The sequence below is a fragment of the Pseudomonas sp. CHM02 genome, from assembly GCF_000612585.1.
Lineage (GTDB): Bacteria > Pseudomonadota > Gammaproteobacteria > Pseudomonadales > Pseudomonadaceae > Aquipseudomonas.
Genome location: NZ_JFCA01000024.1, coordinates 55,829 through 104,607, shown reverse-complemented (window position 1 = coordinate 104,607; position 48,779 = coordinate 55,829). Strand labels below are relative to the sequence as shown.

Sequence of the window (48,779 nt, the reverse complement as noted above, 5' to 3'; positions counted from 1 at the left end):
AGGATCAAGACCAAGATCAAAAGCAAGAGCACGGCGGCCTGGTAGCCGGGCTGAGTGGTTGGATCAAAGGCAGGTACGTGTAGGAGCTGGCTTGCCGGCGATGCAGGCACCTCGGTACCTCAGGCACACCCAGGCGATCTCTTCGTTGACGAGGCGATGCAGGGTTCAGCGCACCGCGCTGACCCCATCGAGCGTGGAAAACGAGGTGTCCTTGGCGGTCAGCAGGAAGTCGCGCATATACGGCGCATCCAGCATGTCTGCACGAATCGCCGCATACAGCGTCGCGAACAAACCTTTCTCGCCCAGGCGCTTGGCCTTCACGTAGCCGCGCGAGCTGTATTCATGCAGCGCCCAATGGGGCATGCCGCACACGCCACGGCCGCTGGCCACCAATTGCATCATCATCACCGTCAGTTCCGAGGTGCGTACCTGCGCGGGTTCGACGTCGGCAGGTTCGAGGAAGCGGGTGAAGATGTCCAGGCGGTCGCGTTCGACCGGGTAGGTGATGAGGGTTTCGGTCAGCAGGTCTTCCGGCACCACGTACGGCTTGTGCGCCAGCGGGTGCTGGTTGGCGACCGCGAGCATGGCTTCGTAGGTGAACAGCGGCACGTAGGTAATGCCGGGCAACTCCAGTGGGTCGGACGTCACCACCAGGTCCAGATCACCACGGGCCAGGGCCGGGAGCGGCGCGAAGGCAAAACCGGAGGCCAGGTCCAACTCGACCTCCGGCCAGGCATCACGGAACTGGTCGATGGTCGGCATCAGCCACTGGAAGCAACTGTGGCACTCGATCGCCATGTGCAGGCGCCCGGCGGTGCCGCCGGCCAATCGCGCGATGTCGCGTTCGGCACCACGCAGCAGCGGCAGGGTGGCGTCGGCCAGTTGCAGCAGGCGCAGGCCGGCGCTGGTGAAGCGCAGCGGCTTGGTCTTGCGCACGAACAGCGGCATGCCCAGGCGCTCTTCCAGCTCCTTGAACTGGTGGGACAGCGCCGACTGTGTCAGGTGCAGGCGCTCGGCGGCTTCCACCAGGCTGTCGGCTTCGCGCAGGGCGTGCAGCGTCTTGAGATGACGGATTTCGAGCACGGGCTCTCCATGAATACAATTTGTGATGAATTGGAATGCCGTGAGTTTGTCTCATGTTGGCGGGTCTGTCGATAAGCAGGTCGACATGACCGCTGAGCACTCTTCATCAAACTGTCACGCAACTGTGGCAGCGCGCTTGAACAAACTTCATCAGACTCGCGCTCTACTGGGGTTCTGCGTTTCGGTGTTTTTCATGCGCGTGTTGCTTTTACTGGCCGCTCTCTTGTTCGGCCTGCCGTCTTTTGCGGCTTCTCGATGTGATGTCAATGTCCCGACCCAAACGGTCGACCTGGCTCAGGTGAGCATCGCCTACCAGAGTATCGGCCGTGCGTCCGATCCGGCCTTGCTGATGGTGATGGGCCTGGGCGGGCAACTGATCCACTGGCCCGACGAAGTTGTCGTCGCCCTGTGCCAGCAAGGGTTTCGGGTGATCCGCTACGACAACCGTGACGTCGGCCTGTCCACGTGGCGCCAGGCGCCCGCGAGCGCCAACCTGACCTTCGAGGTGCTGCGCTACAAGCTCGGCCTGCCGGTGGCGGCGCCGTATACCTTGACCGATATGGCCGATGACGCCATCGGTTTGATGGACGCCTTGCAGATCGAGCAATTCCACGTGCTGGGCGCGAGCATGGGCGGCATGATCGCCCAGCACCTGGCGGCCATGGCGCCGCAACGGGTCGAGAGCCTCACGTTGATCATGACCAGCTCCGGTGCCGAAGGCCTGCCGGCGCCGAACGCGGCGCTGGTGCAATTGCTGTCGCGGCGCAGCGCGCCGAACCGTGAAGTGGCCCTGGAGCAGCAAGCCGATCTGCTCGCTGCGCTGGGCAGCCCGAACGTGAAGGATGATCGCCAGGTCTTGCTGCACCAGGCGGCGCTGTCCTACGACCGGGCCTTCAACCCGGACGGCGTCAAGCGCCAGATCATGGCGATCCTCGCCGAACCGAGCCGTGTGCCGTTGCTCAACCAACTGCGCGTGCCGACCCTGGTGGTGCACGGCACCGCCGACCCGTTGCTGCCGGTAATGCATGGCGTGCACCTGGCGGCGCATATCCAGGGCAGCCAGTTGAAACTGATCCCCGGCCTCGCCCATCGTTTCCAGGAGGCGTTCAAGGCGCCGTTGCTGGCGGCGGTGCTGCCGTACCTGCAAGCGCATCGCGAAGATGCCGCGCACTGGGCGCAGATCGATCCGGTCGGCCCTTCGAAGCTGCTGTGACATTGGTGTATCGTGCAACCTTTGCGGCCCATTCAAGCCAGCGAGGTTGCCTGCCATGAGTACTCCCCTGAAAATCGATTTCGTCAGCGACGTGTCCTGCCCCTGGTGCATCATCGGCCTGCGCGGCCTGACCGAAGCCCTCGACCAGCTTGGCGCCGAGGTGCAGGCCGAGATCCATTTCCAACCGTTCGAACTGAACCCGAACATGCCTGCCATCGGTCAGAACATCGTCGAGCACATCACTGAAAAATACGGCTCCACCGCCGAGCAATCCCAGGCCAACCGTGAGCGCATCCGCGACATGGGCGCCGCGTTGGGCTTCGCCTTTCGCACCGACGGCCAGAGCCGTATCTACAACACCTTCGATGCACACCGCCTGCTGCATTGGGCCGGGCTCGAAGGCTTGCAGTACAACCTCAAGGAAGCGCTGTTCAAGGCGTACTTCACCGATGGGCAGGACCCGTCCGACCACGCCACCCTGGCGATCATCGCCGAAAGCGTCGGCCTGGATATCAAACGCGCGGCCGAGATTCTCGCCTCCGACGAATACGCCGCCCAAGTGCGTGAGCAAGAGCAGCTGTGGATCTCCCGTGGCGTGAGTTCGGTGCCGACCATCGTGTTCAACGACCAGTACGCCGTCAGCGGTGGCCAGCCAGCGGAAGCTTTTGTAGGCGCCATCCGGCAGATCATCAGCGAATCCAAAAACTAACGCCGAACGCAGGTCAAAATGTGGGAGGGGGCTTGCCCACGATGACAGTGGACCAGTTAGAAAATCCCTGACTGATACACCGCCATCGGGGGCAAGCCCCCTCCCACATTTGTTTCTCAATTGTTTTTGAAATAAGTGCTGGCCCGTCCCTTGCATTGACCCTCTAACGCTTTTAGAGGGAACACTGCCTTGAACATTCTTGACCTAGACCACAGCCTCACGGGCCAGGCGCCGATTGCCCGGCGTTTGGCCAATGGCCGCGCCCACCGTATCGACCTGCTCGACCTGGGCCCCAAGCTGCGCCTGTGGTCCACCGAAAAAACCTGGAAGCGCTTCGTCGAGCGCCTGGCCCAACGGCCTCGGCCCACGGATGCGCGGCCGGAAATCCTGTTTGTCGGCTCCGGCGACTATCACCACCTCACGCCGGCATTTCTCGCGGATCTCAAAGAACCGATCAGCCTGATCCACTTCGACAACCACCCCGACTGGGTGCGCTTTGCGCCCAAGCGCCACTGTGGTTCCTGGGTCAACCGTGCGCTGAAAATGCCGGCGATCAAACGCATCGTCACCCTCGGCCCCTGCAGCGATGACCTGCATAACCCGCAACTGCGCGGCGGCAACCTTGGCGCTCTCAAGCGCGGGCATTTGCAGCTGTTTCCCTGGCAGCACGCGCCCTCCAAAGTCTGGGGGCGGGTAGGGGATGGCGCAGGTCATCGGCAACAGGAAGACCACCTGCACTGGCGCAACCTGGCCGAGCTGGATTGGGCGGCGTTCCTCGATCAGATGATCAGCAGCCTGCCCACCGAAGCAATCTGGATCACCCTCGACAAAGACGTGCTCGCCAGTGAAGACGCGGCGACCAACTGGGATCAGGGCGGCATGCGCCTGACCCACCTGCTGCAAGCCCTGCGGGCCTTGGCGGCGCGCAAGCGCATCATCGGCATCGACGTGTGCGGCGAGTTCGCCCAGCCGGTCTTCAGCAACGCGTTCAAGCGTTGGGAAGCCAACTCCGACCAGCCGCCACCGCAGCGCTGGAGCGCCGAAGACCTGCAGCGCAACGCTGCTACCAATGAAGCCCTGATCGACCTGTTTGAGGAGTTGTTCCCGTGACCCTGACCGTGGTGTTGCTGGTGGCGTTTTCCATCGTGCTCGATGTGATTGGCCAGCTGTGTTTCAAGATCGGCCTGGACCGGTTGCCCGAGCTGGATGGCGGTTTTCGCCTGAATGCGTTCTGGGGCCAGGTGTTCAATGCGCCACTGCTGTGGGCCGGGATCGGTGCCTATGCGATCGAATTCTTCGTGTGGCTCGAGGCCCTGTCCCGCGCACCGTTGAGCCTGTTGTTCCCGGCCGCCGCGCTGGCGTATTGCGGGGTGGTGCTGGCGGGCAAGGTGGTGCTGGGCGAGACCGTCAGCCGCCGCCGTTGGTTGGGCACGCTGGTGATTACCTTGGGTGTGATGTTGGTGGCGATTGCAGGGAGCCAGGCATGAGTACGCAAACGATGAATACCGGATGGCTGCACGGGCGCTTCGGCACGGTGGTGCTGTGGGCCTTGTTGATCTGTACCGAAAGCGCCGGCCAGTTGTTCACCAAAGTGGCCGGGGACCAATTGGGGCAGATGGATTTCAATTGGCAATGGCTGGGTGAAGTGGCCCGCAACCCTGGGATCCTGGCGGCGACCGCCAGCTACATCGGCGCGTTTTTCGTGTGGATGCTGATCCTGCGGCGCAGCAGCCTGTCCCTGGCGTTTCCGCTGAGTTCACTGGTGTTTGTGGTGGTGCTGCTGGGGTCGTGGCTGGGGTTGGGGGAACATATCAGCCCGCTGCACTGGGTGGGGGTGGCGGTGATTATCGCCGGCATCGCCCTGTTGGCCGAAGGCGAAGAAAACTGATCACGTTGGCCTGGCTTGATTTTTGTGGTGAGCGAGCTTGCCTCGCGCAGGGCAAGCCTGCTCACCACAGGGGTTAGTGGCGAGTCAGGGTTTTTTGTGCGCTACCAGGAAGCCCAACCCGTGTGACACTGGAAGCTGCTTCACCCCCGCCTCACGCTGTTGCTCGGCAATCTCCCGATGAAACGCCTTCACCTTGGTCCAGTGCATCTTCGGCCGGTAGTGGTGCTCGGCGTGGTAGCCGTTGTTCATCCAGATCAGGTTGTACAGCACGCTGTAGGAACTCACCCCCCAGGCAATCGGCAGGTCCGGGTTGCCGCCGAAGTGTTCGTAGTAGCCATTGAGCGATGACAGGCACTGGCCCAGGTACCAGAACGGCAACAGCCACAGCACCGCCTGCCAGTTGTAGAACGCCAGGGCGATATAGAACGCCACCGTCACGCCTATCTCGATTTTGACCCACCGCGCATCGGCCGGGCGCTTGCGCTTCATCTCGTCATAGAACGGCTTGGGATCGTCGCGAAAAAAACTCAGGAAGGTATAGGCCCACGGGTTTTCCGGTTGGCCATCGTGGCCGCGCTGGTAGATCGACAGCGGGTCGATGGTTTTGCCATCCGGGCCCGGCAGGTCGGCGTTGCCACGGTGATGGCGGTTGTGGATATCGCGGTAGAGCGTCTGGGAAAAACCGATGGTCACCGACAGCAGCAGGTCGAAGGCCCGGTTCATCGCGCGATGGGTGAAGTAGGCGTTGTGGATCTGGTTGTGGGAGATGCTGTTGATGCTCCACGACAGACTGATCGCGTAGACCAGCGCCAGGGGCACCAGGGCCCACCAGCTCAGGCCATGGAAGGCGGTAACCAGCCAGATGACAAAGGCGAAATGTGCCAGGCCCAGGGCGATGGGTACCAGGTCCCAGAGCGAGTGATGCAGCAGGCGGTAAGCGGGGCGAGCCATGAAGAGTGTCCTGGAAAAAGTGGGTTCCAGGACCTCATTGCAAACCCCAGACCAACCTCAATCGAAGGTGTAGCTGATGGCTGTCTGCACCTGGCCCTGGTTCACTTCGCCGGTCTGCCGGACGATGCTGCTGTCTGCCGCCGAGCCCACCAGATGCACCCAGCTGGCACTGGTCAGCAACGACCATTTGGTCGCCAGGGGAAACTCGAAACTCTGGGTCAACGTCACGTTCTGGAAGCCGCCGCCGGCGTTGTATGGACGAAAGCCCGAAGCGGCCGCCTCGTTGTCATCCACGCCGAAAAACGTCTGGGTTTGGCGTGCATCGGCGAAGTGCGCCACCAGGCCGCTGCTGCCGATGACCCCGCTGCCCAGCGGGTAGCCCAGTTCGCCACCGACCTTCCCCAGCGCGCCGCTCTGCGAGTGGCCGCCGCCGACCGCCTGGCCCAGCTGTGCGTACACCCGCCAGAAATCAGCCGGCGCGTATTGGACGAAACCGCCTACCTCGGCCATGTCCGACACATTGCGCAGCCCCTGCAGCGAGCCGTTCGAGGTGCGCCCCGGCAGGTAGTTGATATACGGGCCGGCAGTGACGCCATGGGTGTTCAGGGCGCTCCAGGTCAAGCCGTCATCGGTGCTCAGGCTGACAGTGCCCCAGTCCAGATCGAAATAGGGCACGGGCCGCGTTTCGTAGCGGCTGCCAGTTGGGTCATGGGGTTGGTAGCTGACGCCCGCGCCGACTTCGCCGGTGATACCGTCGGCCCGAGCCGCGTTCGAAGCGCTCCAGAGGCCCAGTAAACCGGCCAGTGCAGCGCAAGTGATCCTCAACATGGTCACTGTTCCTTGATTGATTACGTGCGCATGAACGCGCAAAGCGTTGACCTCGCGCAAGCACTCATCTTGTTTGTAGCAAGCTACAAAAATTGTAGCTCCCACGACACAAATCTCCCCTCATGCCGAGCAAAGCCCCAGCCCCGCTGGGCTTGCGTCAGTTGGCACAGTCCCTGCTCTACCCCTGTTGCAAGCGCACAGAGCGCGCTCCTCTTAAGGTAAACGCAATGATCCACTGGCATATCGTGTGTGACTTCGACGGGACCATCACCCCCACCGATGTCATCGACAACGTCCTCCAACGCTTCGCCGGCCCCGAGTGGGAAACCATCGAACAGGAATGGCTGGATGGGCATATCGGCTCACGCGAATGCTTGAGCCGCCAACTGGCGCTGATCAAGGCCACGCCTTCCGAACTGCTGGCGTACTTCGACAGCGTCGAGATCGACCCGGACTTCCCGGATTTCGTCGACCACGTGATCGGCCTGGGTGCGTCCATCGAAGTGGTCAGCGACGGCATCGAGCAGGGCATCGCGCGGATCCTGTCACGCCACTACGTGACCTTGCTGCCGATCCTCGCCAACCGCCTGCGCCAGGTCGACCAGAACAGCTGGCGCATCGACTTCCCGTATGCCAGCGATGCCTGCCGCGCCGCCTCCGGCAACTGCAAGTGCAAGTGCAAGTCCACCCCACGCAGCAAACGCGTGCTGGTGATCGGCGACGGCAAGTCCGACATGTGCGTGGCTTCCACCGCCGACTTCGTGTTTGCCAAGGGCAGCCTCGCCGACTACTGCGTGGCCAACGACATTCCTCACGCGCGCTTCGACACCTTCGCCGAAGTGCCTGCATTGCTGGCGCTGCTGCCACAAGGCATCGCCGCCAACGCCAACTCCTTTACTGCTGACAACCAGGAACTCTTCCATCATGTCTGATATCCGTATCGCTACCGCCGAAGACCAGGTCCTTCTGGATAAAGAAGCCAAGTACTGCTCCTACGGCGACACCGTCCACTACATCGAGCCGCCGCGTATTTTCAGCCGTTGCGAAGGCTCCTACGTGTGGGACACCGAAGACCAGGCCTACCTCGACCTGCAGATGTGGTACTCGGCGGTCAACTTCGGCTACGCCAACCCGCGCCTGAACAACGCGCTGAAACAGCAGATCGACACCCTGCCGCAAATCGCCAGCCAGTACCTGCACAAAGGCAAGATCGAGCTGTCGGAAATGATCGCGGTGGACGCCAAGAAGAAATTCGGCCTCGACGGTCGCGTGCACTTCAACGTCGGCGGTTCGCAGTCCATCGAAGACTCCCTGAAAGTGGTGCGTAACGCCACCAACGGCAAGAGCCTGATGTTCGCCTTCGAAGGCGGCTACCACGGCCGTACCCTCGGCGCCTCGTCGATCACTTCCAGCTACCGCTACCGTCGTCGTTATGGCCACTTCGGCGAGCGCGCGCAGTTCATTCCGTTCCCGTACCACTTCCGTGGCCCTAAAGGCATGACCAAGGAAGAATACGGCAGCCACTGCGTGCAGCAATTCGCCCGCCTGTTCGAGACTGAATACAACGGCGTGTGGGACCCGAAAGTCGGCCAGAGTGAATACGCCGCGTTTTACGTCGAGCCGATCCAGGGCACCGGCGGCTACGTGATCCCGCCGATGAACTTCTACCGCGAACTCAAGCAGGTGCTGGACCAGCACGGCATCCTGATGGTGTCCGACGAAATCCAGATGGGCTTCTACCGCACCGGCAAGCTGTGGTCGATCGAGCACTTCGACGTGCAGCCGGATGTGATCGTGTTCGGCAAGGCGCTGACCAACGGCCTCAACCCGTTGGGCGGCATCTGGGCCCGTGAAGAGTTGATCAACCCGAAAGTTTTCCCGCCAGGTTCCACCCACTCCACCTTCGCTTCCAACCCGTTGGGCACGGCGGTGGGCCTGGAAATGTTCAAGATGACCAACGAAGTCGACTACGGCGCGATGGTCATGGCCAAGGGCAAATTCTTCCTCGAAGGCCTGCAAGACCTGCAGAAACGTTTCCCGATCATCGGCGACGTCGACGGCCTGGGCCTGGCCCTGCGTTGCGAAATCTGCGGCCCGGATGGCTTCACGCCAGACAAGGCGACCCTGGACTACATGGTCGAAGAAGGCATGAAGGGCGACATGGTGGTGGACGGCCAGAAACTCGGGTTGATTCTCGACGTGGGCGGTTACTACAAGAACGTGATCACCCTGGCACCGTCCCTGGAAATCAGCTACCCGGAAATCGAACTGGGCCTGAAGCTGCTCGAGCAACTGCTGGTGCGGGCGACCCATCGGTGAGCCAGGCAGAGATCGACCTCGGTGAAGGTGATGCCGGCTTCGTTCTCGGTGAAGGTCCGGTCGGGATCCTGTTGATCCACGGCCTGACCGGCACCCCGACGGAATTGCGCCAGGTCGCCAAGGGCCTGGCCAGGGCGGGCAACTGCACGGTGTACGTGCCCACGCTGGCGGGGCACTGCGGCGACAACAGCGACCTGCAAGCCACCGGCTGGCGCGACTGGTACGAAGGCGTGCGCAAGACCTTCGTGGGTGTGAAACAGCGGCACCAGCAGGTATTTGTCGGTGGCTTGTCCATGGGCGCAGTGATGTCGATGTACCTGGCGTCGGAGCATCCGGGCGAAGTGGCCGGGTTGCTGATGTACTCCACAACGCTCAAGTACGACGGCTGGAGCATCAACAAAATGGCGTTCATCACGCCGTTGTTGATCCGTATCCCGTTTGGCGTGCGTCTGTTCCGCTTTACCGAAAAGCCACCCTACGGCATCAAGAACGAACGTTTGCGCGCCATCGTTGAACGGCAGATGAAAGAAGGCGAAAGCAGCGAGGCGGGCTTGTTGACGATGGAAGGGGTGACTGTCCGGGAATTGCACTGGATGAACGCCGTGGTCAAGAAACGCATGCCGCAGATCAAGGTGCCGGCGCTGGTGTTGCACTCCATCGAGGATGACATCACCAGCCGCTGGAACGCCGACTACGTGGAGCGCCACCTCGGCGGGCCGGTGACCAAGATCCTGCTGGACAACTGCTACCACATGATCACCGTCGACCTGCAGTACCGCCGGGTGATCGAGTTGAGTGCAGCGTTCATCAACGAGCGAGCTCTATGTAGTGAGCGGGCTTGCCCCGCGCTGGGTGGCGAAGCCGCCCCAAACCCAGACACCTCGGTTTTAACCGGGGGAATGCAGTGTCAGTGATGGGGCTGCTTCGCAGCCCAGCGCGGGGCAAGCCCGCTCGCCACAACAAGCCCGTTCTCCGCCATAGACTCTGACAAAGGACACGATGTGATTACCGCCCAAGCCTTCCCGACCATCCGGGCCATCCAGCGCAGTGCCTGGAACGACTGTTTCCCGGGTGCCTTGGAGGACTGGGACTATTACGTCGCCGTGGAAAACGCCGCCATTGCCGATTTCCAGTGGCGTTACCTGGCGGTTTACCAGGATGGAACGCTGGTGGCGGTGGCTGCCGCATTCATCACGCATTATCGCCTCGACACCACGGTGTCGGGCGCCGGCAAGCGCTTGACCGAGCGTGTCGAACGGCTGTGGCCGGGGCTTTTGCAATTGGGGCTGTATGCCCTCGGTTCGCCCGTGGCCGAACGCTGCGACGTGGGTTTCGCCAGCAGCGTGCCGGATGCGCAGCGTCCGCTGTTGCTCAAGCACCTGCTGGAGGCCGCACGTCAGGATGCCGATGACTTTGGCATCGGCCTGGTGGCGGTCAAGGATGCGCCGAGCAAAGACCCGAACTGGCTCGAGAGCTGTCGGGCCGCGGGCTTCCAAAGCATGCCGAGCTTGCCCACGGGCGTGCTGCCGCTGCCCTACGGTTCGGTGGATGCCTACCTGGGGTCGCTGGGCAAATCCACGCGCAAGGACCTGCGCCGCAAGCTGCGCGCGCCGGGACCGCGGGTGGAGTGGCGGCGCAACATCGATGACGTGCTGCCCGAGGTCATGCGCCTGTACGAGGCCACCCTCACACGCGCCGAGTTGCAGTTCGAGCGGCTGCCCGCCGGCTACTTCACCTCGGTGCTCGAACGGCTTGATGAGCGCGCGGTCTGTGTTCTTTACTGGGTGGACGAGCACCTGGTGGCGTTCAACCTGATCCTGGTGGATGAACACCGGCTGGTGGATAAATTCTTCGGGCATGACGTCGAATTCACCCGCGACTACAACCTGTACTTTCGCAGCTGGCTGACCAATGTCGACTACTGTATTCAACACAATATTGCGCTGTATGAGTGCGGGCAGGCCGGGTATGCCAGTAAGCTGCGCCTGGGTTGCGAGTTCCAGGGCAACAGTGTGTTTTTCCGCCACCGCAACCGGCTGGTCAACGGCCTGCTCAAGCTTGTAAAACTGTTTATTCGACCGGATCGTTCCGACCCTGCCATGGCTGCTGCGATAAGCGAAACCTGATGATCACCAAGACCCGCCAGAAAGCCCGCCCCTTTGCCATTTCGCGTTGGAGCGTCCAGCGCAAGCTGGTGCTGGCGTTCTGGTTGGTCAGCGTGATTCCCACCATGATCGCGGCAGAGTTGGCCGCCACCACGTTGTCGCAGATCTTCGACAGCAACGTGCGCATCTGGCTGCAGGAGTCGACCAAGATCGTCAAGGACGAGATCGGCGACATCCTTCATGACAACGCGCGCATGGCCAAGCTGTTCCTGCGCTACACCAGCCCGCCCTCCAACCGGCAGGCGGCCAAGCACGACCGGCTGACCGCCGACATTGCCGACGCCACGGACATCGACGTGGTCGCGCTGATCCGCGTCAGTGACCACAAACTGGTGTTCAGCACCGCCTCCGACGACATCGTCAAACAGATCAGCCTGACCAGCAACGCGGTGTTGCAGACCGTGCAGGTGGCCGGCGTGAGCACCGGCATCGTGGTGTCCACGTTCGAGACCAACCAGGACGGTGTCGACTACCTGCTGTTGGTGGCCACGTACCTGGACAGCAGTTTCCTCACCAGCGTGGCCGATGTGCATTCCCTCGACCTGCGCCTGTACCTGGCCAACCCCGACGGGTTCTCCGAGATTTTCTCGACCCAGCGCTTCGAGGATCACCCCTCGCGCATCCCCAAGAACGTCGAAACCGCCATGCGCAGCACCAAGCAGCCCAGCGAGCAGTTCACCAATAACTACAGCGGGTTGTACTGGCCGATCTTCAACGACGCCGGCGACTTGCAGGGCGTGATTTTCAGTGGCCTGTTGCGCCACACCAGCCTGGTGGGGCTGGTGAACCAGAGCAACCTGTTCTTGCTGATCTTCCTGCTCAGCTCGGCATTGTCGCTGGCGGCGGGGGTATTGGTGTCGCGACGCCTGACCAAGCCGTTGCGGGACCTGTCCCAAGGTGTGAGCGCGGTGATCTCCGGCGATTACGCGCACCGCGTGGTGGTCAGCGGCGGCGACGAGCTGGCGCAGTTGAGCAGCACCTTCAACCATATGACCGAGCGCCTGGGCGAGTTGCATCACCTTGAAGCCCAGTTGCGCCGGCGTGATCGCCTGCATGCTTTGGGTGAAGTCGCCATGGGCCTGGCCCACGAGATCCGCAACCCACTGGGCATCATCAAGACGGCCACACAGTTGCTGCACCGCCGCGCCGACCTGGCGGACACCGACAAGCGCCACCTGGAATACGTGATCAGTGAAGTCAGCCGCATCAACGACCTGATCACCGAGTTCCTCGACTTCGCCAAGCCCAACCCGCCGCTGCGCGTGTTGCAGCCTGCGCGCCCGTTGGTGGAGGAAATCCTCGGTTTCTGCGCCCCGGAACTGGCCACCCATAATATCGATGCGCACATCAATGACCAGGCGCCGGGGGCGACGATCTACGCGGACGCCAAGCAGCTCAAGCAGGCATGCCTGAACCTGATTATCAACGCCATCGACGCGATGCCCGAAGGCGGGCGCCTGACCCTGGGCATTCGCACGCAGGACGACACTACTGTGATCAGCATCGCCGACACCGGACAGGGCATTCCGGTGGATATGATCGAGCGTATCTTCACGCCATTCGTCACCACCAAGGCCTCCGGCACCGGCCTGGGCCTGGCCAAAGTCTATTCGATCATGGAAAGTCACGACGGCAGCATCGAATGTGCCAGCGAGAAAGATGCCGGCGCCACTTTCAGCCTGTACATTCCGGCGATTGGCGAAGACGACGAGGACAGTCATGACGCATAACATTCTGGTAGTCGACGACGAACCCAAGCTCTGCGACCTGTTGGCGTCGGCCCTGGGCCAGAACGATGTGCAGGTGTTTATCGCCGGCAATGGCCTGCACGCGCTCAAGGTGCTGGAGCAGGAAGACATCGACCTGGTGATCAGCGACTGGCGCATGCCGGGCATGGACGGGCCGGCGCTGCTGGCCGAGATCAAGGTGCGTTACCCCCACGTGCCGGTGATTGTGATGACCGCCTACAGCACGGTGAAAAACGCCGTGCAGTCGATGCGCAACGGCGCCTACGACTACATCGCCAAGCCGTTCGACATCGACGAGCTGGACATCACCGTGGCCAAGGCCCTGCAGTTTCGCGACATCATGCGCGACAACGCGCGCCTGCGTGCCGAGCTGGACGAACACGCGCAGTTCGACAGCCTGGTGGGCGACAGCCCAACGTTTCGCAAAGTGCTGCAAGCGGTGGACTCGGTGCGTGACAGCAGCGCCACCATTCTGCTGACCGGCGAAAGCGGCACTGGCAAGGAAATGGTCGCCCGCGCCATCCACAAGCACGGCAGCCGGGCCGACAAACCGTTCGTGGCGGTCAATTGCGCGGCCATCCCGGAAGGGCTGCTGGAAAGCGAAATGTTCGGCCACCGCAAAGGCGCGTTCACCGGTGCCGTGGCCGACCGGGTAGGGCGCTTCCAGCAGGCCGACAAGGGCACGCTGTTTCTCGACGAAGTCGGTGATATGCCCCTGGCGTTGCAGGCCAAGATTTTGCGCGCATTGCAGGAGCGCGTGATCGAGCCGGTGGGCGATCCCCGCGAACGCAAGGTGGATGTGCGGGTGATCGCCGCCACCAACAAGAACCTGCTGGAGGCGGTGGCCAACAAAGAGTTTCGCGAAGACCTGTATTACCGTCTCAACGTGTTCCCGATCCCGTTGCCGGCCCTGCGTGAGCGCGTGGAAGACATTGCGCCCCTGGCCCGCCACTTCGCCCAGACCCTGAGTGCTACCGCCGGCAAACGCATCACCGGCTTCAGCCCGGAGGCACTGCAGGCCATGGCGGCGTATCACTGGCCGGGCAATATCCGTGAGCTGCAGAACTGTGTGGAGCGCGCGACCATCGTGGCGGCCTCGCCAGTGATCGAGGACATCGACCTGCCGGGTTATCTGTTTGCATCGAAGCCGAGCGAGAGCGCTGTAACGGCGATCCTCAGCGACGGGCCGGGGATTCCCCAGGACCTGGATGCGGCGCTGGCGGAGGTTGAGAAGGCCTACATTCTGGCGGCGCTGCAGGAGAGCAAGGGCGTGCAGGCGGCGGCGGCAGCGAAGATCGGCATTTCGGAGCGCAGCTTCTGGTACCGGCTGAAGAAGCTGGGCATTCAGGTCGACAAAATCGTCCGCTGACCTGTCTGATACACCTCAATCCAAATGTGGGAGCTGGCTTGCCTGCGATAGCGGTGTATCAGTCAGCTCATTTGGCACTGACATACCGCTATCGCAGGCAAGCCAGCTCCCACAGTTTTTTACCGAGTTGTGTCAGGCGTGTAGGCGGACCCAGACGCTCACCAACACCGTCGCGGCTATTAGCCATGCGACTGCGGCCACAGCTAACGAAGCCTCCAACCGCATCCGCTCGACCATCACATACAAGGTCGCCAAATACACAAAGTACGGAATGATCGACCACATCCCGAACAGGATCGTGGTCTTCAAGTCGTCCACCGAACGGCCCTTGCCGACGATGTAGTGGGCGATCAGCGCAAAGGTCGGGAACAGCGGCACCAAGCCTGCGATGTAATAGTTCCTGGTCTTGGCCAGCGCGGCCAGGATCAACACCACTGCCGCGCCAAGGGCGGCCTTCAATATCAGATCCATCAGTGGCTCAACCCGTATTTTTTGACTTTGTCGAACAGCGTGGTCTTGGCCATTCCCAGTTCCTGGCTGGCCTGGGTCAGGTTGCCGCCGCTGCGTTGCAGCGCATCGTTGAGCAGGTTGCGTTCGAAGGCTTCCACTGCCTCGGTAAAGGCCAGGCCGTGGTTGCCGCTACTGGCACCGCTTTTCTTGAAGGCGGGCAGGCCGAGGGCAAAGCGTTCGGCGACGTTGCGCAGTTCGCGCACGTTGCCGGGCCAGTCGTGGCTCATCAGGCTGGACAGGGTCTGGTTGTCCAGTTCCGGCGCGGTGCGGTCGAAGCGCAGGGAGGACTGCTGCAGGAAGTGCTCGAACAGTTGCAGGATGTCTTCGCGGCGTTCGCGCAGGGGCGGCAGTTCCAGGGTCACCACGTTGAGGCGGTAGTACAGGTCGCTGCGGAACTGGTTGGCGCGGCTCAGTTCGTCGAGGTCGGATTTGGTGGCGGCGATCACCCGGCAATCCACCGCCACACTCTGGTTGGAGCCCAGGCGTTCCAGGGTGCGTTCCTGCAACACCCGCAGCAGTTTGATCTGCAGGTTGATCGGCATGCTTTCCACTTCATCGAGGAACAGCGTGCCTTCGTGGGCGTGTTCGATCTTGCCGATGCGGCGCTTGCCGGCGCCGGTAAACGCATTCGCCTCGTGGCCGAAAATCTCGCTTTCGAACAGGTTTTCCGGCAGGCCGCCGCAGTTCAACGCGACGAACTGGTGGTCGTGGCGCCGGCTGAAATCATGCAGGCAGCGCGCGACCAGTTCCTTGCCGGTGCCGGTCTCGCCTTCGATCAGCACGTTGGCCGAGGTGTCGGCGACGTTGGCGATCAGCTCGCGCAGGTTCTGCATGGCCGGCGAGCGGCCAATGATGCGGCCTTCCAGCGAATCGCGCTCGGCCAGCTGGCGGCGCAGCGACCAGACTTCCCGCGCCAGCCCGCGCTGTTCCAGGGCGCGGCGGGCGACGTCGACCAGGCGCTCGGGGGAGAACGGTTTTTCCATGAAGTCATAGGCGCCGTTGCGCATTGCGCCGACGGCCATGGAGATATCGCCGTGCCCGGTGATCAGCACCACCGGCAGGCTTTTGTCCAAAGCCTTGAGGCGCGTGAGCAGCTCCAGGCCGTCGATGCCCGGCAGGCGGATATCGCTGATCACAATGCCCGCGAAGTTCTCGCCGATGCGCTTCAACGCTTCTTCGGCACTGCCTACGCCGACGCTGGGAATATCTTCCAGGGCCAGGGCCTGCTGGCAGCCGAGCAGTACATGGGGGTCGTCTTCGACGATCAGGACGGTGAGGTCGTCTTTAAGGGCTGTAGCGTCTGTATTCATGTCGACTCAGCTTTTTGAGCGCCCGCCAACGGCAGGCACAAGACAAAGGCCGTTCCACCACTGGCCGGGTGTTCCACGGCAAGGTTGCCGCCGGTGGCCGCCGCCAGGCTGGCGGAAAGCGTCAGGCCCAGGCCCAGGCCTTGCTCGCCGGGTTTGGTGGTGAAGAACGGTTCGAACAAATGCTTGCGTGCCTCGGGGTCGATGCCGTGGCCGTTGTCGCGCACTTGCAGGCGGTATTTGCCGTCGACGGTGCTGCCGTCCAGCCACAGTTCGGGGGCCGGCTGGGCTTGCATGGCGTCGAGGGCATTGCCGATCAGGTTGACCAGGATCTGTTCCAGGCGCGTCTGGTCGATTTGCAGTTGGGCGTGGGAAAAGTCGCGGTGCAGGGTCAGCGGCAGGCTGTCCAGGCGTGCGCCGAGTACCTGGAACGCGGCGTCCACTGCCTTGGCAAGGCTGGCTTCGCCCTGGTCGTCGCCGCGTCGGGCGAAGGAACGCAGGCTGGCGGTGATGCGGCCCATGCGGTCGATCAGTTCGTTGATGGTCTTGAGGTTGGCGCTGGCGGTGTCCAGGGCGCCGCGCTCAAGGAAGCGCACGGTGTTGCCGGACAAAGTGCGCAGGGCGGCCAGGGGCTGGTTCAGCTCGTGGGCAATGCTGGTCGACATCTGGCCGATGGCCGCCAGCTTGCCGGCCTGCACCAGTTCATCCTGGGCGCGGCGCAGGGTTTCCTCGGCCTGGCGCCGTTCGCGGATCTGGCCCTTGAGCCGTTCGTTGCTGGCGCGCAGGTCGGCAGTGCGTTCGGCAATCCGTCGCTCCAGCTGGCTGTTGGCTTCCTGCAGGGCTTCCCGCGCGGCGAGGCGGGTGGCGATGACTTTGCGTCGCTCGTTCCAGGCAATCAGCAAAAACGCCACCAGGCCAAACGCGACTGCCACCAGGATGCCCTGGTTGATGGCGGCGCGGCGCAGGTCGTTGAGCGGGGTCAGCAGGGTGAAATTCCACGGTGTGTCGTTGAGCGGACGGGTCTGGGCCAGGTAGCTGACTTCATGCTCGTCGTTGACCACTTCGCTGTTGGCCGGGAAGGTCAGTTTCTCGGTGCCTTCGTTGAGGCGCTCGCGAGCCAGGGGTTCCAGCTCGTTCAGTGTCGCCCAGTAATATTGCAGGCTGTGGGCCAGGCGGTCCTTGGTGTCATCGCTCAGCGGGCGCACGGCCTTGAGGCGACGAGCCGGGTCGCTGGAGAGGATGATGATGCCGTTCTCGTCGCTCACAAAGGCTTCGAGGCGTGCGCGTTGCCAGCGTTCTTCCAGGGCTTCGAGGCGTACCTTGACCACGGCGACGCCGATGATCTTGCCGTGCTCCTCCAGGCCGTGGGCCAGGTAGTAGCCGGGTTCACCATTGGTGCTGCCGATGCCATAGAAGCGGCCGGGCTGGCCACGTACGGCGTTCTGGAAGTAGGCGCGGAAGGACAAGTCTTCACCCTGGTAACTGTCGGCATCGCGCCAGTTACTGGTGGCCAGCACGCGGCCGGTGGTGTCCATCACGTAGATGGCCCGACTGCGACTGCGTCGGTTCAGGCCTTCGAGGTAATCGTTGACGGTCTTGCGGGTTTCCTGGTTCGGGTCGGCCAGCAGCGTGGAGACGCTAGACTCCAGTTCCAGCAGGCTGGGCAGGTAGGTGTATTTGCTCAGTTCGCTTTCGACGGTGCGGGCGTGCAGCTCCAGCTGGCGTTCGCCGGTGTCGCTGAGGGTGCGGATGCCGTAGTACTCACTGATCCAGAAGCCGATATAACCCAGGCCGATCATCAGGGCGATGATCAACGGCGGCAGGAACAGTTGGCGGATCAGACGTGGTTTCACGGCAAGTGATGGCGGTGCGGCGCGAAATTGGTTGGGGTCGCATTTCATCACAGATGCCTTGGGTCAACCAGCAATGTAAGCCAGCTTGCGGGGTGTACGGGCTAATTGTGGTGAGCGGGCTTGCCCCGCGCTGGGCCGCGTAGCGGCCCCAACTGGATCATCAACGTGACTGGTTTTAGGGCTGCTTCGCAGCCCAGCGCGGGGCAAGCCCGCTCACCACAGAAGCCCTTTCACCACAACAAGTCCGTCCTACAGGGGCGGTGTTGCTTTTTAGTGCTGCAGGATTTTCTCGAGGAAGTGCTGCGCGCGTTCGGAGCGGGCGCTGATGTCGCCGAAGAATTCCTCTTTCGGGCAGTCTTCGATGATCTTGCCGGCGTCCATGAAGATCACGCGGTCGGCCACTTTACGGGCGAAGCCCATTTCGTGGGTCACGCACATCATGGTCATGCCTTCGTGGGCCAGTTGCACCATCACGTCGAGCACTTCGTTGACCATTTCCGGGTCCAGCGCCGAGGTCGGTTCGTCGAACAACATGACGATCGGGTCCATGGCCAGGGCACGGGCGATTGCCACACGCTGTTGCTGGCCGCCGGAAAGCTGGCCCGGGTGCTTGTGGGCGTGAGCCGACAGGCCTACACGCTCCAGCAGCTGCAGGCCCTTCTTGGTGGCTTCTTCCTTGCTGCGGCCGAGCACCTTGATCTGCGCGATGGTCAGGTTTTCGGTGATGGTCAGGTGCGGGAACAGCTCGAAGTGCTGGAACACCATGCCCACGCGCGAACGCAGTTGCGGCAGGTTGGTCTTCGGGTCGGCAATCGAGGTGCCGTCGACCACGATGTCGCCCTTCTGGAACGGTTCCAGCGCGTTGACGCACTTGATCAGCGTGGACTTACCCGAGCCGGACGGCCCGCACACCACGATCACTTCGCCTTTTTTAACCTCGGTGCTGCAATCGGTCAGCACCTGGAAGTCGCCATACCACTTGTTGATGTTCTTGATAGAGATCATACGGCAAACCTTTTTTGCAGACGCTTGACCAGCAGCGAGGCGGAAAAGCTGATGATGAAGTAGACGACACCGGCGAAGATCAGGAACTCATTGGAGCGGCCGATGATGTCGCCGTTGGAGCGGGCGGAGTTGAGGAAGTCCACCAGGCCCACGGTGTAGACCAGCGAGGTGTCCTGGAACAGGATGATCGACTGTTGCAGCAGCAACGGGGTCATCTTGCGGAACGCCTGGGGCAGGATGATCAGGCGCATGGTCTGGCCATAGGTCATGCCCATGGCCTGTGCCGCTGCCATCTGGCCCTTGGGGATCGACTGCACGCCGGCCCGCACGATTTCACAGAAGTACGCGGCTTCGAACATCATGAAGGCCACGACGCAGGAGGTGAACGCACCGATCGGGGTGTCTTCGCCGGTGATCCAGCGCAGCACGAACGGCACCGCCAGGTAGAACCAGGTGATCACCAGTAGCAGCGGGATCGAGCGGAAGTAGTTCACATAGGCGCCGGCCACGCGTGACAGCAGTTTGCTGGACGATAGGCGCATCAACGCCAGGATCGTACCCAGCACGATACCGCCGACCACGCCCATGACCATCAACTGCAGGGTCATGACCATGCCGTTCCACAGGCCCGGGATGGCGGGGATGATGCCGCTGAAATCGAAGTCCATTATTTACCCCCCACGGAGATCAGGCCGGGCACGGCGACTTTCTTCTCGACCACGCGCATCAGCAACATCAGGCTCATGTTCAGGGTGAAGTAGATCAGCGTGGCCAGGGTGAAGGCTTCAAACAGGTTGGCCGAGAACTCGGCGGTCTGTTTGGTTTGCGCCAGCAGTTCCATCAGGCCGATCAAGGACGCCACGGAGGAGTTCTTGAAGACGTTGAGGAATTCCGAGGTAAGCGGCGGAATGATGATCCGGTAGGCCTGCGGCAGCAGCACGTTCCAGTAGATCTGCGGCAGCTTGAAGCCCATGGCGCGCGCGGCGGATTCCTGGCCGCGTGGCAGCGCCTGGATACCGGTGCGCACTTGCTCGCACACACGGGCGGCGGTGAACAGGCCCAGGCACACGACAACGCTCAGGTAGGCCGAGGTGGTCGGGTTGAGGTCTTGTTTGTACCAGTCCTGCAGGTTCTGCGGCAGCATGTCAGGTACCAGGAAGTACCAGATGAACAGCTGAACCAGCAGCGGCACGTTACGAAACAGTTCCACGTAGCAGGTCGCGATGCCCGATACGATGCGGTTTGGCACGGTGCGCATGACGCCCAGAATGGACCCCAGCAGCAAGGCGATAATCCATGCCACGACAGCGATGGCGATGGTCCAGCCCAAACCGGCGATGTACCAGTCGAGATAAGTCTCGCTGCCCACGCCGGTGGACTTGAAGAACACGCCCCAGTCCCAGTTGTAATTCATTAGGGTCTCCCCTCGAGATCGATCGATGTACAAGCACCCGCTTGGGGAAAATCCATTCCCGCCTGGCGATGAACGCCAGGCACACGCGATCGGCTCGAAAACCGCCAGGTCGAGTGTTCCAAAATAAAGCCAGCAGGTAGTAACAGACGCCTGAGGGAGGGTTGGCTCCCTCAGGAGATAAGCTTAGTCAGGTATCAGATTTTTACGTCAGGCGCTGGCTTGTCGCTTGGGTTGGCGATCAGCTCCTTAACCTTGTCGCTCATCGGGAAGTTCAGGTTCAGGCCTTTTGGTGGGATCGGGCTCTCGAACCACTTGCTGTAGATCTTGTTGATTTCGCCGGATTTGTACAGGGCAACGATGGCGTCATCGACCGCTTTCTTGAAGGCTGGGTCGTCTTTACGAACCATGCAGGCGTAGGCTTCGAAGGACTGCGGAGTACCGGTGATGACCCAGTCGTCCGGCTTCTTGGCCTTGGCTTCTTCGCCGGCCAGCAGGGCGTCGTCCATCATGAAGGCAACGGCGCGGCCGCTTTCCAGCATCTGGAAGGATTCGCCGTGGTCTTTGGCGGAGATGACGTTCATGCCCATTTGCTTGTCGGCGTTCATCGCTTTGATGATGCGCTCGGACGTGGTGCCAGCGGTGGTCACGACGTTCTTGCCTTTGAGGTCAGCGAAGTCGGCGTAGCTCGGCTTGCCATCCTTGTCTTTCTTGACCAGCAGGCGGGTGCCGATTTCGAAGATGTTGACGGTGAAATCAACTTGCTGGGCGCGTTCGGCGTTGTTGGTGGTGGAGCCGCACTCGAGGTCGGCGGTACCGTTCTGGATCAGCGGAATACGGGTTTGCGAAGTGACCAGGTTGTACTTGGCCTTCAGGTCGGGTTTGTTCAGGTCTTTTTTCAGTTGCTCGACGACGGCCAGCTGAATGTCGTGGGAGTAGCCCACTGGCTTACCCGAACCATCCGCGATGTAGGAAAACGGAATGGAGCTGTCGCGGTGAGCGAGAGTGATGGTGCCGGAGTCGTTGATCTTCTTCAGAGTGCCGGTGAGTTCAGCGGCGAACACTGGAGTGCTGATCAGAGCAGCAGCGATAGCTGCGCCCAGAATATGGGGAACGATGCGCATCAATACTTCCTCGACATTTGTTTTTTTTATGAAGCCGGCTAAACGGCTCTCTTGTACAGCGAATGCCCGTGACGGCTCCTGAGGCGTCCCAGGCAATCGTCCAAGAGTGTAGAGCATGACTCGTGCCACACCTGAGGTTAAAGGTTATCTGTTTGATTTATAAAGAAATTAACTTTGTGTGACGGTGGATTTACAAAGACAGGATCCGGCAAACCGAATGGTGCGGTATACGCCGTTCGGAAAACCGAATGGTAGGCAAGGTATAGAACAGGCATGAAAAAGCCCCGCAGGCATTACCTGCGGGGCTTTTTCAGCTACAGGGTCAGAATGTGTAGTCCGCCGACACGACCGCCGCTCGGCCATCGCCCGGCACCGCCCAGCCGTTGTTACGGATGCGGGTCAGGTATTCCTTGTCGAACAGGTTGTTGACGTTCAACTGCAGGTTCAACTGTTTGTTGACCTTGTAACCGAGCATTGCGCGCTGCACCGCGTAGCCGGGCGCAGTCGGTGCCCCGGCAGCGCTGACCAGGTATTGCTTGGATTGCGCCGTAATGCCGTAGCCCACCTGGAAGTCATAGGGCAGGTCGTACACCGTCCAGACGCTGGCCGCATGTTTCGGCGTGAACGGCAGTGGCTCGCCTTTCTGCGCGTCGAAACCGGTGGTTGCCAGGGTGTAGTCGCTGGCGCTGCGCAGGACGCGCGTGTCCAGGTAGGTGTAGTTGGCGAAAACCTTCCAGCGGTCCGTGAGCGCACCGCTCAAGCCCAATGCCACGCCGTCCGCACGGGCTTTGCCGTCGAGTGATTGCGTGCCGCTCAGGTTGGTCGGGTCGGGATCGGCGACTTTGTAGTTGGTGCGGTCATTGCGGAAGATCGCGCCGGTGACCGAAAGGGCATTGTCGAGGAAGTCCCACTTGGTGCCGATTTCATAGCTGACGGCGGTTTCCGGGGCAACGTTGCAGTTGTTGGTGGCGGCAGTGTTGTTTTTGGCCGGGGTATAGCAGCTGCCGTTGACGCTCGCCTGGGACGGCGTCTTGCTGTTGCCGTAGGCGATGTAGACGCTGCCGTTTTCCGCCGGCTTATAGACCAGCGCCAGGCGGTAGGAGGTCAGGTCGTCCGATTGGCCGAAGCGCAAGCCTGGGGTTTCCACGCCGGTGCTGGAGTAGGCATTGGTCACCGAACTGCCCGCGTTGTGTTCGTAACGCACACCGCCATTGATTTCCCATTGCGGGCTGAGTTTGAGCGTGTCGAACGCATAGGCGGCGCGGTTGTTGAGCGCACCGTCGACGTGGGCTGCGCGGGTGAAGTTGACGGGCCCGGACCAGTAGGAATCAGGGTCGCTGTAGCTGACCGGCGGTGGTGTGATTGTGCTGCCGTTGCTGTTGGTCAGCCATTTTCCGGTGTCCGCCTCGTATTCCTCGCGGCTGATGGCGATGCCGGTGACCAGCGTGTGGTCGATGAAACCGGTGCTGAAATGGCTGGTGACGTCGGTCTGGTTGGTGAACATCTTGTTCTGGGTGTTGCGCTCGTTACCCAGTGAACCGCCGGAGGGCTGGAAGAAGCCTGGGGACAGGCCTGCGGTACATGGTGCACCGGTGATCTGAGTGCCGCTGGCCAGGCAGCCAGCCTGGGCGCCCTCGGGGCCGGAGGCGCGCAGGTCCTGGTGGACGCGTTCGAAACGACTGAAGTTGCGGACCGACACCGCATCGTTGAAGTCGTGTTCCAGTTTCAGGCTGAGCGCGTCCGAGGTGATCTGCTGGTCATTGATGTTGTGATAACCGTAGAAGTCGCTCCACCCCACACCGGGCATCGGTTTGCCGTTGTAGATCGGAATGCCGTACTGCGGCGTGTTGTCATCCTTCTGATACTCATAGCTGACGGTGACACGCGTGGGTGTGCCCAGGCCAAACGCGATGGAGGGCGCAATGCCCCAGCGTGAGTAATCTTCGTAGTCACGGCCCGGCATGTCGTTGCCGTGGGCCATGAGGTTCAGTCGAAACGCGGTGGTGTCGTTGAGCGTCTGGTTGGTGTCCAGGGTGATGCGTTTGTAGTTATCGGTGCCGAGGCCTGCGCTGAGGGTGGTTTTGTCGTGCAGTTCCGGGGCCTTGGTCACCAGGTTGATGGTGCCGCCGACCGCACCGGAACCCGAATACACCGAGCTTGCGCCGCTGACGACCTCGACCTGCTCCAGATTGAACGGGTCGGTGCGGCTGTATTGAGCACTGTCGCGCACGCCGTCCACGTAGATGTCACCGCTGGCCGAGAAACCGCGCAGGTTGATGCTGTCGCCGTAGCCACTGCCGCCTTCGCCGGCACCGAACGTGATGCCCGGCACCGTGCTGAGCACGTCGCGCAGGGTCAGCAGGTTCTGGTCATGAATCACTTCCTTGGGTACCACCGTGATGGTCTGCGGCGTGTCGCGCAGTGCTTCGGTGTACTTGGGCGAAGACGGTGCGACAGGGTTGTAGGTGCTCTGGGCCTGACCTTCGATGCTGGTCGCGCCGAGTTGGATGACCCCGCTGTTGTCGTCGGTTGCGGCATCCGCCGCATAGGTAAAGCTTCCCTGCGCAGCCACTGCCAAACCCACAGCCGATGCGAGCATATGCCGCGACGAGAGGGGGGCGGAACGGATGCCAGCTGTCATTGAATGATCTCTTGTTAGTAGGAGTGAGAGGTGGTCGTGTTTGATAACCAATCTCAAATGTAATAGATTGTTACAGGATGATTCATGAAAGTTCTGTAAGGTTCGATCACGGGGCGGGAGACAGGAATGCAAAGCAGTGAGCCGGCGGATTTGGCTGATAACCCCCGTGCCTATACGCGCTGGGTCATGCACGCCGCGCAGTTGGGGGATGCCGACGCACAGGCGACCTTGGGCCAATTGCTGCTTGATGGCCGCGGAATCCAGCAGGACCAGCCCCTGGCGCTGAGCTGGTTTCGTATCGCCGCACGCCAGGGTCATCCGATGGCGATCAATATGATCGGACGTTGCCTGGAGCATGGCTGGGGCGACGCGATCAATCTGGAGCAGGCCGCGCAACACTACCGGCGAGCCGCCGGCCTGGGGCTGGATTGGGGCTTGTACAACTACGCTCAACTGTTGACGCGCGGCCGTGGCGTCGGGCAGGACTTGGCCGCAGCCTTTCAGTTGTTTCAGCAGGCGGCCGCCATGGGCCACGCCAAGTCGATGAACCTGCTGGGGCGGTTTCATCATGAGGGGGTGGTGGTAGCCAAGGATGTTCTACTGGCGCGGCAGTGGTATCAACGCTCCGCCGAGGCCGGGGATTTTCGCGGGCAATACAACCACGCGTCGGAGCTGGCTGAGGCCGGTGACGAAGGGCAAGCCTGCGCGTGGCTGGAACGTGCGCTCGCGACGGCCACACCGGGTTTTCTACAGGCGGCCTATCCGATACTGCTGGGTTCTGCCTTCAGCGGGATTCGTGAAATGGGGTTGCGATACCAGCGTGAGGCCCAGGCCACATAAAAAAGCCCCTGGACCTCACGGTGCAGGGGCTTTCGAGGGCGGCCTGATCAGGCCGCTTCAATCTTTGCGCGGTTCTGTTCAACCTTGGACAGGTAGCGCTGCACGTTGTCCTGTTCTTCGGGTGTGGTGAACAGGCCGAGCTTGGTACGGCGCCACAGCACGTCCTGGGACTGAGTTGCCCATTCTTCGGTGCACAGGTAATCGACTTCGCGGGTGTACAGGCCGCCACCCAAGTGGTCGCCCAGGTCCGCCAGCGATTGCACGCCTTCCAGCAGGCGCCAGGTACGGCTGCCGTAGGTGGTGGACCAGCGGCGGGCGATTTCACTCGGTACCCAGTCGAACTTGCTGCGAATGGCGTCGGCCAGCGCTTGCGGCGTGGTCATGTCTTCGCCGCCGGGCAGGCTGGCGGTGGCGGTCCAGCTTGGGCGCATCTGGGTGAAGTACGGCGCCAGTTGCGCCATCGCCGATTCAGCGAGCTTGCGATAAGTGGTCAACTTGCCACCAAACACCGACAGGATCGGCGCTTCGCCCGTACCGCCGGACAGCGCCAGGGTGTAGTCGCGGGTGATGGCCGACGGGTTGTCCGACTCATCGTTGCACAGCGGGCGCACGCCGGAGTAGGTGTGGACGATGTCGTCGCGGCTCAGTTGTTTCTTGAAGTGCGCGTTGACCACCTTGAGCATGTAGTCGGTTTCACCTTCGGTGATCGCAACGGCAGCCGGGTCGCCGGTGTATTCGCGGTCGGTGGTGCCGATGATAGTCAGGTGGTTCAGGTACGGAATGGTGAAGACGATGCGCTGGTCTTCGTTCTGCAAAATGTGTGCGTGGGCGCCTTCGTACAGTTTCGGCACGATCAGGTGGCTGCCCTGGATCAGGCGGATACCGTAAGGCGAGTCCAGCTTGAGGTCGTCCTTGATGAATTTGGCGACCCAAGGGCCGGCGGCGTTCACCAGGGCGCGGGCACGGATCGAGAACAGGCTGCCATCGGCGCGTTCCATGTTCATTTCCCACAGGCCTTTGCTGCGATGAGCGCTGACGCAACGGGTCTGGGTGTGGATGTGCGCGCCTTTTTCGCGGGCGGCCATGGCGTTCAGCACCACCAGGCGGGCGTCATCGACCCAGCAGTCGGAGTATTCGAAGCCTTTGGTTATCTCGCTTTTCAGCGGGCTGTCGGGGCCGAACTTGAGGCTTTTCGAACCGGCCAGTTTTTCGCGCTTGCCCAGGTGGTCGTACAGGAACAGGCCGGCGCGGATCATCCACGCGGGACGCAGGTGCGGGCGGTGCGGCAACACGAAGCGCATCTGCTTGACGATGTACGGGGCTTTGGCCAACAGCACTTCACGTTCGGCCAGGGCTTCACGCACCAGGCGGAATTCGTAATGTTCGAGGTAGCGCAGGCCGCCGTGGATCAGCTTGCTGCTGGCGGAAGAGGTGTGGCTGGCCAGGTCGTCCTTTTCGCAAAGGAATACCGACAAACCGCGCCCGGCTGCGTCTGCTGCAATGCCGACGCCATTGATCCCGCCACCGATAACGGCGACGTCATAGACTTCGGCAAGCGGTGGGGCAGGCAAGGTAGAAGGGTTCATCGGCTGGCCTCGCGATCTTTTTCGTATTGGAATTCGAACATTAATGTTCATTTGCGAAAATGGTAGCTGATAAACGCGCGCACAGCCACCCGACTTCGATTGAAAAAACTCATCGAAGCGGCGGGAAAGGAAAATTTGTGAACATAAAACGGTAGGAGCCGGCTTGCCGGCGATGGCGTCCATGAGGTCGCTATCGCCGGCAAGCCGGCTCCTACAAGGTGGGGGTATTACACGACTTCCAGCCGAACCTTATGCTGGCTCAACAACTGCACCAGCGCCGGCACCGGCTGCTGGTCGGTCACCAGGCAGTCCACCAGGCTGATCGGGCCCAGGCGAATCATGGCGTTGCGCCCGAATTTGCTCGAGTCCGCCGCCAGGATCACCTGGCGTGCATTGGCGATGATCGCCTGGGAAACCCGGACTTCCTGATAGTCAAAGTCGAGCAGGCTGCCGTCCTCATCGATGCCGCTGATGCCCACCAAGGCAAAATCGACCTTGAACTGGTTGATGAAGTCGACACTCGCCTGGCCCACCACGCCACCATCACGGCGCACATTGCCGCCAGTCAGCAACACGTCGAAGTCGTCCTTGGCACTGAGCATGGTGGCGACGTTGAGGTTGTTGGTGATGATTTTCAGGTGGTTGTGGTTGAGCAACGCGCGGGCGATGGATTCGGTGGTGGTGCCGATATTGATGAACAGCGAGGCGTGATCGGGAATCTGCGCGGCGATGGCTTCGCCGATGCGTTGTTTCTCGTCGCGCATCTGGTCGGCACGCATGGCGTACGCGGTGTTTTCGACGCTGGAGTCATAGGCCGCGCCGCCGTGGTAGCGGCGCAGCAGATTGGCGTCCGCCAGCTGGTTGATATCGCGGCGGATGGTTTGCGGGGTGACAACGAATAGCTGCGCCATTTCCTCGATACTGACGTAGCCGCGTTCACGGACCAGTTCGAGAATTTGTTGCTGGCGGGGAGGCAGATTCATGGGGCGTCCTTTGGGCTGCCATACAAAAGTGGCCCATGATGACGCAGGAATCTGCTCCCTGCCAGTTACAACCCTATATGGGTCCGGCGCTTGGCTTATTCAGCGCCTTCGTGGGGCTCCCAGTCGCGGGTGCGGCTCACGGCTTTTTGCCAGCCGGCGTAGAGTTTTTCCTTGGCCGCTTCGTCCAGTTGTGGTTCGAATTCGCGCTCGATCACCGCCTTGCCGCGCAACTCGTCCAGGCTGCCCCAGAAACCACACGCCAAGCCGGCCAGGTAGGCGGCGCCGAGTGCGGTGGTCTCGCGCATTTGCGGGCGTTCGACCTGGGTGCCGAGGATATCGGCCTGGAATTGCATCAGGAAGTTGTTGGCCACGGCACCGCCGTCTACGCGCAGGGCCTTCAGGCGTTCGCCCGAATCCTGTTGCATGGCGTCGAGCACGTCGCGGGTCTGGTAGGCAATCGACTCCAGCGCGGCACGAATGATGTGGTCCACGCGCACGCCGCGGGTCAGGCCGAACAGTGCGCCACGGGCATACGGGTCCCAGTACGGAGCGCCCAGGCCGGTGAAGGCCGGGACCAGGTAAACGCCGTTGCTGTCCTTGACCTTGCCGGCGAAGTATTCGGTGTCGGTGGCATCCGCGATGATCTTCAGCTCGTCACGCAACCACTGCACGGTGGAGCCGCCGTTGAATACCGCGCCTTCCAGGGCATAAGCCACTTCACCACGTGGGCCGCAAGCGATGGTGGTGAGCATGCCGTGCTTGGACTTCACCGCCTTGTCGCCGGTGTTCATCAGCAGGAAGCAGCCGGTGCCGTAGGTGTTCTTGGCTTGGCCGGCTTCGACGCACATCTGGCCGAACAGTGCCGCCTGTTGGTCACCGGCAATACCGCCGATGGCGATGCCGCTTTTGGTGCGGCCATAGATTTGCGAAGACGACTTCACTTCCGGCAGCATCTCGCGCGGCACGTCGAGAATCTCCAGCATCTTCGCATCCCACTCCAGGGTGTGGATGTTGAAGAGCATGGTGCGCGAGGCGTTGGTGTAGTCGGTGACGTGGGTCTTGCCGCCGGTAAATTTCCAGATCAGCCAGCTGTCGATGGTGCCGAACAGCAGCTCGCCGTTGCGCGCACGCTCGCGGCTGCCTTCGACGTTGTCGAGGATCCACTTGAGCTTGGTACCGGAGAAGTAGGGGTCGGTGACCAGGCCGGTGGTGTCATTGATGTATTGCTCGTGGCCGTCGCGCTTGAGTTGCTGGCAAATCTCGGTGCTGCGGCGGCATTGCCAGACGATCGCGTTGTAGATCGGACGGCCGGTGACTTTGTCCCACACCACGGTGGTTTCACGCTGGTTGGTAATACCGATGGCGGCGACCTGGTCATGGTGCAGGCCGGCCTGTGCCAGCGCTTCGACCATCACCGCGCTCTGGGTGGCGAAGATTTCCATCGGGTCATGCTCGACCCAGCCGGCTTGCGGGTAATGCTGAGTGAATTCACGCTGGGCGGTGCAGACCACGTTGGCGTCACGATCGAAGATGATCGCGCGGGAACTGGTGGTGCCCTGATCAAGGGCAATGATGTAGTTCTTATTCTGAAGGTCGGTCATGTCAATTGCCTTGGACGAAATAAGGAAGTCAGAAATCAGCCTGGGCCGCAAAAGGGCAGGTGGACCAGGCTGGCGTTTTCAGGAAATACGCGTCTTGCCGTTGACAGCCGTGTCAGGTGTTTCTTCAGCTATAGCAGGTGCGGCGCTCGGCAGATGTCGGGCAATCAGCCCGCGATAGGCCGCAGCACCGAGGCATGCGCCGACAATCGGCGCGAAAATCGGTACCAGGAAGTAAGGAATGTCACGACCGCCAGTAAAGGCCATTTCACCCCAGCCGGCGAAAAAGGTCATCAGCTTGGGGCCGAAATCCCGCGCCGGGTTCATCGCAAAGCCGGTCAACGGGCCCATGGCGCTACCGATGACGGCGATCAGCAGGCCGATCAGCAGCGGGGCCAAGGGGCCGCGTGGCAGGCCGTTGTTGTCATCGGTCAGGGCCATGATCACGCCCATCAGGATGGCAGTGATGACCATTTCCACCAGGAACGCCTGGGCAGTGCTCAACAGTGCATGGGGGTAGGTTGAGAACACCGACGCCAACTCCAGGCTGGCCTGGGAGCCACGCACCATGTGGTGGGTTTGTTCGTAATCGAAAAACAGATTGCTGTAGAGCGTGTACACCAAGGCCGCCGAGCAGAAGGCGCCGGCGATCTGGGCGAGGATATAGAAAGGCAGTTTGCGCTTGTCGAAGTCGGCGAAAATACACAGCGCGATGCTGACGGCCGGGTTGAGGTGGGCCCCGGAAATGCCGGCGCTCAGGTAGATCGCCATGCTGACGCCGATCCCCCAGATGATGCTGATCTCCCACAAGCCAAAGCTGGCACCCGCGACCTTGAGCGCAGCGACACATCCTGTACCGAAGAAGATCAGAAGCGCAGTCCCCAGGAATTCGGCCATGCATTGGCTCGAAAGTGAAGGCTGTTGAAGAGCAGTTGTCATGGAAAACCTCAGTTGTTGTTCTTGTCTGGCGCACGACCTCAACGGGCTGTTGCGCGATTTTCACCGTGGCAAGGATCCCCATCCCGGCCACGGCTTACTGCTCGAGTACCGCAGGTCTATTCCTACAGTATTCGGAAACGAAAAAATATAGACAAGAATGACGGCTGTCAAAGGTCGAAAGTGAACTGTCGGTCACTTTCAAACTATTGGTCTGGTGAATGATCACGCTTGTCACATGGCGCGTGCACCTTAAGAGTGGGCGGACTAGAGCGTTTTGTGTGGGCTTGGCCTAGAATTGGCCATCTGTTTGCCACGCTCCGGAGACTCCATGACCCCCGCATTGGATCTGTTGAAAAAAGTTCGCGCCGAACATCGCATCCACAGTTACGAACATGACCCCAAGGCGGCTTCCTATGGGCTGGAGGCCGCGGAAAAATTGGGTCTCGACCCGGCGCAGGTATTCAAGACCTTGCTGGCCTGCAGTGAGAAAGGCGAATTGTTGGTGGCGGTGGTGCCGGTCGTCGGAAGTCTGGATCTGAAAGCCCTGGCGCACGCGGCAGGCGTCAAGAAAGTCGAAATGGCCGACCCGGCAGCGGCGCAGCGTTCCACCGGTTATTTGCTGGGCGGCATCAGCCCGCTGGGCCAGAAGAAGCGTTTGCGCACGTTTATCGATGTGACGGCGCAGCCCTTTGCGACGATTTTTGTGAGTGCGGGGAGAAGGGGCCTGGAGGTTGAATTGCCAGCGGCGGTGCTGGCTGAACATACCCAGGCCAAGTTCGCGGAAATTGGCCGGGTATGACGCTCGCTCCTAAATGGCCTGGAACAACACCAGGTGTTCGGCGGCAACCCGGATCCCCACATCTGCCCCCACCTGATGATCGGCATGGCTGGGGAAAATCGACTCCAGCTGAGCGCCGGTCGGCAGTTGCAGACGGTACAAGGTCGAGGCGCCGAGGAAGGTCTTGCCGACGATCCGCGCTTTCAACCCGCTGTCCGGTGCGTAGACGATGTCATCCGGACGCAGTAGCACGTCCACCGCACCGCCGGTAGGCCAGGTGTAGGCGCGGTTGCCGCGCAATTCACCCAGTTCGGTGCTGACCGATTCCGGCGAGCTCAATTGGCCCCGTATGAAGTAACCCTGGCCGATAAAGCTGGCGACGTAGGGCGTCTGCGGTTCGTGATAGAGGTTGTAGGGCGTGTCCCACTGCTCAAGCCGACCTTCCTTGAACACACCGACCTGGTCGCTGACGGCGAAGGCCTCTTCCTGATCATGGGTCACCAGGATCGCACTGGTGCCACGCGTCTTGAGGATATCGCGCACTTCGTGGCTGAGTTTGCGTCGCAACTCGCCATCGAGGTTGGAGAAGGGCTCGTCCAGCAGCAACAGCGCCGGCTCTGGCGCCAGGGCGCGGGCGAGGGCAACGCGTTGTTGTTGGCCGCCGGAAAGCTCATGGGGAAAACGCTTGCCGAGGTTCTTCAGGTTTACCAGTTCCAGCAGTTCAGCCACCACCCGGTCTTTTTGCGGGTGCTTGCGAATGCCAAAGGCGATGTTGTCGGCCACGCTCAGGTGGGGAAACAGCGCGTAGTCCTGGAACACCATGCCGATGCGACGTTTCTCCGGTGCCAGGGTGAACCCGGCGCTGGAGATCACGTCGCCGGCCAGGCTGATTTCACCTTCGTGCACCGGCTCGAACCCGGCGATCGCCCGCAGCGTGGTGGTCTTGCCGCAGCCCGAAGAGCCCAGCAGGCAGCCGATGTCGCCGGCGTTGAGGTGCAGGTTGAGGTTCTGCACCACCCGTTGATCTTGATAGCCGCATGCCAGATTGCGCAGGTTCAGCAGTAATGAATGGCTCATGCGTGGTGGTACGACGGCGGAACGAGGAATTCAAGCAGCGCCTTTTGCGCGTGCAGTCGGTTTTCAGCCTGGTCCCAGGCGACCGACCGTGGATCGTCGAGCAGGTCGAGGCTGATTTCTTCGCCACGGTGGGCTGGCAGGCAGTGCATGAACAGCACATCCGGCGCGGCCAGGTCGAGCAGGGCGCGGTTCACCTGATATGGGGCGAACAGGGCCAGGCGCTGGGTGGTTTCGTCTTCCTGGCCCATGGAGGTCCAGACGTCGGTGCTCACCAGGTGCGCGCCGATCACAGCGTCGCGTGGGTCGCGTACGAGGGTCACGCGGTCACCGGCCTGTGCCAGGAAGCGCGCGTCAGGCTCGTAGCCTTCCGGGCAGGCAACGCGCAGGTGGAAGTCGAACTGGATGGCGGCTTCTATATAGCTGTTGCACATGTTGTTGCCGTCGCCGATCCAGGCCACGGTCTTGCCCTGGATCGAGCCACGGTGTTCGAGGAACGTTTGCATGTCGGCCAGCAACTGGCACGGGTGCAGGTCATCGGACAGGCCGTTGATCACCGGTACGCGGGAATTGGCGGAAAACTCGGTTACGGTGCTGTGGGCAAAGGTACGGATCATCACGGCATCGAGCATGCTCGACAGGACGATCGCGCTGTCGGCGACCGGCTCGCCACGGCCCAATTGGGTGTCGCGCGAGGACAGGAAGATGGCTTGGCCGCCCAGTTGGATCATGCCGGCTTCGAACGACACGCGGGTGCGGGTCGACGACTTCTCGAAAATCATCCCGAGCACACGGTTTTTCAAAGGCTCGAACAGTACGCCGCGGTTACGCAGGTCTTTAAGCTCAATGCCTCGACGGATCACGCTGACCAGCTCTTCGGGCGTGCAATCCATCAGGGAGAGAAAGTGCCTTGCGCTCATCATTAACTACCTTTTTGCAACAGACCGCAGATACTCAAAGCCTTGTTTATTGTGACAACGGGCGAGACCTGCGGCGAAAGCCGCACGGGGCGACGAAATAGGGGAAGGCGCGATCTTATAATTAAATGTCGCGTCTTACCAATAGGGCTACGGTTTTTAGGGGTGTTCAAGCAGGGCGCCGGAGCGCTTTTGAAGACGAATACCAGACAGCAGCGGGTCATTTGTACACTGGCGTCACGACCTTTTGCAATGCGCGGGGACGGCTGCAGGCCAGGCTGCGTCGGTTTCAGCGCGGGTGTGGGGGGTTCTGAAACATTTGCTCATGCTTGGCCATGGCCTGGCCTGATGCTTGTCGATTCACGGCACTGACGTTGGTGGTGCCTTGGCCTTCAGCGGCCCATAGTGGAATCAAAGCCCTGACAAGAGACTGGCCATGACCAAGACTCTCCACCACCGTGCCTGCCATCTGTGTGAAGCCATCTGCGGCTTGACGCTCGAAACCACCCAGGCCGACGACGGCAGCCTGGCAATCACCTCGATCAAGGGCGACGCCCAGGACAGTTTCAGCCGTGGGCATATCTGCCCCAAGGCCGTGGCGCTGCAGGATATCCAGAATGATCCCGACCGCCTGCACCAGCCCATGGTGCGGGTGGGCAGCGAATGGCAGCCGATTGCGTGGGACGAAGCCTTTGCGCTCGTCGCCGAACGACTGGCCGGCATTCAGGCGCGGCATGGGCAGAATGCAGTGGCGGTGTATCAGGGCAATCCCAGTGTGCATAACTATGGGCTGATGACCCACAGCAACTACTTTCTTGGCCAACTGAAGACACGCAATCGGTTTTCCGCTACCTCGGTGGACCAGTTGCCCCATCACCTCACGAGCTACCTGATGTACGGCCATGGGCTGTTGTTGCCGATCCCGGACATCGACCACACCGACTTCATGCTGATCCTGGGCGGGAACCCGTTGGCGTCCAACGGCAGCATCATGACCGTGCCGGATGTGGAGAAGCGCCTCAAGGCCATCCAGGCCCGGGGCGGCAAAGTGGTGGTGGTCGACCCCCGGCGCAGCGAGACGGCGGCGATCGCCGACCAGCACCTGTTCGTGCGTCCAGGCGGTGACGCCGCCTTGTTGTTCGGCTTACTCAACACGTTGTTTAGCGAAAACCTGACCCGCGACAGCCATCTACCGGTTGAGGGGCTTGAGGAGGTACGCCGTGCCATCGCCGGCTTCACCGTCGAAGCCATGAGCCGTCAGTGCGCGGTGCCTGCCGAGCAGATCCGCCAACTGGCGCGGGACTTTGCCGCCGCCGACAAGGCGGTGTGCTACGGGCGCATGGGCGTCTCGACCCAGGCGTTCGGCACCCTGTGTCATTGGCTGGTGCAGTTGATCAACCTGGTGACCGGCAACCTGGACCGCGTCGGTGGCGCTTTGTGCACCACGCCGGCGGTGGACCTGGTGGCATCGACCGGTGGTGGGCACTTCAATCGTTGGCAGAGCCGGGTTTCCGGGCGCCCGGAGTACGGCGGCGAGTTGCCGGTGTCAGCGTTGGCTGAAGAAATGCTCACCGAAGGCGAAGGACAAATCCGTGCGTTGGTGACGGTGGCGGGCAATCCGGTGCTGTCGACGCCTAACGGCCGCCAGTTGGAGCAAGCCCTCGATGGCCTGGAGTTCATGGTCAGCGTCGACCTCTATATCAACGAGACCACGCGGTATGCCGACCTGATCCTGCCGTCCACGTCAGCGCTGGAAAACGATCACTACGACACGACCTTCAATATGTTTGCGGTGCGCAATGTCACCCGGTTCAACCGGGCAATTCTGCCCAAGCCCGCGGGTGCGCTGCATGACTGGGAGATCTTCGTCGGCCTGGCCCAGGCGTTTGCCGCGCATACCGGCGCGACGCTCAAGCCTACGATGCCGCCTGCGCAGATGATCGACTTTGGCCTGCGTGCCGGGGTGTACGGGGATGCCTCCCGTCATAAGTTGTCCGTGGCCATGCTGGCGGATCATCCCCATGGTGTGGACCTGGGGCCGCTGCTGCCGAATCTTGCCGCTCGATTGAAAACCGCCGATGGCATGGTGCAGGCGGCGCCAGCAGTGATCCTCGCCGACCTGGCGCGTTTTGCCGCGCAGCCGGTGCCCCTGGCCGACGAGTTGTTGCTGATCGGCCGTCGTCATGTGCGCAGCAATAACTCCTGGATGCATAACTATCACCGGCTGGTGAAGGGCAAGCCGCGCCATCAATTGTTGATGCACCCGGATGACCTGGCCCGTCGGCAGTTGAGGGATGGCCAGCGTGTGCGCGTCAGTTCGCGCATCGGCATGATCGAAGTGGAAGTGGTTGCCAGCCTGGACATGATGCCCGGCGTGGTCAGCCTGCCCCACGGCTGGGGGCACGGGCGTCCAGGCGTACAGATGGCGATCGCCAGCGGACAACCAGGGGCGAGTGCCAATGACTTGACCGACGAGCGGCAGTTGGATGAGTTATCGGGCAATGCGGCGCTGAATGGCGTTCCCGTGCAGGTAGCAGCCGCCTGAGCACCCCACTGGAATTTTGCGTTACAATGCGCCACCGTGCCGACCTGTGAGTCGCAAAGTTCCAGCCGAGGTGTTCCATGGATATCATCGAAACGATCAAAGAGCAGATTGCCAACAACACCATTCTGCTTTACATGAAGGGCGCGCCAAACGCTCCGCAGTGCGGCTTCTCCGCGAAGGCTTCCCAGGCCATCATGGCGTGTGGCGAGAAATTCGCTTACGTGGATATCCTGCAAAACCCTGAAATCCGCGCCAACCTGCCGAAGTACGCCAACTGGCCTACATTCCCACAACTGTGGGTAGCCGGTGAGCTGGTCGGCGGTAGCGACATCATCGTTGAGATGGCGGCTGATGGTTCGTTGCAGACGCTGATCAAAGAAGCAGCGGCCAACGCCGCAGCCAAGACCGACGCGTAATTGTGTAGGAGCCGGCTTGCCGGCGATGGGCTCCCCAGCCAGGCGCCGTACTGGCGGATGCCATCGCCGGCAAGCCGGCTCCTAACAGTCATCGGTCAATAAAAAGCCCCGCTTCTCGTGAGAGAGCGGGGCTTTTTTGTACCTGCGCGCCGGGGGCTTATTCGCCCATTTGCGATTGCAGGTAGTTTTCCAGGCTGACTTTGTCGATCAGGCCCAGTTGGGTTTCCAGCCAGTCGATATGCTCTTCCTGGTCTTCCAGGATGTCTTCCAGCAGCTCGCGGCTGCCGAAGTCGCCCTTGGTTTCGCAGTGAGCGATGGCGGCCTTGAGGTCGCTGTGGCTCTTGCGTTCGAAGCCCAGGTCGCTGCCGAGCATTTCCTGGGTGTGTTCGCCGATGTTCAGCTTGCCCAGGTCCTGCACGTTCGGCAGACCTTCCAGGAACAGGATGCGCTTGATCAGCGCGTCGGCGTCCTTCATGGCCTTGATGGATTCTTTGTATTCACGCTTGCCCAGCTTTTCCAGGCCCCAATCGTCATACATGCGCGCATGCAGAAAGTACTGATTGATCGCGACCAGTTCATTGGCAAGGATTTTGTTGAGTTGCTGGATGACTGAGATGTCGCCTTTCATGACTGGGGTCCTGCCCTGTAATCGCTGTGTATAAGGCGGAGTTTGAGCGGCGAATTCCTTAGTGTCAAACCTAAGTTATTGAATAATAAATGAAAATTAATCGGAATAAGAATGTTTGTGTTCCGCGTCTTGGCGCTAACTAATTGAATTGCGGACATAAAAAAACCGGACACTAAGTCCGGTTCTTTAAAACACGCCCAATCAGGCGTGTGTAAATTCTGCTGAATAGGGGAGCGCGGCCTGGGCTGTCTGCAGCTGCGTCAGGGTTTCCCGTACCACTTGCTTGGCGAGGCAAGCACATTTACCGCACTGGCTGGCAACGCCTGTGGTTTCACGTACTTCCTTGTAGCTGCAGCAACCTTCGTAGATTGCTTCGCGGATTTGTCCGTCGGTGACGCCAGTACAGAGGCACACATACATAAGGGAGAACCGTCGCGGGTTTAAGGCTTAAGTGCGATGGATCTTAATGTTAACGAGAATGATTGTCAAAGTAGATTCACAGGGTATCTGCTGGCATCGCGCCCGCACTGACGAACGGTTTTTTCAGTGTATGATGGTCGGTCTTCACGAAGCGTGACTGCGTCACAGGGCTGTCGCCTGAACACGGCAGACTTGAGGCCGGTCCTTTTACTTCAATCGTCACCCTCACATCAGGAGATATCCAATGAGCGTACTCGTCGGCAAACAAGCCCCGGATTTCGACGTACCAGCCGTCCTCGGCAATGGCGAAATCGTTGACAGCTTCAAACTGTCTGAAGCCATCAAAGGCAAATACGGCCTGGTATTCTTCTACCCGCTGGACTTCACCTTCGTCTGCCCATCCGAGCTGATCGCTCTGGACCATCGCATGGACGATTTCAAGGCGCGCAACGTTGAAGTGGTAGCCGTTTCCATCGACTCCCATTTCACCCACAACGCCTGGCGCAACACCGCCATCAATGATGGCGGCATCGGCAAAGTCAAATACACCATGGCTGCCGACATGAAGCACGACATCGCCAAGGCCTACGACGTTGAATCCGAAGGTGGCGTAGCTTTCCGTGGCGCGTTCCTGATCGACGACAAAGGCGTGGTTCGCTCCCAGATCATCAACGACCTGCCGCTGGGTCGTAACATGGAAGAGCTGATCCGTCTGGTCGACGCCCTGCAATTCCACGAAGAGCACGGCGAAGTCTGCCCTGCCAACTGGAAAAAAGGCGACAAAGGCATGAACGCTTCGCCAGAAGGCGTTGCGGCCTACCTGACCGAGAACGCTGGCAAGCTGTAAGCCAGAATCGAGGTACAAAAAACCGGCCTGAGAAGGCCGGTTTTTTTATGCTCAGGAAAAGACCCTGTGGCGAGCCCGCTCACCATAGTTGGCGGGCTCACCACAAAAGCACTGTTAGTCGTTGAAGTCTTCCCAACCGCCCATCTGCTTCCAGCGATTGACGATGCCGCAGAACAGCTCGGCGGTCTTCTCGGTGTCGTAGCGAGCTGAGTGAGCCTCACGGCCGTCGAAGTCGATACCGGCCGCCTGGCAGGCTTTCGCCAAGACGGTCTGGCCATACGCCAGGCCGGCGAGGGTGGCTGTGTCGAAGCTGGAGAACGGGTGAAACGGGTTGCGCTTCATGTCCAGGCGCGCCACGGCGGCATTCAGGAAGCCCAGGTCGAAGCTGCTGTTATGGCCGACCAGGATTGCGCGTTTGCAGCCGTTGGCTTTCAAGGCCTTGCGCACGCCACGGAAGATATCGGTGAGCGCTGCTTCTTCACTCACCGCCATGCGCAATGGGTGATCGAGCTTGATCCCGGTGAACTCCAGGGCCGCCGCCTCGATGTTGGCGCCTTCGAACGGCTCGACGCGGAAGAAGTGGGTGTGTTCCGGGAACACAAAGCCCTGTTCGTCCATGCCGATGGTGGTCGCGGCGATTTCCAGCAGCGCGTCGGTGGCGCAGTTGAAGCCACCGGTTTCTACGTCGATGACGACCGGCAGATAGCCGCGGAACCGCTCGGCCATCGGGTGACGGGACCCGCCACCGCTGTGCTCGTGTTCGTCATCGTAATGGTCTTCACTCACTTGCTTTCCTCCAGCAGGCGCCAGCGCAGTGTTTCACCGGCGCGCAGCGGGATAACAGTCAGCTCGCCAAACGGCAGGCTGGCAGGGGCGGTCCAGTCTTCACGGACCAGGGTGATGCGGTCGGTATTCGCCGGCAGGCCATAGAAACGTGGGCCATTGAGGCTGGCGAAGCCTTCGAGCTTGTCCAGGGCGTTGCGCTGTTCGAACGCTTCGGCGTACAGCTCGATCGCGGCATAGGCGGTGTAGCAACCGGCACAGCCGCATGCTGCTTCTTTTGCGTGCTGGGCGTGGGGGGCGGAGTCGGTGCCGAGGAAGAACTTCGGATTGCCGCTGGTGGCGGCATCCAGCAAGGCCACTTGGTGGGTGTTGCGCTTGAGGATCGGCAAGCAATAGAAGTGCGGCCGAATCCCGCCCACCAGCATGTGGTTGCGGTTGTACAACAGGTGATGCGCGGTGATGGTCGCGCCGACGTTGGCCGAGGCCTCGGTGACGAACTGCACGGCATCGGCGGTGGTGATGTGCTCGAACACGACCTTGAGGGTCGGGAACAGCTCGACCACACGGCGCATATGCTCGTCGATGAAGATCTTCTCGCGATCGAACACGTCCACATCGCCACGGGTGACTTCACCGTGGATCAGCAGCGGCATGCCGACTTCCGCCATGGCTTCGATGGCCGGCAGGATCTTGTCGATACTGGTCACGCCGGAATCGGAGTTGGTGGTCGCGCCGGCCGGGTACAGCTTGGCGGCGTGCACGTAACCGCTGGCCTTGGCCTCTCGAATCTCTTCGGGCTGGGTGCGGTCGGTGAGGTAGAGCACCATCAGCGGTTCGAAGCGGCTGCCGGCCGGCCGGGCAGCGAGGATACGCTGGCGGTAGGCATCGGCTTGCTCGGCGTTACGCACCGGAGGTACCAGGTTAGGCATGATGATGGCGCGGCCAAACGTGCGCGCTACATCGGCCACGGTGTGGGGTAACGCAGCACCATCGCGAAGATGAATATGCCAGTCGTCGGGACGCAGCAGGGTCAGGCGGTCGGACATTGGGGATTCCAGGCGGGTCAATCTGGTGGGAATGCTACCGGAAAAGACTCTTGCAGGCACTCGCTATCAAGTTTTGCAGGATGCGACCGATATCCCTGGGTATGCCTTAACGATGTATGACGCTTTGAAGTGTTGTAGAAACCAGTGGAGCCTCCCGTGCGCCAGCATTACCTAGCCCTGCTCAGTGTGTTCGCCAGCCTGCCTGCGATGGCCCTCACGTTCCAGACACGTCTGGAGAATATTGAGTGGAAGGTAGAAGGCGACCAGTTCGAGTGCCGCCTGACCCAGCCGATCACCGACTTCGGTTCGGGCGAGTTCGTGCGTCGCGCCGGTGAGCAGGCGACGTTTCGCCTGAAAGCCTATAACGGCTCGCTGGGTGCGGGCTCGGCCACCTTGCTGGCCGCCGCTGCGCCCTGGCAGCCGGGCCGGGGTGATATCAACCTCGGTGCCGTGCGTGCTGGCAGTGGCGACGTCTTGTTCAACAGCTCCCAGGCCCAGGCCGGGCGCCTGTTTTCGGGGCTGCTGGAAGGCCGGAGCCCGACCGTGCGCCACTACGGACGCGAGGGCGGCTACTCGGAAATCCGCTTGTTGCCGGTCAAATTCAACAAGGCCTACAACGACTACCAACTGTGCACCGCCAAGCTGTTGCCGATGAATTACGACCAGGTCAAACAGACCGAAGTCGGGTTCCCCGGTGGCGGTATCGAACTGGACGCGGCGGCCAAGAAGAAACTGGACGTGATTCTCGCGTTCATGAAAGCCGACCCCACCGTCAACCACATCGAGCTGAATGGCCATTCGGACAACAGCGGCAACCGCCTGACCAACCGTGACGTCTCGCGCCGCCGTGGCTTGGCGGTGATGGACTACTTCAAGGCCAACGGTATCCAGGAGTCGCAGATCACCCTGCGTTTCCACGGCGAAAGCTACCCACTGGCGCCCAACACCAATGCGGCCAACCGGGCACGCAACCGTCGCGTGAATATCCAGCTTGAACGCGTAGCCGCCCCCGAGAAACCGGCGCCCCAGGCCACAGCACCGAGCAACCCAGCCCATACTTCATAAAGTGCGGGCCTGAGGTGCGTCTATCGGTCGCTCGCTCGACATAATCTGTCGCTTTATCTTCATTTGCTGTCGCGCCTCTGTAAATTCACGGTTTTGGTCGGTAGAATCGACGCCTTTCCGTACAACCCCGTGGAGTGATGGCATGGCCGACGTAAACAAGGTCGTTCTCGCGTATTCCGGCGGCCTGGACACTTCGGTGATCCTCAAGTGGCTGCAGGATACTTATAACTGTGAAGTGGTGACCTTCACCGCTGACCTGGGTCAGGGCGAAGAGGTCGAACCTGCACGCGCCAAGGCGCAAGCCATGGGCGTGAAAGAGATCTACATTGACGACCTGCGCGAAGAGTTCGTCCGCGATTTCGTTTTCCCGATGTTTCGCGCCAACACCGTCTACGAAGGCGAGTACCTGCTGGGTACTTCCATCGCTCGTCCGCTGATCGCCAAGCGCTTGATCGAAATCGCCAACGAAACCGGCGCCGACGCCATTTCCCATGGTGCTACCGGCAAGGGCAACGACCAGGTGCGTTTCGAACTGGGCGCCTACGCGCTCAAGCCAGGCGTGAAAGTGATCGCCCCTTGGCGTGAATGGGACCTGCTGTCCCGTGAGAAACTGATGGATTACGCTGAAAAGCATGCCATCCCGATCGAGCGTCACGGCAAGAAAAAGTCCCCGTACTCGATGGACGCCAACCTGCTGCACATCTCCTATGAAGGCGGCGTGCTGGAAGACACCTGGACCGAGCACGAAGAAGACATGTGGCGCTGGACCGTCTCCCCGGAGAACGCTCCCGACAAGCCGCAGTACCTGGAACTGACCTACCGCAACGGTGATATCGTCGCGCTGGACGGCGTCGAAATGACCCCGGCCACCGTACTGGCTACCCTGAACCGTATCGGTGGCGAGCACGGTATCGGCCGTCTCGACATCGTCGAGAACCGCTACGTGGGCATGAAGTCCCGTGGCTGCTACGAAACCCCAGGCGGCACCATCATGCTGCGCGCCCACCGCGCCATCGAGTCGATCACCCTGGACCGCGAAGTGGCTCACCTCAAAGACGAGTTGATGCCCAAGTACGCCAGCCTGATCTACACCGGCTACTGGTGGAGCCCTGAACGTCTGATGCTGCAACAGATGATCGACGCTTCCCAGGTCCACGTGAACGGCGTTGTGCGCCTGAAGCTGTACAAGGGCAACGTGATCGTTACCGGTCGCAAGTCCGATGAATCGCTGTTCGACGCCAACATCGCCACCTTCGAAGAAGACGGCGGCGCCTACAACCAGGCGGACGCAGCGGGCTTTATCAAGTTGAACGCATTGCGCATGCGCATCGCGGCCAATAAAGGTCGCTCGTTGTTCTAAGTCTCAGCCTGTTGTGAAAAATGGCCCCTTGTTCAAGGGGCCATTTTTTTTGCCTGTGTATTTAACCGAGACTTGTCATGTTTATAGTGATTAAACCTATGTTGATATCTTTCATTGACGACTATTCCTGACGCCGATTTTGAATGAGTCGTTGCCGGAAGTGTGTAGGGCGAATGAAATTTTTACATCTATGTAGGAACTGGTCTTACAGAAAATTCACTCATGAGGTACGGCGAATATATAAACGCTGAAATGTCTGTAGGAATTAAGGATGTAAGCGAATATGTTAAATGGAACTAAAACAGCCAGATTTTTCTTGACGGTTTTCTCAGCCGTACCCGAGGGGCAAGGGGCATTTCCTGAGAGTTGCGTGCGCCACGTTTACCCAGCCCCTCATGGGTCATGGATATTTCACTCAAATTATGTAGGCCCCCGGAAAGGTCTGAAAGGATCAATAAAACGGGATAAGTCCGAGATGGCGTTTTTTTGTAGGGCAATTCCTTTATCGCTGTGGGGTGGGTCTCTGCTTGCTGTTGCTCGGGGGGGAACGCTATGCCAACTAGGAAACGACTAGGCTATTGTGCTTGCTCTAAATAATTCGAACAGCGAAATTGGACTTTCTCATGAATAAAGTGCTGATCGTGGATGATCATCCCGTCATTCGTCTTGCTGTGCGTATGCTAATGGAACGTCATGGTTATGAGGTCGTTGCCGAGACCGATAATGGTGTCGACGCGTTGCAACTTGCACGGGAGCATATGCCGGACATTGTCATACTGGATATCGGGATTCCAAAACTTGATGGCCTGGAAGTTATTTGCCGGCTGTCGTCGACCAAGCAGCCCGCTCCGTTCAAGGTGCTGGTGCTGACGTCCCAGGCTCCGGGCCATTTTTCCATGCGCTGCATGCAGGCGGGTGCAGCCGGTTATGTGTGCAAGCAACAGGACCTGACCGAGTTGCTGAGTGCTATCAAGGCCGTCTTGTCGGGCTACAGTTACTTTCCGAACCAGGCGCTCAACTCGGTACGCTCCACCATGGGTAATGCCAGTGAGGCCGATATGGTCGAGCGTCTGTCGGGTCGGGAAATGATGGTATTGCAACAGTTGGCCCGGGGCAGGACCAACAAGGAGATTGCCGACGGCATGTTCCTCAGCAACAAGACGGTCAGCACCTACAAGACGCGTTTGCTGCTCAAACTCAACGCTCGCTCTCTTGTGGACCTGATTGAACTGGCCCAGCGTAACGGCTTGGTGTAGAGGGGATCGGTACCGCGCATTGCCCCGGCAACCGGCAGAAAAAAGCCTCCGTGAGGGAGGCTTCCGGCCGTCGACCCTGGATCAGAGATCGAAGTCGTAATCGGCCAGTTGTTTTTGCAAGCGTCGTTCTTCCAGAAGATTGTCGATGGTGCGGCGTTTGCTCAAATTGGTCTTGGCGACCTCTACCACAGGTGTCTCTACCCCATCGTCATCCGACTCAACGAGGTCGTCTTCCACTTCCAGTTGTTCTTTGCCAGTGCTCATAAGGTTCACTCCGGGCTAAGACTGCCGTTGGCGCTCCTTATAACGATAATCCAGGGTTGGGTAAAAAAGATTTTTTCAATCGGCTGATCGAGAAAACCAATGATCACTCAATCGTCGGACGTCTTGTCCTTGTATTCACACAGGTCTTCGATGCGACAGCTGCCACAGCGCGGTTTACGGGCCTGGCAAACGTAGCGTCCGTGCAGGATCAGCCAGTGGTGGGAATCCAGCAGATACGGCTTGGGCACGAACTTCATCAACTGCTTTTCCACCTCGACCACGTTCTTCCCACGGGCAATGCCGGTGCGGTTGCTGACGCGGAATATGTGGGTGTCCACGGCCATCGTCAGTTGACGGAATGCGGTGTTGAGCACCACGTTGGCGGTCTTGCGGCCAACGCCCGGCAGGGCTTCGAGGGCTTCGCGGGTTTGTGGCACTTGACTGCCATGCAGTTCTACCAGCAGGCGGCAGGTCTCGATGACGTTCTTGGCCTTGCTGTTGTACAGGCCGATGGTCTTGATGTACTCCGACAAACCCTCCACACCCAAGGCATAGATCGCCTCCGGCGTGTTCGCCACCGGATACAGCTTGGCCGTAGCCTTGTTGACGCCAACGTCCGTGGATTGGGCCGACAGGATCACCGCAATCAGCAACTCGAACGGCGTGGTGTAGGCCAGCTCGGTCTTGGGTTCCGGATTGTCTTCGTGAAGCCTGCGGAAAATTTCCAGGCGTTTTGCGGCGTTCATGGGGCGGTGGGTTCCTTGCAGGCGGTCGACGTAAGGGTGAAGAGCGGTTTCAGGGTTGAGGCTCTGCGCGCGATATCCCGAGCAGGATAAACCATCGCCACAGCGCCCGGCAGCGCCTGCAGTGGATCAGGCGCCGACGTAGAGGTCCACTTGGCGCTGTGCTTGCTCCAGCGTGTGTTGGGCGGCCTTGAGTTGATCTGCGCTCACGTCCGGTTGACGTTGTAACTTGCTGACCTCGGCCCGGGCATATGCCAGGGCGGTTTTCAGCTGGCGCAGGTGAGCGTCTATCGGGCGTTTTTCCACACGCTGCAGGTCGGGCCTGGGCTGTTCACTGCCCGCCTCGGCGTCGTGCAAGGCTTGCTCCGCGCCAGACAGCGCAGCACTCAAGGTCGCCAGTTGCTGTTCATCGGCGTTCAGGTCCTGGGCTTTTTTCAGTTCGGCGCGCCGCATGGCCAATTGGATTTTTGCGCGTTTGAGTGCGGGGTCTTTTTGCGGCGGCAGTGGCGTTGGGCTGGCAGCCTCCAAGGCTGTGAGTGCCTGCTCTGCCGCTTCGGACTGCTGCTGCAGGATGATCAATTGCGACTGCTGCTCAAAGGTCGGTGGGTGGCCGAACGCTTTCAGGGACTTGTGCAGTTGAGCACGACTCATGGCAACCGCGATTTTAGCCTGCTTGACCGCTGCATCTCGGGCGGTCTGAGCCGCATCGGCCGACAAGGGCGCCGCGGGCGTTGAGCGCTTGGCCCGTGCCAGGCGTTCGGCGAGTTTGTGGGCTTCTTCCCGTTGCAGGCGTGCATTGCGTTGTTCAAACCGTCGCCGCGCCCGATCGCGTTTCAGGCCGCGTTCATGGTGCTCGTGATCATTGGCCGCCAGACCACCCACCATCGGCAGCACGCGGGTCGCTGGGCGCATCTCGATGCAATCGACAGGGCAGGGCGCGACGCAGAGGTCGCAACCGGTGCATTCATCAATGATGACGGTGTGCATCAGCTTGGCGGCGCCGACAATGGCGTCCACCGGGCAGGCCTGGATGCACTTGGTGCAGCCAATGCACTCGGCCTCGCGGATGTAGGCAACCTGGGCGGGCGCCTCGCCGCGGCTGGTGTCCAGGTCCAACACGGGCACACGTAGCAACAGCGCAAGGCCGGCGATGGTTTCCTGCCCACCGGGCGGGCACTTGTTGATCGCCTCGCCTCGCGCGATGCCCTCGGCGTAAGGCTTGCAGCCCGGGTGCCCGCACTTGCCGCATTGGGTCTGCGGCAGCAGCGCGTCGATACGTTGAATGAGGTTCATGCTGTGATCATGGGTAGGCCGATTAAGCGAACAGGCTCGTAATGGATTTGTAGGAGTCCGGCTTGCCGGCGATGGCGTCCCTGAAGTCGCCATTGCCGGCAAGCCGGGCTCCTACAACAGGCCTAATTTACTCGCCACAGGCCCATAGGCTTACTTGATGCGTTGACCCGGCTTGGCGCCGCTGTCAGGGCTCAACAGGTAAATCTCTTCGCCACCTGGGCCGGCCGCCATCACCATGCCTTCGGAAATACCGAATTTCATTTTCCGTGGCTTGAGGTTGGCGATCATCATGGTCAGGCGACCATCGAGCTTGGACGGGTCCGGATAAGCGCTCTTGATCCCGGAGAACACATTGCGTTGCTCGCCACCGAGGTCCAGGGTCAGGCGCAGCAGCTTGTCGGCACCCTCTACGGCTTCGGCCTTGACGATCAGCGCGACACGCAGGTCCACGGCCGCAAAGGCGTCGAAGTCGATTTCCGCAGAGATCGGATCCTTGGCCAGTTCGCCGTTACCGGCCGGTGCCGATTCGCCGGTGTCGGTCTGGCTGGCGACCAGGTCTTCTTTCGAAGCATCGGTCATGGCCTGGACTTTCACTGGATCGATACGGGTCATCAGCGGCTTGAACTCGTTCAACTGATGGTTGCTGAGCAGTGTGGCGTGATCGTTCCAGGTCAGCGGCGCAACATTGAGGAACGCCTCGGCATCGGCGGCCAGCAACGGCAGCACCGGCTTGAGGAAGATCACCAACTGGCGGAACAGGTTGACGCCCGTGGCGCAGATCGCCTGGACTTCCGCCTGCTTGCCTTCTTGCTTGTTCAGCGACCACGGTGCCTTGTCGGCGATCCAGGCATTGGCGCGGTCGGCCAGGCCCATGATCTCGCGCATGGCGCGGGCGAAGTCGCGGGCCTCATAGGCGTCAGCGATGCTTGGCGCGGCGGCCAGGAAGGCGTCGGTAAGTTCCGGCGCGGCGTTCTCGGCCACCAATACACCGGCGTTGCCCTTGTGGATGAACCCGGCGCAACGGCTGGCGATGTTGACGACTTTGCCGACCAGGTCCGAGTTGACCTTCTGTACGAAGTCTTCCAGGTTCAGGTCCAGGTCATCGACGCCACGGCCCAGCTTGGAGGCGTAGTAGTAGCGCAGGTATTCCGGCGACAGGTGGTCCAGGTAGGTGCGCGCCTTGATGAAGGTGCCACGGGACTTGGACATCTTCTGGCCGTTGACCGTCAGGTAGCCGTGCACCGCGATACCGGTTGGCTTGCGGTAACCCGAACCTTCGAGCATCGCCGGCCAGAACAGGGCGTGGAAATTGACGATGTCCTTGCCGATGAAGTGGTACAGCTCGGCGGTGGAGTCCTTGCCCCAGAACGCGTCGAAGTCCAGCGCCGGCGTGCGGTTGCAGAGGTTCTTGAAGCTGGCCATGTAGCCGATTGGTGCATCCAGCCACACGTAGAAGTACTTGCCCGGCTCGCCCGGGATCTCGAAGCCGAAGTACGGCGCATCGCGGGAGATGTCCCACTGCTGCAGGCCGCTGTCGAGCCATTCGGAGAGTTTGTTGGCCACGGCGTCCTGCAGGGTGCCGCTGCGTGTCCAGGTTTGCAGCATCTGCTGGAAATCCGGGAGCTTGAAGAAGAAGTGCTGGGAGTCCTTGAGCACCGGGGTGGCGCCGGAGATTGCCGACTTCGGATCCTTCAGGTCGGTCGGCGCATAGGTGGCACCGCATTTCTCGCAGTTGTCGCCGTACTGGTCTTCGGTGCCGCATTTCGGGCAGGTGCCCTTGATGAAGCGGTCGGCCAGGAACATTTTCTTTTCCGGGTCGAAATACTGGGTGACCGAACGCTGGTCGATGTGCCCGGCGTCCTTCAGCCGCAGGTAGATCTGGCTCGACAGCTCGCGGTTTTCTTCGGAGTGGGTCGAGTGGAAGTTGTCGAAATCCACCAGGAACTCGGCAAAGTCGGCGCTGTGTTCAGCCTGCACGTTGGCGATCAGTTGTTCCGGGGTGATGCCTTCCTTTTCGGCGCGCAACATGATGGCCGAACCGTGGGCGTCGTCCGCGCAGACATAAATGCATTGATTGCCGCGATGCTTCTGGAAGCGCACCCACATATCGGTCTGGATGTACTCAAGCATATGGCCAAGATGGATGGAACCATTGGCATAGGGCAGGGCGCTGGTGACGAGGATCTTGCGTGGCTCGGACATGGGGCTCGGCTACTTGATGAAACGGAGGTCGGCCACTATAAAGCGCCGGGAAATATATTTCACCCCGTGGCGCTGTTTCAGAATCTTCCGAACCTGCGAAAGCATGCCGCAACGCCGCTGGAACGGTTAGGATAGCCGCCTGTTTCAGTCAGTCTTTTTTCGGGAGTAGCCCATGAGCGCCGTCAATCGCGCAGCGGTGGAAGCCGTTCTTCGCCAGTACACCGACCCTTATTTGAACCAGGACCCGGTCAGTGCCGGCTGTGTACGCGCCATCGAGGTCCAGGGCGACCAGGTCTCGGTCCGGATGGAACTGGGCTATGCCGCAGGTCTGTTCAAGAGCGGTTGGGCGCAGATGCTGCAAATGGCCATCGAAGGCTTGGACGGTGTGGCTTCGGCCAAGGTCGACATCCAGTGCGTGATCGCGCCGCACAAGGCCCAGGCGCAGATCCCAGGCTTGGCCAACGTCAAGAACGTAGTGGCCGTGGCCTCCGGCAAGGGCGGCGTGGGTAAATCCACTACGGCGGCCAACCTGGCCCTGGCCCTGGCTCGTGAAGGTGCGCGCGTGGGTATCCTCGACGCCGATATCTACGGGCCGAGCCAAGGCGTGATGTTCGGCATTGCCGAAGGCACGCGGCCGAAGGTCAAGGACCAGAAGTGGTTCGTGCCGATCGAGTCCCTGGGCGTGGAAGTGATGTCCATGGCCTTCCTCACCGATGACAACACACCAATGGTCTGGCGCGGGCCGATGGTGTCCGGCGCCTTGCTGCAACTGGTCACCCAGACCGCCTGGGGCGACCTGGACTACCTGGTGATCGACATGCCGCCAGGCACCGGCGATATCCAGCTGACCCTGGCGCAAAAGGTCCCGGTAGCCGGCTCAGTGATTGTCACCACGCCTCAGGACCTGGCGTTGCTCGATGCGAAGAAAGGCGTGGAGATGTTCCGCAAGGTCAATATCCCGGTGCTGGGCGTCGTGGAGAACATGGCGGTACACATCTGTTCCAACTGCGGCCATGCCGAGCATCTGTTCGGCGAAGGCGGTGGTGAGAAGCTGGCCACCCAGTACGGCGTC

General features: G+C 60.9%; 45 protein-coding genes (1 of these 45 cut by a window edge). 20 read left to right on the top strand and 25 right to left on the bottom strand.

All coding sequences use genetic code 11. The annotated features are described in order from the left end of the window. Window positions 1-165: 165 nt before the first annotated feature. Window positions 166-1,083: a transcriptional regulator MetR gene (metR, locus tag BM70_RS0115755; protein ID WP_025856903.1), complete on the bottom strand. Its 918-nt coding sequence runs from the start codon at window positions 1,081-1,083 to the stop codon at window positions 166-168. 193 nt (window positions 1,084-1,276) lie between these two features. Here metR and BM70_RS0115750 point away from each other — a divergent pair, with 193 nt between their 5' ends. The 5 genes from BM70_RS0115750 (at window position 1,277) to BM70_RS0115730 (ending at window position 4,893) form a co-directional block, all read left to right on the top strand. Continuing rightward, a complete protein-coding gene (locus BM70_RS0115750; protein ID WP_025856902.1) occupies window positions 1,277-2,296 on the top strand; it encodes an alpha/beta fold hydrolase in 1,020 nt (339 codons plus the stop codon). A gap of 55 nt (window positions 2,297-2,351) precedes the next feature. Continuing rightward, the gene (locus BM70_RS0115745) at window positions 2,352-3,005 is read left to right on the top strand and encodes a DsbA family oxidoreductase (RefSeq protein ID WP_025856901.1); all 654 of its coding nucleotides are present in this window, start codon (window positions 2,352-2,354) and stop codon (window positions 3,003-3,005) included. Window positions 3,006-3,194: 189 nt separating this feature from the next. Next, window positions 3,195-4,115, top strand: coding sequence for an arginase (locus BM70_RS0115740; RefSeq protein WP_025856900.1), 921 nt, complete (start codon window positions 3,195-3,197; stop codon window positions 4,113-4,115). Then, window positions 4,112-4,492 carry a transporter gene (locus BM70_RS0115735; RefSeq protein WP_010212789.1) on the top strand — a complete coding sequence of 127 codons (381 nt, stop codon included), beginning with the start codon at window positions 4,112-4,114 and terminating at the stop codon, window positions 4,490-4,492. Before BM70_RS0115740 ends, BM70_RS0115735 begins: the two co-directional genes overlap by 4 nt. Beyond that, window positions 4,489-4,893, top strand: coding sequence for an EamA family transporter (locus BM70_RS0115730; RefSeq protein ID WP_025856899.1), 405 nt, complete (start codon window positions 4,489-4,491; stop codon window positions 4,891-4,893). Before BM70_RS0115735 ends, BM70_RS0115730 begins: the two co-directional genes overlap by 4 nt. Before the next feature lie 84 nt (window positions 4,894-4,977). On the opposite strand, the gene BM70_RS0115725 is transcribed toward BM70_RS0115730, so the two are convergent. Both BM70_RS0115725 and BM70_RS0115720 read right to left on the bottom strand, forming a co-directional pair. Beyond that, window positions 4,978-5,844, bottom strand: a complete 867-nt coding sequence (locus tag BM70_RS0115725) for a fatty acid desaturase (protein WP_025856898.1) — start codon at window positions 5,842-5,844, stop codon at window positions 4,978-4,980. 57 nt (window positions 5,845-5,901) lie between these two features. Next, window positions 5,902-6,672: a MipA/OmpV family protein gene (locus BM70_RS0115720; RefSeq protein ID WP_025856897.1), complete on the bottom strand. Its 771-nt coding sequence runs from the start codon at window positions 6,670-6,672 to the stop codon at window positions 5,902-5,904. 227 nt (window positions 6,673-6,899) lie between these two features. On the opposite strand from BM70_RS0115720, the gene BM70_RS0115715 reads away from it, so the two are divergent. The 6 genes from BM70_RS0115715 (at window position 6,900) to BM70_RS0115690 (ending at window position 14,273) form a co-directional block, all read left to right on the top strand. After that, complete coding sequence (locus BM70_RS0115715) at window positions 6,900-7,604, top strand: MtnX-like HAD-IB family phosphatase (RefSeq protein WP_025856896.1); 705 nt, start codon at window positions 6,900-6,902, stop codon at window positions 7,602-7,604. Beyond that, window positions 7,597-8,991 carry an aspartate aminotransferase family protein gene (locus tag BM70_RS0115710; RefSeq protein WP_025856895.1) on the top strand — a complete coding sequence of 465 codons (1,395 nt, stop codon included), beginning with the start codon at window positions 7,597-7,599 and terminating at the stop codon, window positions 8,989-8,991. The genes BM70_RS0115715 and BM70_RS0115710 overlap by 8 nt, the downstream gene beginning before the upstream one ends. Then, window positions 8,988-9,905: a carboxylesterase gene (locus tag BM70_RS0115705; RefSeq protein WP_025856894.1), complete on the top strand. Its 918-nt coding sequence runs from the start codon at window positions 8,988-8,990 to the stop codon at window positions 9,903-9,905. The genes BM70_RS0115710 and BM70_RS0115705 overlap by 4 nt, the downstream gene beginning before the upstream one ends. Window positions 9,906-9,992: 87 nt before the next feature. Further along, window positions 9,993-11,117, top strand: coding sequence for a GNAT family N-acetyltransferase (locus tag BM70_RS0115700; protein WP_025856893.1), 1,125 nt, complete (start codon window positions 9,993-9,995; stop codon window positions 11,115-11,117). Further along, complete coding sequence (locus BM70_RS0115695; RefSeq protein ID WP_025856892.1) at window positions 11,117-12,886, top strand: HAMP domain-containing sensor histidine kinase; 1,770 nt, start codon at window positions 11,117-11,119, stop codon at window positions 12,884-12,886. Before BM70_RS0115700 ends, BM70_RS0115695 begins: the two co-directional genes overlap by 1 nt. Further along, entirely contained in the window at window positions 12,876-14,273 is a 1,398-nt protein-coding gene (locus BM70_RS0115690; RefSeq protein ID WP_025856891.1) for a sigma-54 dependent transcriptional regulator, read from the top strand. Before BM70_RS0115695 ends, BM70_RS0115690 begins: the two co-directional genes overlap by 11 nt. Before the next feature lie 132 nt (window positions 14,274-14,405). On the opposite strand, the gene BM70_RS0115685 is transcribed toward BM70_RS0115690, so the two are convergent. The 8 genes from BM70_RS0115685 to BM70_RS0115650 form a co-directional block, all read right to left on the bottom strand. Next, a complete protein-coding gene (locus tag BM70_RS0115685; RefSeq protein ID WP_177326560.1) occupies window positions 14,406-14,735 on the bottom strand; it encodes a GlpM family protein in 330 nt (109 codons plus the stop codon). An 8-nt stretch (window positions 14,736-14,743) separates the two neighbouring features. Beyond that, window positions 14,744-16,093: a sigma-54 dependent transcriptional regulator gene (locus tag BM70_RS0115680; protein ID WP_025856889.1), complete on the bottom strand. Its 1,350-nt coding sequence runs from the start codon at window positions 16,091-16,093 to the stop codon at window positions 14,744-14,746. Beyond that, entirely contained in the window at window positions 16,090-17,991 is a 1,902-nt protein-coding gene (locus tag BM70_RS0115675; protein ID WP_025856888.1) for a sensor histidine kinase, read from the bottom strand. The genes BM70_RS0115680 and BM70_RS0115675 overlap by 4 nt, the downstream gene beginning before the upstream one ends. A 222-nt stretch (window positions 17,992-18,213) precedes the next feature. Beyond that, complete coding sequence (locus tag BM70_RS0115670; RefSeq protein ID WP_025856887.1) at window positions 18,214-18,948, bottom strand: amino acid ABC transporter ATP-binding protein; 735 nt, start codon at window positions 18,946-18,948, stop codon at window positions 18,214-18,216. After that, on the bottom strand, window positions 18,945-19,616 hold the full coding sequence (locus BM70_RS0115665) for an amino acid ABC transporter permease (protein WP_025856886.1): 672 nt from the start codon (window positions 19,614-19,616) through the stop codon (window positions 18,945-18,947). Before BM70_RS0115665 ends, BM70_RS0115670 begins: the two co-directional genes overlap by 4 nt. After that, on the bottom strand, window positions 19,616-20,362 hold the full coding sequence (locus BM70_RS0115660) for an amino acid ABC transporter permease (protein WP_025856885.1): 747 nt from the start codon (window positions 20,360-20,362) through the stop codon (window positions 19,616-19,618). The genes BM70_RS0115665 and BM70_RS0115660 overlap by 1 nt, the downstream gene beginning before the upstream one ends. A 194-nt stretch (window positions 20,363-20,556) precedes the next feature. Then, window positions 20,557-21,483: a glutamate/aspartate ABC transporter substrate-binding protein gene (locus BM70_RS0115655; protein ID WP_010212760.1), complete on the bottom strand. Its 927-nt coding sequence runs from the start codon at window positions 21,481-21,483 to the stop codon at window positions 20,557-20,559. A 322-nt stretch (window positions 21,484-21,805) separates the two neighbouring features. Beyond that, window positions 21,806-24,124 carry a TonB-dependent siderophore receptor gene (locus BM70_RS0115650; protein ID WP_025856884.1) on the bottom strand — a complete coding sequence of 773 codons (2,319 nt, stop codon included), beginning with the start codon at window positions 24,122-24,124 and terminating at the stop codon, window positions 21,806-21,808. 126 nt (window positions 24,125-24,250) lie between these two features. On the opposite strand from BM70_RS0115650, the gene BM70_RS0115645 reads away from it, so the two are divergent. Then, window positions 24,251-24,964, top strand: coding sequence for a tetratricopeptide repeat protein (locus tag BM70_RS0115645; RefSeq protein WP_025856883.1), 714 nt, complete (start codon window positions 24,251-24,253; stop codon window positions 24,962-24,964). 47 nt (window positions 24,965-25,011) lie between these two features. On the opposite strand, the gene glpD is transcribed toward BM70_RS0115645, so the two are convergent. From glpD to BM70_RS0115625, 4 genes are all read right to left on the bottom strand, one after another. Continuing rightward, on the bottom strand, window positions 25,012-26,550 hold the full coding sequence (glpD, locus tag BM70_RS0115640) for a glycerol-3-phosphate dehydrogenase (RefSeq protein WP_025856882.1): 1,539 nt from the start codon (window positions 26,548-26,550) through the stop codon (window positions 25,012-25,014). Between the two features lie 227 nt (window positions 26,551-26,777). Then, window positions 26,778-27,533, bottom strand: a complete 756-nt coding sequence (locus tag BM70_RS0115635) for a DeoR/GlpR family transcriptional regulator (protein WP_025856881.1) — start codon at window positions 27,531-27,533, stop codon at window positions 26,778-26,780. Between the two features lie 95 nt (window positions 27,534-27,628). Next, window positions 27,629-29,134 (bottom strand): glycerol kinase GlpK, encoded by a 1,506-nt coding sequence (gene glpK / locus BM70_RS0115630; protein WP_025856880.1) that lies wholly within the window; start codon window positions 29,132-29,134, stop codon window positions 27,629-27,631. A 78-nt stretch (window positions 29,135-29,212) separates the two neighbouring features. Next, a complete protein-coding gene (locus tag BM70_RS0115625) occupies window positions 29,213-30,070 on the bottom strand; it encodes an MIP/aquaporin family protein (RefSeq protein ID WP_025856879.1) in 858 nt (285 codons plus the stop codon). Window positions 30,071-30,398: 328 nt separating this feature from the next. Between BM70_RS0115625 and ybaK the strand changes: the two genes are divergently transcribed. Next, window positions 30,399-30,869, top strand: coding sequence for a Cys-tRNA(Pro) deacylase (gene ybaK, locus BM70_RS0115620; protein WP_025856878.1), 471 nt, complete (start codon window positions 30,399-30,401; stop codon window positions 30,867-30,869). 9 nt (window positions 30,870-30,878) lie between these two features. On the opposite strand, the gene BM70_RS0115615 is transcribed toward ybaK, so the two are convergent. Together BM70_RS0115615 and argF are read right to left on the bottom strand one after the other, a co-directional pair. Further along, window positions 30,879-31,925, bottom strand: coding sequence for an ABC transporter ATP-binding protein (locus BM70_RS0115615; RefSeq protein WP_025856877.1), 1,047 nt, complete (start codon window positions 31,923-31,925; stop codon window positions 30,879-30,881). Next, window positions 31,922-32,842 (bottom strand): ornithine carbamoyltransferase, encoded by a 921-nt coding sequence (gene argF / locus BM70_RS0115610; protein ID WP_025856876.1) that lies wholly within the window; start codon window positions 32,840-32,842, stop codon window positions 31,922-31,924. Before argF ends, BM70_RS0115615 begins: the two co-directional genes overlap by 4 nt. A gap of 433 nt (window positions 32,843-33,275) precedes the next feature. Between argF and BM70_RS0115605 the strand changes: the two genes are divergently transcribed. Both BM70_RS0115605 and grxD read left to right on the top strand, forming a co-directional pair. Further along, the gene (locus tag BM70_RS0115605) at window positions 33,276-35,384 is read left to right on the top strand and encodes a molybdopterin oxidoreductase family protein (protein ID WP_025856875.1); all 2,109 of its coding nucleotides are present in this window, start codon (window positions 33,276-33,278) and stop codon (window positions 35,382-35,384) included. Window positions 35,385-35,461: 77 nt separating this feature from the next. Further along, a complete protein-coding gene (grxD, locus tag BM70_RS0115600) occupies window positions 35,462-35,800 on the top strand; it encodes a Grx4 family monothiol glutaredoxin (RefSeq protein ID WP_016970749.1) in 339 nt (112 codons plus the stop codon). A gap of 157 nt (window positions 35,801-35,957) precedes the next feature. Here grxD and bfr read toward each other — a convergent pair whose 3' ends face one another. Together bfr and BM70_RS32425 are read right to left on the bottom strand one after the other, a co-directional pair. Then, entirely contained in the window at window positions 35,958-36,428 is a 471-nt protein-coding gene (bfr, locus tag BM70_RS0115595; RefSeq protein ID WP_010212744.1) for a bacterioferritin, read from the bottom strand. Window positions 36,429-36,629: 201 nt separating this feature from the next. After that, window positions 36,630-36,848 carry a bacterioferritin-associated ferredoxin gene (locus tag BM70_RS32425; RefSeq protein ID WP_010564137.1) on the bottom strand — a complete coding sequence of 73 codons (219 nt, stop codon included), beginning with the start codon at window positions 36,846-36,848 and terminating at the stop codon, window positions 36,630-36,632. A gap of 244 nt (window positions 36,849-37,092) precedes the next feature. Here BM70_RS32425 and BM70_RS0115590 point away from each other — a divergent pair, with 244 nt between their 5' ends. Beyond that, window positions 37,093-37,695: a peroxiredoxin gene (locus tag BM70_RS0115590; protein WP_003172097.1), complete on the top strand. Its 603-nt coding sequence runs from the start codon at window positions 37,093-37,095 to the stop codon at window positions 37,693-37,695. A 114-nt stretch (window positions 37,696-37,809) separates the two neighbouring features. On the opposite strand, the gene rnt is transcribed toward BM70_RS0115590, so the two are convergent. Continuing rightward, window positions 37,810-38,481 (bottom strand): ribonuclease T, encoded by a 672-nt coding sequence (rnt, locus tag BM70_RS0115585; RefSeq protein ID WP_010564138.1) that lies wholly within the window; start codon window positions 38,479-38,481, stop codon window positions 37,810-37,812. Beyond that, window positions 38,478-39,524: a dihydroorotase gene (gene pyrC / locus BM70_RS0115580; protein WP_025856874.1), complete on the bottom strand. Its 1,047-nt coding sequence runs from the start codon at window positions 39,522-39,524 to the stop codon at window positions 38,478-38,480. Before pyrC ends, rnt begins: the two co-directional genes overlap by 4 nt. Before the next feature lie 156 nt (window positions 39,525-39,680). Here pyrC and BM70_RS0115575 point away from each other — a divergent pair, with 156 nt between their 5' ends. The 3 genes from BM70_RS0115575 to BM70_RS0115565 all read left to right on the top strand — a co-directional run bounded on the left by BM70_RS0115575 (window position 39,681) and on the right by BM70_RS0115565 (window position 43,205). Beyond that, on the top strand, window positions 39,681-40,589 hold the full coding sequence (locus BM70_RS0115575) for an OmpA family protein (protein WP_025856872.1): 909 nt from the start codon (window positions 39,681-39,683) through the stop codon (window positions 40,587-40,589). Window positions 40,590-40,731: 142 nt separating this feature from the next. Then, a complete protein-coding gene (locus tag BM70_RS0115570; RefSeq protein ID WP_025856870.1) occupies window positions 40,732-41,949 on the top strand; it encodes an argininosuccinate synthase in 1,218 nt (405 codons plus the stop codon). A 623-nt stretch (window positions 41,950-42,572) separates the two neighbouring features. Beyond that, window positions 42,573-43,205, top strand: a complete 633-nt coding sequence (locus BM70_RS0115565; RefSeq protein ID WP_010212736.1) for a response regulator transcription factor — start codon at window positions 42,573-42,575, stop codon at window positions 43,203-43,205. Between the two features lie 81 nt (window positions 43,206-43,286). On the opposite strand, the gene BM70_RS0115560 is transcribed toward BM70_RS0115565, so the two are convergent. The 4 genes from BM70_RS0115560 to metG form a co-directional block, all read right to left on the bottom strand. After that, on the bottom strand, window positions 43,287-43,469 hold the full coding sequence (locus tag BM70_RS0115560; protein ID WP_025856869.1) for a PA3496 family putative envelope integrity protein: 183 nt from the start codon (window positions 43,467-43,469) through the stop codon (window positions 43,287-43,289). Between the two features lie 107 nt (window positions 43,470-43,576). Then, complete coding sequence (gene nth, locus BM70_RS0115555; protein WP_025856868.1) at window positions 43,577-44,215, bottom strand: endonuclease III; 639 nt, start codon at window positions 44,213-44,215, stop codon at window positions 43,577-43,579. A gap of 126 nt (window positions 44,216-44,341) precedes the next feature. Continuing rightward, entirely contained in the window at window positions 44,342-45,505 is a 1,164-nt protein-coding gene (gene rsxB / locus BM70_RS0115550) for an electron transport complex subunit RsxB (RefSeq protein ID WP_025856866.1), read from the bottom strand. Between the two features lie 150 nt (window positions 45,506-45,655). Next, the gene (gene metG, locus BM70_RS0115545) at window positions 45,656-47,707 is read right to left on the bottom strand and encodes a methionine--tRNA ligase (protein WP_025856865.1); all 2,052 of its coding nucleotides are present in this window, start codon (window positions 47,705-47,707) and stop codon (window positions 45,656-45,658) included. 172 nt (window positions 47,708-47,879) lie between these two features. Between metG and apbC the strand changes: the two genes are divergently transcribed. Beyond that, window positions 47,880-48,779 carry the 5' portion of an iron-sulfur cluster carrier protein ApbC gene (gene apbC / locus BM70_RS0115540; RefSeq protein WP_025856864.1) on the top strand. Its footprint extends 195 nt past the window's final position, so the window shows 900 of its 1,095 coding nt (coding positions 1-900); the start codon lies at window positions 47,880-47,882; the stop codon falls past the right edge of the window.

Bases quoted from the DNA above. Each gene is read 5' to 3' on its own strand.
- BM70_RS0115750 (WP_025856902.1), top strand. From the start codon at position 1,277: ATGCGCGTGTTGCTTTTACTGGCCGCTCTCTTGTTCGGCCTGCCGTCT.
- BM70_RS0115745 (WP_025856901.1), top strand. From the start codon at position 2,352: ATGAGTACTCCCCTGAAAATCGATTTCGTCAGCGACGTGTCCTGCCCC.
- BM70_RS0115730 (WP_025856899.1), top strand. From the start codon at position 4,489: ATGAGTACGCAAACGATGAATACCGGATGGCTGCACGGGCGCTTCGGC.
- BM70_RS0115725 (WP_025856898.1), bottom strand. From the start codon at position 5,844: ATGGCTCGCCCCGCTTACCGCCTGCTGCATCACTCGCTCTGGGACCTG.
- BM70_RS0115720 (WP_025856897.1), bottom strand. From the start codon at position 6,672: ATGTTGAGGATCACTTGCGCTGCACTGGCCGGTTTACTGGGCCTCTGG.
- BM70_RS0115715 (WP_025856896.1), top strand. From the start codon at position 6,900: ATGATCCACTGGCATATCGTGTGTGACTTCGACGGGACCATCACCCCC.
- BM70_RS0115710 (WP_025856895.1), top strand. From the start codon at position 7,597: ATGTCTGATATCCGTATCGCTACCGCCGAAGACCAGGTCCTTCTGGAT.
- BM70_RS0115695 (WP_025856892.1), top strand. From the start codon at position 11,117: ATGATCACCAAGACCCGCCAGAAAGCCCGCCCCTTTGCCATTTCGCGT.
- BM70_RS0115690 (WP_025856891.1), top strand. From the start codon at position 12,876: ATGACGCATAACATTCTGGTAGTCGACGACGAACCCAAGCTCTGCGAC.
- BM70_RS0115680 (WP_025856889.1), bottom strand. From the start codon at position 16,093: ATGAATACAGACGCTACAGCCCTTAAAGACGACCTCACCGTCCTGATC.
- BM70_RS0115675 (WP_025856888.1), bottom strand. From the start codon at position 17,991: ATGAAATGCGACCCCAACCAATTTCGCGCCGCACCGCCATCACTTGCC.
- BM70_RS0115670 (WP_025856887.1), bottom strand. From the start codon at position 18,948: ATGATCTCTATCAAGAACATCAACAAGTGGTATGGCGACTTCCAGGTG.
- BM70_RS0115665 (WP_025856886.1), bottom strand. From the start codon at position 19,616: ATGGACTTCGATTTCAGCGGCATCATCCCCGCCATCCCGGGCCTGTGG.
- BM70_RS0115660 (WP_025856885.1), bottom strand. From the start codon at position 20,362: ATGAATTACAACTGGGACTGGGGCGTGTTCTTCAAGTCCACCGGCGTG.
- BM70_RS0115655 (WP_010212760.1), bottom strand. From the start codon at position 21,483: ATGCGCATCGTTCCCCATATTCTGGGCGCAGCTATCGCTGCTGCTCTG.
- BM70_RS0115650 (WP_025856884.1), bottom strand. From the start codon at position 24,124: ATGACAGCTGGCATCCGTTCCGCCCCCCTCTCGTCGCGGCATATGCTC.
- BM70_RS0115645 (WP_025856883.1), top strand. From the start codon at position 24,251: ATGCAAAGCAGTGAGCCGGCGGATTTGGCTGATAACCCCCGTGCCTAT.
- glpD (WP_025856882.1), bottom strand. From the start codon at position 26,550: ATGAACCCTTCTACCTTGCCTGCCCCACCGCTTGCCGAAGTCTATGAC.
- BM70_RS0115635 (WP_025856881.1), bottom strand. From the start codon at position 27,533: ATGAATCTGCCTCCCCGCCAGCAACAAATTCTCGAACTGGTCCGTGAA.
- glpK (WP_025856880.1), bottom strand. From the start codon at position 29,134: ATGACCGACCTTCAGAATAAGAACTACATCATTGCCCTTGATCAGGGC.
- BM70_RS0115625 (WP_025856879.1), bottom strand. From the start codon at position 30,070: ATGACAACTGCTCTTCAACAGCCTTCACTTTCGAGCCAATGCATGGCC.
- ybaK (WP_025856878.1), top strand. From the start codon at position 30,399: ATGACCCCCGCATTGGATCTGTTGAAAAAAGTTCGCGCCGAACATCGC.
- BM70_RS0115615 (WP_025856877.1), bottom strand. From the start codon at position 31,925: ATGAGCCATTCATTACTGCTGAACCTGCGCAATCTGGCATGCGGCTAT.
- argF (WP_025856876.1), bottom strand. From the start codon at position 32,842: ATGAGCGCAAGGCACTTTCTCTCCCTGATGGATTGCACGCCCGAAGAG.
- BM70_RS0115605 (WP_025856875.1), top strand. From the start codon at position 33,276: ATGACCAAGACTCTCCACCACCGTGCCTGCCATCTGTGTGAAGCCATC.
- grxD (WP_016970749.1), top strand. From the start codon at position 35,462: ATGGATATCATCGAAACGATCAAAGAGCAGATTGCCAACAACACCATT.
- bfr (WP_010212744.1), bottom strand. From the start codon at position 36,428: ATGAAAGGCGACATCTCAGTCATCCAGCAACTCAACAAAATCCTTGCC.
- BM70_RS32425 (WP_010564137.1), bottom strand. From the start codon at position 36,848: ATGTATGTGTGCCTCTGTACTGGCGTCACCGACGGACAAATCCGCGAA.
- BM70_RS0115590 (WP_003172097.1), top strand. From the start codon at position 37,093: ATGAGCGTACTCGTCGGCAAACAAGCCCCGGATTTCGACGTACCAGCC.
- pyrC (WP_025856874.1), bottom strand. From the start codon at position 39,524: ATGTCCGACCGCCTGACCCTGCTGCGTCCCGACGACTGGCATATTCAT.
- BM70_RS0115570 (WP_025856870.1), top strand. From the start codon at position 40,732: ATGGCCGACGTAAACAAGGTCGTTCTCGCGTATTCCGGCGGCCTGGAC.
- BM70_RS0115565 (WP_010212736.1), top strand. From the start codon at position 42,573: ATGAATAAAGTGCTGATCGTGGATGATCATCCCGTCATTCGTCTTGCT.
- BM70_RS0115560 (WP_025856869.1), bottom strand. From the start codon at position 43,469: ATGAGCACTGGCAAAGAACAACTGGAAGTGGAAGACGACCTCGTTGAG.
- nth (WP_025856868.1), bottom strand. From the start codon at position 44,215: ATGAACGCCGCAAAACGCCTGGAAATTTTCCGCAGGCTTCACGAAGAC.
- rsxB (WP_025856866.1), bottom strand. From the start codon at position 45,505: ATGAACCTCATTCAACGTATCGACGCGCTGCTGCCGCAGACCCAATGC.
- metG (WP_025856865.1), bottom strand. From the start codon at position 47,707: ATGTCCGAGCCACGCAAGATCCTCGTCACCAGCGCCCTGCCCTATGCC.